This window comes from Achromobacter sp. Marseille-Q0513 (genome assembly GCF_018195695.1).
Lineage (GTDB): Bacteria > Pseudomonadota > Gammaproteobacteria > Burkholderiales > Burkholderiaceae_B > Achromobacter.
This window is the reverse complement of sequence record NZ_JAGTJY010000006.1, coordinates 1-56,935: the sequence shown is the minus strand read 5'-3', so window position 1 is coordinate 56,935 and position 56,935 is coordinate 1. Positions and strand designations below refer to the sequence as shown.

The following is a 56,935-nucleotide window of genomic DNA, read 5'->3' as shown; positions in this document are numbered from 1 at the left end:
GACGAGTAAAGCGAACAAACCGCTACCACCCGCAATCGCACCGCCTGTGTCGAAGACGTGCGGCGCGTAGGCATCAAAGAAGAACCACCATTCGAACAAGCGCCACGGGTGATAAACCGGTACACCTAGAAGATCGAACCAGGGCGATCCGAGGCGTACTTGATAGCCAAGGGTCGCTGCTGTCCATTGTGTGGCGCCCCAGACGCCGGCGATCACGATGCCGATTACCACAGCGATCTGGCCGAACAGAACGTTCGTCCCTTGCATGACCTGTCCTCCGATTTCTCCTGCGCTGGTGTCTCATTGAAAGCGTTGCACAGGGGGTGTCGCAGGCGTCAGGATCGGTTCTGGGCTAGTGCCGGTCAAAGACCGTTCGCAGCACAATGGTCGAGGGAAAAGAAAGAATGAGCGCGGTGGCGAGTCAAAGAAAAGCGCCGCAAGCGAAAGCGCACTGCGGCGCATACAGAGTTCCAAGCAAGTTACCCAAAAAAAGCCGTCAATGGGCCTTGCTTCCACTCATAGGCAATATTTAGATATCATGAAAAACGATGATATTTAAGATTGGAATAAAAATGAAAAATATCAAGAGTATGGATCTCAACTTGCTCAAGGCGCTGGACGCATTGTTAGACGAACGCAATGTGACACGGGCGGCGGCCCGTCTGGGACTAACCCAGCCGGCCTTGAGTGGCATGCTGACGCGGTTGCGCGAGAGCTTCGGTGACCCGCTTTTCGCGCGCTCGCAGCGGGGTATCGTTCCAACGCAGCGGGCGCTGGATCTAGGGATGCCTGTCAAGCAGGTGCTCGCCGAAATCGACGCGCTGCTCCAGCCACCTTCCTTCAATCCGGCCACCGCACAACTGACCTTCTCCATCGCCGCGACGGACTATGCGCTGCGTGCCGTTGCTGTCCCATTTCTATCGGCACTTAAACGGCACGCACCGCGTGTACGAGTCTCATTAGTGCCAGTCGAGAGCGGGCAGCTACAGAACCAGCTTGAGCGCGGTCAGATCGATTTAGCCCTCCTGACGCCAGAGATCACTCCGCCAAATCTGCATGCCCGAGAGCTGTTCAAGGAACACTATGTGTGTGTCCTGCGGGAAGACCATCCTGCGGCTATGGGGCGCAAGCTGACCGTTAAACAGTTCTGTGCTCTCGACCATGCGCTTGTTTCCTACGATGGTGGAGGTTTCCGCGGCGTCACCGACGATGCGCTAGAACAGTTGGGCAAACGACGCAGCGTCACACTGTCGGTCAAGAGCTTTCTGATCTTGCCAGACATCCTGCGTGCCAGTGACATGGTTGCGATCTTGCCGAGCCGCTTGGTCGCCGGTATGGACAAGCTGGCTATCTCCCTGCCGCCGGTGAAGATACCGGGGTTCACCAAGACGGCTGCTTGGCACGAACGCACCCATCACGATCCAGCACATCGCTGGATACGAGCACTGCTGTTCACTTCCTGTGCTAACAACAAGTAGGCAAGATCGCTCCTATCGTCATGCTCAGCACAACTCTACCTCGCACTACAAATAAGCAATCAGTCGGCTCAATTGGAGACGCGCCCTTTCGTAGCGCCGCTGCGAGATAGCCTAGTCGGTGGATGGCAGAACCTAGGCCTTGATATCATATTTTATGATATCAAAAATAGAAACTTAGGATTTCACTTATTGCAGATGGAGGCTCATGATTTGCTCCATGACCACTTGAATGACGCAGCCACCCCTGTTGCGTCATCGACATTTTGTGAAGGAGCTTCGATATGAGCAAGCAACAGAACGCCATCCTCTGGCCCGAAGGCTACACGCCGGGCTTTACTGAGAATTTCGCCTCCAATGAGATCATCGCCGCCGGCTTGAGCGCGGCCGACGTATGGCCTCTACTCGTCACACCATCGCTGTGGCCAAGCTACTACGCCAACTCGGCTAACGTGTGCTTTCATGACGGCAAAGGCCCGGTACTGGCCGACGGCGATCGGTTTTACTTCGAGACCTTCGGCTTCCCGGTAGAGGGGCAGTGCAACGAATACGTGCCACCTGCGGATGGGCAACCCGGCCGCGTGGCCTGGCACGGCTGGTCCGGCGAGGAAGGCACAGATACGCGCCTGGATGTGCATCACGCCTGGCTGGTTGAGAACCTGGACGGCAGGCGCGTGCGCATCCTCACGCAGGAAACTCAGAAGGGCAAACCGGCCGAGGAGCTGCACAACGCCAAACCCAACCCGATGATCAACGGCCATCAGGACTGGCTCGACAGCTTGGTCGAGGCAGCGCGCAAAGCCAAGCAGGCGTAGTGGTCTCCGGCCGCTTGATCCCAAGCGTCTGAACGGAGAAAACCATGATGAGAACTCCCCTCAGGATTCTGCTGGTCCTGACTTCGCAGGCAACGATGGGCGACGAACTGCTCAACCGCGAATGGTTCCGCAGTCGGACCGAAGCGAAGGTGCTGATCGAACGTTGGCGACAGTTCTACAACGAGCAGCGGCCGCATAGCGCGCATGCTTACAAACCGCCGGCGACGATCCGGCGCAACTGGATCCAATCCGATAGCATCCCCTCCGAACTCACTGCCTGACTGGCTACAAAGTTCGTACTCAGGTCACCTTGGCGCAGGCACTGAAGGTGGAGCCACCCGGAATGGGTGCTCCCACCGCCTTACGCGCACTGGCTCGAACTCTCCCGAGGCGCCGGCAAGCTCGTCACATAGCGACTAGAGAGAGGAGGTGACCGTACGAGTTCCCAGCGCCCGATCCACTCTGGGAGCTGGGTCGCCTAGCGACTACGCTACCAATGGAGCTAGCGATCAACTCGATAACTTGAGCGTGATAACGCCCAGGATGATCAACGCCACGCCAAGGTATCGCATCAGGGAGGTTGGGTCGCCATAGAAATGAATTCCGACTAAGAAAGTTCCCGCCGCTCCGATACCCGTCCACACCGCATAAGCAGTCCCAATCGGTATCTGACGCTGAGCAAGCCATAGGAAGGCGCCGCTAATTGTCATGAAAGAGACGGCTACTGCGACCCCACTCCAACGCGATGTTGGCTCTTGCGCCATTTTCAGCCCGACCGGCCATCCGATTTCAAACAATCCAGCCAAAACAAGATAGATCCAACCCATTGCGATTCTCCTTCAAATTTTTCATATCCGGCATACATACTCCGGCATGACCACCAGCTTAGAACTTCGGCGGCTCTTTAGGCGTGGTGTGGGGCACATCGCCATCTTCGTAAAAGCGCTTTCGCGTAGCCTCGGCAACCCGGTTACATAGTTGGTCGCCCAGCATTGGTCGATCCAACTTGCATTGCTTGCGCAACTCTTTCAGACGCTCAGGATTGAGCGCTAATTCATCGACTGTCGGAAGGTTGGCTTTATCTGGTTTCCCAGATGGGCTGCAGGCTGCCAATGTCGAGGAAAGCAATATGAGAGCAATCTTCTTCATGGTTAATTTTCTTTGGGAGATTGTGTGATGGTTTACCGCCGACCTTTGGCATCTGGAGATTTGATCGAATGAACGCGTTCCATGAAGCGAGTCAGCATTTCTGACGGCTCGCTGGCCGGCCGTAGTAGATAGGTCGTGAGCATTGGCGAACGTCCAGTCAGCGGCCGTGCGACCACCCCCTGTTCCCTGCTGGCTGTGATATGCGCGCCTCCTGTGAGGCCTAGTGCAAGTCCCGCCGAAACCAGGACCATCATTAGATCGCTGGAAGTCACGCGTTCGGCAATCAGTGGCTCTATGTCCACGCGACGTAGCACCCGTTCAACTTGCCGAGCATGGCCCTCACACGCCACCGCGTCGCAGAGCACCAGCGGATACCGCAACAGCTCTTCTAGGGGAATCTGTTTGTGGGATAGCAAGGGGTGCCGTGCGGGCACAGCTACCATCAGAGGGTCACTCCACACCGGCACGGCGATGATGCCTTCGCCGACTTCATCCGATTGAGCGAAGCCGAGATCGTACAGTTCGCCACACAATCCCTTGATTTGCTGTGCCAAAGGCACCTCGAAGAAGCGAACTTCCACTTCCGGCTCTTCCTGCCGGCAGAGCGCCAACAACGCAGGCAGGCGCGATGGCGTGATTCCATCAGACAATGCAATACGGAGCTGGCAATGAAAGCCATTGGCTGCGGCGTTCACACTGTCGCGCGCCTGCTGCAAAGCTGCGAAGACACGCGGCACGCTCTCAAAGAAGAGCCTGCCCGCACGAGTCAAGCGGGTGCTCCGAGTGGTTCTCGCAAATAGCGCTACGCCCAACTCTTCCTCAAGTTCCTTGATGGCGCGCGACAGCGGCGATGTCTCTATGTGGAGGCGCTCTGCGGCTCGGGCAAAGTGCAGCTCCTCTGCCACCGCCAGAAAGTAGCGCAGGTGTCGAATTTCCATGTTCGCATTCCTCATCACTCAGGCCTCACCACCTTCGCCTTGCGTCACGCTATTTAGCTAGCCTTCGCAAGCTGCTCCAGCATGTTTCTGCGATCAAACAGGAGAGCCGGATAATGCTTTTGCCAGGACGCCCCATTGCATGGCTGTCTCGGCCCGCGTGCGGATCAGCGAAGCCTGCGCTGACAGCACCCCGGCCTCAGCCTCGGCCACCACCGTGGCGTCCACTTGTCCCGCCTCGAACAGACGTCGGCTGCGATCGAGCTGACGCTCCGCGACTGCGACACCCTCGGCCTGATGCTCCAGTGCTGCGTGCTGCGTATGCCAACCGAGATATGCGTTCTCTACGTCCTGCAAAGCACTCAACAAAGTGCGCTCGAACTCCGCACGGGCAGCTCGGCTGCGCGCCTCTCCGGTCTCGATGCCGGCACGGATCGCGCCACCATCGAAGATCGGCAACGACACCCCGGCCCCAAGTGAAAAAATGTTTCCAGTGATGCGGGTTCCCACACTCTCTACGCGCTGCCGTCCGCCGCTCAGGTCCAACACCAGCCTGGGGAAGCGTTCGCCTTCGGCTGCGTTCCAGCGCGCGGTTTCGGCGGCGAACTTCGCTTCGGCGGCGCGCACGTCGGGCCGCTCACTCAGCAGGTCCGCAGGTATGCGTGTCGGTGTCCAGTCCGGGACGGCGAGCGACGCAAGAGTTGGGGAAGCTGCAGGCGCTCCGGGCGTTTGTCCCACTAGTACATCGAGTGCATGCGTCGCCTCGCCGCGCGCACGCCGCAGTTGCTCTTGCTCCACGCGCAGTGCGACGACGCCGGCGCGGGTACGCTCGATGTCGAAGCCGGTAGCTTGTCCGGCCTCGAACTTCCGTTGCATCAGCAAGACGAGTCGTTCTGCGGATGCCAGCCGCGCCGCGGCTAGCGCTTCGAGCTCACTGGCTTGGCGCTGCTGCACAGCCGCCGACACTGTTTCAAACGCGACCTGCCACCGCGTGGCAACCCACGCTTGTTCGGCTGCCACCGCATCCAGGCGCGCACCTTCTGCTGCCTGCGAAAGCCGTCCCGACAGGTCTGCCTCCCACGATGCGGACAACGTGGCGCGGCCATCATTGCCGATTGCAACGTTCTCTGAATAGTCGCGTCCTCGAGTTGCCTGCGTGCCCGCGGACAACGAGGGGAGCAGGGAGGCCCGTGCTCGCCGCGTGGCGGCCGATGCCTCGTCCACGCGCGCTCGCGCAATCGTCAGTTCGGTATTGCGCTCCAGCGCCGCCCGGACCAAGGCATTGAGGTGCGGATCGCCGTAGGCCGTCCACCAATCGACGGGAAGAGTACGGCGGGACGATTTGTCCAAGATGCCTTCACCTCCCTCTTCATTTGAGAAATGGGCCGGTACATCCAGGCGAGGTGGATCGGCAGAGTGCGGGGCATGGCTGCAGGCCGCAAGAAGCAGTAGCGGAGAAATCATGGCAATGAGGCGATAGCGTTCAAGAATTTGAGACATGGCAGCTCCTTGCGTTCCGAAAAAGTCTTGACGGACTGTTGTATGGCTTCTACTATACCGTCTGGACTGTATATGACTCAAGCTTTTTTGGAGCACGACCATGCCGCCCCGCGCGAAAACAAAGTTGCCCCCCCCGTCCACTGCCCATAGCAGCGCCGATGCGCAGCCCGGCCTCCAGCAAGGAGCCCAGCGAACTCGCGACCGCATCCTGCAGGCCGCCCGCGAACTGGTGCTGGAGGAAGGTGCCAGTCGCTTGACACTGGACGCCGTCGTTGTGCGGGCCGGGTTGAGCAAAGGGGCGTTTCTCTATCACTTCAAGACCAAACGCGATTTGTTCGTGACACTGATCGACGAGATGATCCGGGCGTTCGACGCGGTACAAGCCAATCACGAGCGCAGGTTTGCCGGAGATCCGGACCCCTGGCTGTCGAGCCAGGTGGAAGCGATGCCCGACGACGAGATGCAGAAGATGGGCGCAGCGCTGCTCGCGGCAGCTGCGGAAGATCCAACACTTCTCGACCCACTGCGCGAGTGGTACCGCGTGCAGTACGAACGCGCGCGTCGATCCCCGCGTGGCACCGAGACCGCGGCACTCATCATGCTGGCATTGGATGGCGCCCTGTTCGCCGATCTTCTGGGTTTGCCAATACTCGCACCCGCAGAGCGGCGGCATTTCTTTCGGGCGCTCCAGGATCTCGCCTCGGGCCATCTCGAACTTGTCCCGGCAAAAGGACGCACATGAGTCGCGTCCGTAGCGGTGTCATGACCGCGTGCGCACCGCGCTCCTTGGCGGTTGCTTGCACACTATCCATTTCGACTCTGCTCTCAGGGTGCGGAAACTCGCAATCCACCGTATCCGAGCCTCCGCGCGCAGTGAAGCTCGCCGCCGCGCAGTCGGATCTCCCGCATAGCTCTCGCATCGAATTGACTGGCTCGGCGCGAGCAACCGAGCGCAGCATCCTAGGATTTGAAACAGGAGGACGGATCGCCAAGTTGAACGTCGACGTGGGTGAACGGTTCTCCCGCGGCCAAGTCCTGGCAGAACTTGATGCGCAACCTGACCGGCTTCGCGTGACACAAGCGCAAGCATCCCTGGCGGCCGCCGAAGCCGGCCTGATGGATCGACGTGTACAGACAGATCAACAGCGCCGGTTGCTCGAAAGCGAAGTCATCTCCCCTGCTGCGTTCGAGAGCGCGAAGGCGCAGCTAGCGGTCGCAGAGGGTCAAGCGCGCACTGCCAAGGCGGCGCTTGGCCTGGCCGAACGAGCACAACGTGGCACGATGATCGTCGCTCCTTTCGATGGTGTCGTGGCGGAAAAGCTGGCTTTGGCGTTCACCGACATTGCTGCTGGTGCGCCGGTATTTCAGGTCGACGGCGTGCGCAGTGGCACTGAGATCATCGCGAACGCGTCTACTACACAGGCACCTCACATAGATGTCGGCCAACGCGCAGAACTGAGCTGGAGCGGAGCCGAACAACCAATCCGAGCGGTGGTACGTCGTGTCGGTCTGCGCGCCGAAAATGGCTCGCTCCTACCCGTGGTGCTAGTGCCTGAAGATAACGCGCAAGCGCGCGCACTTCGGCCAGGTATTCCCGTACAGGTCGTGCTCGACGCACCTGCGGCAACCTCCAAGACCTCTCGGCCCGAGACTGTATCCATACCTTATGCCTCGCTGGTGCTCGGCACGAAGCCGGGCGAGGCTTCCGTCTTCGTCTACACCCCTGAAGATAAGAAGGTGCACCGTCGCGCGGTGCGCTTCACGCCGGTACAGGAAGGAGACAGCGCGCGCGTCCTCGCTGGACTCAAGCCCGGCGAGACGGTGGTTGCCGCCGGAGGAGGATGGCTCACCGATGGACAGCCAGTGACACCACTGGAAGCCACCACTCAATTGACCAAGCGCTAACGCGATCCACCAGGTTACTTCATCATGAAGATCACCGAGATGGCGCTGCGCGCCAGTCGACTTACCTACTTTGTAGCGCTCATCATTTTCGTCGCCGGCATCGCGACCTTCCTGAATTTTCCTTCTCAGGAGGAGCCGACTGTCACGGTCCGCGATGCGATGGTCACGGCGTTGAACCCGGGGCTGCCCGCCGAACGCGTTGAGCAACTCATTGCCCGGCCGATCGAGGAGCGCTTGCGCGAACTGGCAGAGGTCAAGCGCGTGACGAGCACCGTGCGCGCAGGCAGCGCCATGATCCAGGTCACGATCTGGGACCGCTACACCGACTTGGCACCGATCTGGCAGCGCGTCCGGGCCAAGGTCGCCGATTCGAAGGATGCCTTACCACAGAGCACGATGGGGCCTTTCGTCGACGAAGACTTCGGCCGCGTCGCGGTTGCCTCGATTGCGGTCACTGCACCAGGTTACTCCATGAGCGAGATGCGCGTCGCGCTCAAGCAGATGCGCGACCGCCTGTACACCGTGCCTGGTATTGAGCGCATCACTTTCTACGGCCTGCAGGAAGAGCGCGTCTATCTCGAATTCGATCGGCCTAGGCTCGCGCGATTGGAGCTGACACCACAGGGGGTGATCGACCAACTCGTCAAACAGAACGTCGTCGCTTCGGGTGGACAAATTGTTGTCGGCGGCATCAATGCAACCTTGGCGGTCAGTGGCGAAGTGCGTGACGCTCCCTCCCTGCGAGCAATGCCGATCGCGCTGCCACGACCGCAAAGTAGTACGGCGCCCGTGCCGACGATCGCATTGGGTGAACTGGCGCAGGTGAGTGTGCGGCCAGCCGATCCGCCGGAATCTGCTGCCATCTACAAAGGCCAGCCCGCTGTCGTCATGGCGGTTTCGATGGCCTCCGGTCAGAACGTGGAGCAGTTCGGAAAAGCGCTCAAAGCACGGGTTGCAGACCAGGAGAAGCTGCTGCCGGCGGGTTTCGATCTGTCATACGTCACTTTCCAGGCCGATGTCGTCAAGCACGAGATGGGCAAAATGAACCACGTCATGATGGAGACGATCATCGTCGTCCTCGGTGTCGTCGTGCTATTTCTCGGTTGGCGCACCGGGATCATCGTGGGCATGATCGTGCCGTTGACGATCCTCAGTGCACTCATCGTCATGCGCGCGATGAACATCGAGCTTCAGAACGTCTCGATGGGCGCCATCATCATTGCGCTCGGCTTGTTGGTGGACAACGGCATTGTGATTGCCGAAGACATCGAACGCCGCCTGGCCGGTGGCGAAGATCGTAAGCATGCCTGCCTCGAGGCGGGCCGCACGCTCGCCATTCCGCTGCTCACGTCCTCGCTCGTGATCGTGATCGTGTTCTCGCCGTTCTTTTTTGGCCAGAACGCCACGAGCGAGTATCTGCACAATCTCGTGGTCGTGCTGGCACTGACGTTGTTCGCTTCGTGGCTGCTGTGCCTGACTGTCACGCCCCTATTGTGCTACCACTTCGCCAAACCCCATCACAAGCAGGAGCAGGGCGACGCCTATGACACCCGCTTCTACCGTGGCTACCGGCGCGTACTGGAGTGGGTGCTCCACCATAAGGCGGTCTATGTAGCGTCGATGATCGCGGCGCTTGCCATTGCGCTGTATGGCTTCACCACCCTGCCGTACGATTTCATGCCCAAGTCCGACCGGCTTCAGTTCCAGATTCCGGTGCAGCTCGCCCCCGGTACCGACTCGCGCGAAACGCTCGCCCGCGTGAAGCAGATCAGTGGTTGGCTGGGCGACACGAACATCAATCCAGAAGTCTCCGATCACATCGGCTACGTCGCCGATGGTGGCCCGCGCTTCATCCTTAGCCTGAATCCACCACTGCCGGCATCGAACATCGCGTACTTCGTTGTCACATTGAAGCCGAAGAGCGACATCGACGCCGTCCTCGCCCGCACCCGCAGCTACTTTGCGCAAGCACATGGCGACGTGCGCGCCGAGCCCAAGCGTTTCTCGCTCGGTGCGACCGAGTCAGGGACTGCCATTTATCGCGTCAGCGGTCCGGATGAGGAGGTATTGTTGGGGGCCGCGTCCAAAATCGAAGCAGCGCTGCGCAAGCTGCCCGGCACCATCAACGTCAAGAACGATTGGGATACGCGCGTTGGCCGCATCGACGTACGGGTCGACCAGGACCGCGCGCGTCGGGCGGGCGTGACGACTGAAGACATCGCTGGCGGGCTGGATGTCCGCTACAGCGGCAGATCGATCTCGGTTATTCGCGACGGTGACACCTCCGTCCCGATCGTCCTGCGCAGTATCGTAAGCGAGCGTCGCAGCACGGCAGACGTAGGCGCGACGCTCATCTATCCCACCAACGGCGGTCCAGCGGTGACGCTGGCTCAGGTCGCAGACGTATCGCTCGCGAGCGAGCCCTCGGTCATCCAACGGCGCAATCTCATCCGCACGATCACCGTGCAAGGACAGAACACCTCTTACACCGCCCAGGAGATCATCAACCGCCTGGCGCCTAGCGTCGCTGCCCTGGACCTGCCCGCGGGCTACTCGGTTGAACTTGGCGGCGAGATCGAGGAAGCCGCCGAATCGAACGCCGCGCTGTCGACCTACATGCCCCTCGCATTTCTGGCGATGCTGATGCTGTTCGTATGGCAGTTCAATTCTTTCCGCAAGCTCGGTGTGATCCTCGCGACGATCCCTTTCACGCTTATCGGCGTGGTATTGGCTCTGAAGCTGACCGGCACACCTTTCAGCTTCATGGCGACCTTCGGCGTACTGGCCCTGTTCGGGATCATTGTCAACAACGCCGTGCTCTTGCTGGAACGCATCGACCAGGGGCTAGCGGAAGGCCTGCCACGCCATGAAGCCTTGGTTGGGGCCGCGATACAACGGCTTCGTCCAATCGTGATGACCAAGGTCACCTGCATTTCGGGACTGGTGCCACTCATGCTCTTCTCCGGACCATTATGGAAAGGGATGGCGATCGCGATGATCGGTGGGCTGGCACTCGGAACGCTGGTGACGTTGGGCTTGATTCCGCTGCTTTACGAAGTCCTGTTTGGAATCAAGCGAATTGGGCCGTGGAACCTGAGTGTCGCCACCGCGCATGGAGATCGCTCATGAGTCTCTTGCGAGCCGCCGCGTGCTGCGCATTCTCAGAATTCGTATGCACCCACGCTTCATGCGTATGTCTCGCTAGGCTTATGCGATTCAGCACCCATCCGCTGATCTGGAAATCCTGGTCGATTGTCATTGCCGCAGGGGTTCTAGGAGCGGGCTATCCACTGGGCCTGCGGGCCATCACGGCGGGCGGTCCGATGCGCTGGGTCGGCCTCTGTGTGGCAGTGACGTGCATGGCGGCCAGCGGCGCACTTTTGTGGTTCGCGCTCAAGCGGATTCCGATCAGCGCGGCCTCTGCAGCCTGGGCAGGAATCGGGCTACTTGGAAACTTGGGCGTCGGCGCCCTCCTACTAGGCGATGTCGCATCGGTAACGCGCTGGTCTGGCACCGCCCTCATCGCAGCAGGCATTGCCTGTCTTAGTTTCGTTTGATCAAGGAGACCCATTATGAAGAGCAAAACTGCATTGATCCGCGGCGGCATCTTTTTTTGCGTAGCAGGCGCGCTCTCTGGATGCGCGACCAACAGCATGACGCGCTCCGGATTTCTCGGCGACTACGAGAAGTTATCGCCGACACGATACGAGAACGTACTGATGTACCGCGCAGCGGGATTCGAGCCCAAGCGTTATGCCGCTGTCGTGGTGGAAGAAGCGCAGATCAAGACCGCCTCGGGTCGCATCGATGGGCTCGATGACGCGCAGCAGCGCGAAGTGCTAGACCATGTGACGAGCGAACTGAAACGCCAGGAAGGCAAAAGTCCCGCCCCCCCAGGTGGCGCGGGACAGGTTCGGGTGCGTGTAGCGGTCACCGAACTGCAGACACCGAATCGGGCAGTCAATGCAATGACGACCCTGCTGGTTGGACCCGTGACGACGGGTGGTGCCAGCCTAGAGTTCGAAGCAGTCGATTTAAGGACGGGACGCCGGGTTGCTGCCGCCAGTTGCTTCGAGCGCGGCAACGTCATTAAAGAGTTCGCCGGTTCGTACACATTGCTGGGTCATGCCAAAGCGGCGATCACGAACTGCATCGAGCGCATCGACAGCGCTTGGCGGGACACGCAGCCATGAGCAACGCTTCACAGGCTTGGCTCCGGCAGGATGCCATGGTCGGCGGTGATCACAAATGGCTGGCGGGTGGCGACTGGACGATAGAGCACTACGCCAGTCTGGCAAAATCCGTGTCCGCCGCCCGCATCAGTCATGCCGAGGGGTACGCCACTCCCTTACTCGACTGGACGCAAGTCCAGAGACTGGACACCGCCGGCGCGGCTCTGCTGGTGGAAATTCTCGGGCCAGACTCGATACTCGACCGGCCGGAGGCAGCTCCAAATCTGTCCTCGGATCGCCTCGCCCTAATGAGAGCGCTGGCCGCCGCTGCTACCGATCAGCAGAAGACGGAGAAAGCAGCGGTGAGCGGGAATCCTCTGCTCCGCGGTCTGGGACGCATAGGCCTGACCTTGGAACAGGGCTGTCGTGCGTGTCTTGGTCTGGCCGGGTTCGTGGGCCAGATCATCGAAACATGGAGCCGTACCGTTCGTCACCCGCGTCGCTGGCGCGCGACCTCGGTGATCGCTCAAATCCAGCGATCAGCGGTGGACGCCATTCCCATCGTGGCGCTACTGAGCTTCATGGTAGGAATGGTGGTGGCGTTCCTGGGAGCAACGGTGCTGGCCAACTTCGGTGCGAGCATCTTCTCGGTGCATCTGGTCGCCTTCTCGTTCATGCGCGAGTTCGGAGTGCTGCTCCCGGCCATATTGATTGCAGGCCGTACCGCAAGCGCGTACACCGCCCAAATCGGTTCGATGAAGGCAAATGAAGAGATCGATGCGCTTCGCTCCAACGCGCTCGACCCCATCGAGTTACTGGTGCTGCCACGCGTGCTGGCGCTTCTTGTGTCCTTGCCACTGCTCACCTTAGTAGGCATCTTGGCTGGCATTGCGGGCGGCGCCACCGTATGCGCACTGAGCTTGGAAATTCCTCCCGCACAGTTCCTTGCCATCGTGCAGGAAAAAATCGAGGTGCGCCATTTTCTTGTCGGAATGAGCAAGTCCCCGCTCTTCGCGGTGATGATCGCCGCTATCGGCTGCCATGAAGGGTTCAAGGTCGCCGGTAGCGCTGAGTCGGTAGGCGACCACACGACGTCTAGTGTCGTGCAATCAATCTTCATGGTGATCCTGATAGACGCCATCGCTGCACTGTTCTTCATGGAGATGGGCTGGTGAGCGCGGTGAAGCAAGACACCGACAACGGTGTGCGACACGCTATTGAAGTGCGCGGCCTGGACAACAGGTTTGGAACCCAGCAGGTCCATCAGGACCTAGACCTGGACGTGCGGCGCGGGGAAATCCTTGGCGTGGTGGGAGGGTCAGGCACCGGGAAATCCGTGCTCTTGCGTAGCGTCGTCGGGCTGCAGAAGCCGCATTCGGGCGTGGTCCGTATCGGGGGGCGCGACCTACTGCGAGCCCAATGGCTTGCGCGCGCGCGTATGGAGCGAAGGTTCGGCATTCTGTTCCAGAAGGGCGCGTTGTATTCATCGCTGACCGTCTTGGAGAACGTCGCTCTTCCTTTGATCGAGCATGTCGGTCTGGCGCGGCCTCTTGCCGAGCGTTTGGCAAGAAGCAAGCTGGGCTTGGTGGGGTTGCCTGCCGGAGCGGGAGACAAGTATCCGGCCTCGTTGTCCGGAGGCATGGTGAAACGAGCAGCACTGGCGAGAGCCTTGGCGCTTGATGCGAACATCCTGTTTCTTGACGAACCCACCGCAGGACTGGATCCAATCGGGGCTGCATCTTTCGACCAATTGATTCTGACCCTGCGCAATGCACTGGGCCTCACGGTGTTTCTGGTAACCCACGACCTCGATACGCTGTACACCATATGCGACCGTGTCGCGGTCCTGGCGAACCAGAAGGTACTCATCAACGACGGCATCGAGGCAGTCGAGCGCTTCAAGCACCCGTGGATACAGGAATACTTTCACGGCCCCCGTGGCCGTGCGGCCGCACAGGCCACTGGTGCTTCCAGCCAAGAGACGCAGCCATGAAACCCCTCCGCATCTGCATCATTCTTCCGTCGCGCACGCATTGGGCTGGGCGCACGCAATATTTAAACTCTGAGAACGAGGTGGTCTGATCATGGAACCACGTGCCCATCATGTATTCATTGGTCTGTTCGTCGTGCTGCTCGGTGCGATTGGTATTGGCTTCGCGCTTTGGCTCAGCGACACACGTTCCGACCACGATTACCAGTATTACCGGATTATGTTCGATGAGCCAGTGACCGGGCTTACGCCCGGCAGCCAGGTTCAGTACAGCGGAATCACGATTGGCGAAGTCGTTGCACTTTCTCTTTCACCGCGAGACCCAAGGCGGGCGATAGCGCGCGTACGCATCAATGCCACCATCCCGGTCCGGCAGGATACCCGCGCTGAATTGGTCATCACGGGAATTACCGGCAACGCGGTGATCGAGTTGAGCGACGGTGGGCCAAACGTGCCATTGCTGGATCGGAGAGAGGACGAGGAACCGTTGATCCTCGCACCACGTTCGGCGATGGCATCCCTGGTCTCCGGTGAGGGGAACAGCATGACGACACTCAACGGCATCTTGCTGCGCACGCAGGAGTTACTGTCGAAGGAGAATTTGGCTCTTGTGCACCGCAGTCTGGTGAATCTTGAACAGACCACGGGCGCGGTCGCTGACCAGAGGGCCGAGATCGCGACGTTAATCAGCAATCTGACCGAAGCAAGCAGAGAATCGACAGCTGCCGTGCGCCAAGCAAATAGCACTCTTCGCGATGCCAACCTGCTACTAAATAACGATGGTAAGCAAATCATGGTGAACACGCGTGATGCAACGGCATCCCTCGAACGCGCCGCTTTCAGGGTTGAGACGCTACTGCAAAACAATCAGGAATCGCTGAACCAGGGCTTGGCCGCCACAGGTCCTGCCATGCACGAACTCCAGCAGGCGCTGGCCAATCTAAACACCGTGCTGCGCCGACTGGATCGCAATCCGGCGCAATACCTGCTCGGTGGAGAGAACATTGAGGAAACCAAGCCGTGAACACTTCCGCCAGGATGATTCCCGTCGCTGCCGTGACTATGACGCTAGTACTCGGCTTGTCCGCGTGCAGTGTGCTTCCCAAAGCAGCTCCAATGGTCACCTACAAATTGCCCGACTATCACATCGCCCAGGCGGAGAGTACGCCGCGCGCCGTTCCGGGACCCGGGGCGCTGCGCGTCTACGCCCCTGAGAGTAGTCGCGTCCTGGATTCGGAGCGGCTGTTCATTGCGCAGCCCGATGGTCGCTTGTCGGCTTGGCAAGGAGTGCGTTGGGCCGACCCCGCACCGGTGCTGCTGCGTGACCGAATCGTCGAAGCCTTCATGCGCGATGGGCGGTCGACTTCCGTGATTACCGATAGCACCCCAATGAGCGCCGATATGGAGTTGCGCAGTACGCTGCGGGCGTTCCAGCTCGAATACCGCGGCACTGAAGCGATCGCCGCGGTTCGGCTCGATGTGCAACTGGTCGATCCGGCCAAACGGACTGCTATTGCCAGTAGACGCTTCGAAGCAATCCAAGCCACAGGCAGCAAGCGAGAGGCCGATGTGGTGAGCGCGTTCGGTGTCGCCACGGATATATTGGCCGGGCAGATCGTTGAATGGGCAGTTCAGGTCGGGGCAGCGCGTTTGCGAGTTGCACCGGAATTGGCAAGCAACCATGCACCCACAGCGTCGTCGATAAGCACAGACTAGTCGTCTTAACGGAGCACAGAAGCTAGGGCCAAAACGCTGCTCGACACCTTAACTCGGTACGACAGCCTACGGCCCCGATCCAATCCCAGGACCTCTTTGCCGTCCAACCTCCCATGACACACCGCCGCCGCGTACAGTCGCGGCGATCTGCTGCCCCAGTCGTGGCTCGATTATCGGCCGCCAAGGCACCAGACTGAATCCCATGCCGTCATCGAGCAGCGCATAGCGACCGCTGGCGAGCATGACCGAGCGCCGGTAGATGCCGGCTACGCGCTGCCCGTCTGTGACGTGCCGATGCTCCAATCCGCTATCGGCGGCAATGTGCTGGGCGGCCTGCGCCAGCTCCCGATTGCGCAGCGTTTCCAGCAGATTCCGGGAGAGAATCAGCCGCTGCCCGCGCCGCTGGGCCAGCCCCTGTTCTTCGAGGAAGTCGGCGCGCTGCTGCAAGGCTTGCCTAGCATCGCCGCCAAAGCCCAGGTCGCCCAGTCCCTTGCCGCCGCCGATCAACTGCTGATCCAGCCAGGTCGCGCCGATGACGCGGGCCTGCCGTTCAATCGGCAGATGCGATTTCAGTTCGACCGCCACGCCGCCCAGCCGCTGCGCGTCGTACTGGCGGCCACGCTCGGCCAAGTCGTCCGGCACCTTCCATAACCCCTCGGCCACGCGCTCCACGATGCCGGCCCGCCGTAGGGCTTCCAGCCGGCGGATATGGGCCGCCACAGCCTCTTGCGGGTCGCGGCCGGGCTTGGCTCGGCCTTGCTCGATCGCCAGGTGGTGATCGGTGCGGTACAGGCCATTGCTCGCCAGCGTGGCGATGTTCTTGTCGGCCGCCCGCACCTCGGCGGAACCGCGTACCTCCACCACCGCGCCGATGGGATAGTTCGCCAGCTCGTCGCGGGCGTCCAACGCGACGTAGTGGGCTTTGCCGTCCAACCCGTCGATGACCAGATAGCCGCGGTCGTGCAGCTCGTCGGCCAGACCCTTAGCAGCCACGCGACCGACGATAGTGCGGCCGTCGTCGCCCGGCTCGAACACCGCCAGCTCGCGAGGCTTGCCGCTCATGGCCCGCTGCATCGTTCGGATGATGTCGCCACGCTCGCCCAGGGCACGCAAGGTCTTCTCCGCGTCCGCATGGACGGCCCAGGTGCCGGGCTGCACCTCGTCGGCCAGGCCCAGGCGCTGCAAGTGTTGCAGGCGGCCGATCAGCAGCAGGCGCTGGCGTTGCAGCCGGGGTTCGTTGAAGCGTTCGATCTGCACCCGGCCATCCTCGCCGGCCTCGCGCTGCAACGTGCGGTCGAGGCTCGTCCACCGCTCTTGCTCCACCTCGCGCTGCAAGGTCTGCTGGATCTCCAGTTCGGTGCGCGGCCCCAGCCATTCCGTCGCCAGCTCGGCGGCGCGATGGCGGAAGCCGTGGGCGATGTAGTCGCCCGCGATGATGAGGTCTTTGCCGGTATCGTCGCGTCCGCGCACGATCAGGTGCGTGTGCGGGTTGTCGGTGTTCCAGTGATCGACCGCCACCCAATCCAGCCGCGTCCCCAGGTCGGCCTCCATCCGGTTCATCAGGTGCCGGGTGTAGGTGCGCAGGTCGTCCAGCTCCGCACTGTCTTCAGGTGAGACGATGAAGCGGAAATGATGTCGGTCGTCCTGGCAGCGTTCCTTGAAGGCATCGAGGTCGGCTTCGTCGGTCTGCGGCCCGTAGGCACGGCCCGGCTCGCCGTTCCGGCCGGCACCGTCGCGCTCGATGTAGCGCAGGTGCTTGGCGAGCGACTGCGGACTGGCGTTGCGCTGGTTGACCAGCAGCGTCTTGATGGTCACGCGCCGTGACATAGGGGTCAGCTTTGCGCCTGCGAAGCGCGCCGCCGTATGGCCGCGTCCAAGCCGTGAGCCGGGCCGCTGGCCGGCGTGCTGGCCGCTCCCGCCAGCGGTAGGACGGCGCACCGCCGACTTGCCGCCGCTGGCCTTGCCAGCCTGCTTGAGCACCTTGGAAACGAAGCTCTGGCCCTGGCCTTTGCCTCGGTTCTTCGGCGCGCTAGGGCGCACCCAGAAATCATGGTCGCCGCGGTCGGTCATGGCTGTGCTCCCTGCAAGCTCCGGCGTGTCCGAGCGTGCGAAGCACGCGGACATGCCTGCATCGGCGCGTGCCTCGCGCCCCACGCGGCACGGCGGCGAAGCCGCGCCGTGCCGCGCCACCCCCACGTGCAGACTGGCTTTGCGGGCGGCAGAGTGCCGAACCCTTTTGTCTTGCCTTCCGCCTTTGCCCCTCGCTCCCGCTCCGGGCATCGGCGGCCCGGCGGCGCTGCTGCACGAGCAGCCAGCCCGCCGGCGAACACGCCAATGGCCGCAGGCCAGGCGCGTTCGAGGCAAGACGCCTGCACGTTGGGCGGCTGCGCCGAAGGCAGCGCGAAGTGCGGTGCGAATGCACCCGCACTGCACGCGCGACGACACGGCGACGAACAGTAGAACGACATGCCCGATGGCACGATGAGAGGCGCGGCAAAGTGCAGCGAATCGGCGGCCATCATGGACGTGTCTCCAGCCAGATCGGATGCGCAACGCCGATCACGGCGAACGCGCTGACCGGCCCGAAATAGCGGCTGTCGAACGACGCCGGGTTGGTCGCGCTCAACAGGAACAGTTCGCCCGGTTGGAGACGGCGGCAAAGCTGCAAGGATGGCAGCGGCCGGCCCAGCCGGTCGGCAGGCAGGGCGGCGGCCACCGGCACGCCGTCGATGCGAACCTGGCCGGCGACGATGCAAACGTGTTGTGGCGCGACTGCGCCCACACGTTTGAGCAGCGGAACGCGGGTCGGCAGGTAGCCGCGCTGCGCAGCCAGCATGGCGGCCCTGTCGGGCAGCGGCATCAGCACGATGCTGTCCACGGACAGCGGACGTGGCCGCGAGGCGGTGCGCGGGTCGAACGGTTCGATGCGATACCAACCGACCGCCACGCTGTCGGACGGGTTGTAGGCCATTCGCGGCAGGGGCTGCACGAACGCCGCCCAGGCCAGCGCAGCGAGGCCGACGGTGGCGAAGCCTGCCAGCACGAGGCGAGCGCGCAGGCGCGAGCGAGGATGCGGCACGGGGCCGGTCGTGGAAATCGTGGTCATGGCAATGCCCTCCCGGCCAGCCAGGCGGCGTGCCGTTCTGCGGTGTATGTGGGTAGCGCCGAGCGCGCTGCGAGCCGGTTCGCGAGCGTGCGCCAGTACGCGGGCGATGTGTCTGCGGCTGCGATGCCCAGCGCCTCGATGCCGTCGATGCGTTCCAGCACGGCGCGCACGTTGGCATCGCCTTCGGCGTGCAGCAGCAGACGCGCGCCCGGCTGCACGCCGGGGATGCGCTGCACGGCGTCCAGCGGCGTGGCGGTCTGCATCACCATGAGCTGCCAGCGGATCGTGCCGTAGTCGTTGGCCTGCCAACGGATGCGGCACAGAACCGCGTTCGGCAGGAACACGGCGCAGCGCCGCCAGCGGTCGAGCTGGAGCGTGCGCGCCGGTTCGCCGAAGCGCAGGTAGAGCTTGAAGCGCGGTTCGATGTAGGCCAGCGCCACGCGCGTCAGCGGCACGTTGCCGGCCTGGCCGGCGAGTGTCGAAGGCGCCGGCGGCGGCGCAGCCGTGGGCGCACTTGCTTTGGGGGTGTGGGCGGTCGAAGCGGATGCGTTCACGGCGTGCCCTCCGGGGGAAACTCCCGCTCCAGCAGGTCGCGCAGCAGTTCGGCTACGGTCACGCCTCGCGTGAAGGCCGACACCTTGATGCGCGCCCGCATGGCGGGCGTGATGTCGAGCGTCAGTCGAGCGGTGTAGAGGTCGCCTTTCTGCACGGCATCTGCGTCGCCCTGGCGAATCCACGCTTCGGCGTGCGGATTCGCTGGGGGACGCGCACCGATGCCGACGCGCTTGCTGCGTGGTGGTGGCTTCCCAGTCATGTCGGCCACCGCAGCAGTTCGTCGGTGAGCGCGGCGATCTCGCGGGCAGCGGCGCTGTCGGGCGCGGTTTCGCGGGCGAGCCGGCCAGCGGCTACGCTGTCGGCAAAGACGATGCGCTGGTGGATCTCCGAGCGCAGCGCGGGCAGCGGCTGTTCGGCCAGCGATTGCCGTGCCTCCCTGCCGATGATGGTGGTGCTGACGCGCCGGTTGATGACGAAGGCCGCGCGCAGCGCTGGCCGGAACACCTGTGCTTCGCGGATCAGTGCGACCATCTCGGCAGAAGCCCATACGTCGTAGGGGCTGGGCTGCACGGGGATCAGCACGCGCTCGGCCGCCAGCAGCGCGGAACGCGCGAGGGCGGCGATGCGCGGCGGGCCGTCGATGATGATGTGATCGGCCCGCCTGGCGAGTTCTGGCGCTTCCTGATGCAGCGTTTCGCGGGCAAGGCCCACGGCGCTGAACAGACGGGGCAGGCCCTGCTGGCTACGCCGCTGCGTCCAGTCGAGCGATGACCCCTGCGGGTCGGCATCCAGCAGGATGACATGCAGGCCGCGCATCGCCAGTTCGCCGGCGATGTGCGTGGCGAGCGTGGTCTTGCCGACGCCGCCTTTCTGGTTGAGAAACGCGAAGATCATGGCGCGGCCCTCCGAGCTGGAAAGCCGGCCTGGCCGTGCCGTTTCGTGGTTGTCCACCGAAACGGCGCGCTTCTACTAAAAGTTATGTATTTCTTGTTAGGTAAGTTAGAGGGAACGCAAACCCGCGCCGTTGTTGGCTTTCCGGCGTTTTCGTACTCCTGATAGCACGAGGGTCGTACTCCTGATAGCACGATACCCGGTACTCCTGATAGCACGAGGCCGTCCACAGGTTCTCCCGCAGTTATCCCCGTGCCGCGTGCGGCACGGGCCGGAAGGTCAGCAGCTCGGTGTTGTCGTCCGGCATCCGCTCGATGCCGAGGACGTAGCCGGGCAACGACTGCCGCGCCACCAGGGCGCGCACGTCGTAGGCGAAGTCCGAGAAGCGGGCCGCGCTGCCGGATTTGCGGTACAGGTGTCGGAAGTCGAATTGCCAGCCGTGCTCCTGCCGCCCGCCATGCTTGCGCACCAGGCGGTACAGCCAGCGTTCGATACCGCCCTTCAAGCGGAAATAGGCCGGGTCGATGGTCAGCACCAGGGCGGCGTCGAGCACGCCGGCATAGAACCAGTCCGGCAAGATCAGCTCGATGCCCAGCGGGGTGCCGCTGGCGTCGGCGAGTTCCTTCCACTCGTTGATCCACGAGAAGCGATGCAAGCGCCTTCCCGTGGTTTCGCGGATGGACGTGGCCACCGTGGTCGATTGCAGCCGGTCGAGGGCGGCCTTCAGGCGCTGGTAGTCGTTGAGGGACGTGCCGCGCCCGATGAAGCGCAAAATCTCGTAAGGCGTGGCGCGTATCCAGCGCGACGGGCGCAGGCCCGCGTCGCGCGCCTCCACGATCTGCGAGGCGGCCCATATCAGCACGTCGGCATCCCATATCGTTGCGATGCCGTGCTCCTGCGTGCCTTCCACGCGAATGGTGACGTTCCCGCTGCGGAAGTCGATCGGCGCCGTGCGCCGCGACTTGGCAAGCGAGAAGAACGGAAAGGCCATCAAGTCCTGGGAATCGCGTGGCGCCATGTCGCCCGGCAGCGCGCGGAACAGATCGAGCTGTTCGCGCTGCGGCAAGGCTTGCCCTGGCGGGCTGGACATGGCGAAGGCCACCCACGCGCCGACGATCAGCGGCCATCACGGTAGTCGCCCGCGTGGCGCTCGGCGTATTCGGGATCGGACGTGGCCTCGTAGCTGCGCTGGTCGGCCCAGGCATCGAGGTCGGACACCGCGTACATGACGCGGCGGCCGAACTTGCGGAACTTGGGGCCGCCGCCGATCACCCGCTGCTTCTCCAGCGTGCGCGGCGACAGCCGCAGGTAGTCGGCGGCTTCGTCGTTTGTCAGGTAGCGTTGAGGCTGCGAGGTCGCAGTGACGGCAGCGGCGGCAGGCCGCGAGGGAGCAGGTCGCATGGGATGTACCTCCATCAAGCCCGGCCACACCACGCGGCCGGATAGAGGCACTCTCAAGAAAGCAAGGCTTCTTGCTAAGGGACGATTCGCACGGGTCGAGAAACGTCCCCCCTAATGCGACGGGAACATTGGAAGCTGCGCTAGTCGGCGGTAGCCGCCGTGCATCAGCTCATCGCCGCGGCGTACCAGCCGCCGTACGCGGGCACGCAATGCACTGTCTTTGTGCCAGTCGGCCGCGACGGCATCCGCGCCGAACAGACCTTCGCCCACCTCGCGCAAGGAGGCTCCCGCGAGGGTCGCGTCGAGCGCTTGCAAGGTATGCAGTTCCAGCAGCGCGGCGGGCGTGGGGCGGGAGCGGGCTGTTGCCACAGGCGTGGCCACGGTTGCGGCAGATAGCGCATCCAGCTTCGCAGCGAGCGTGCGGTAGCGCGCACAGGGCGTGGCGCAGGCGCGTGTGGCGTAGAGATAGGCCGAACCATCTTCCAGGTCGGGTGCGAGTGCCAGCCGAACGCAGCAGCCTGGCCAATGCGATACGAGCACCAGGCGCTTGCCGTCGTGGGTCAGTTGCTTGCGCCCAGGAATGCGCCAGAACTCGAAGGTATGCGCATCGGGTGGTGGGTCGGCGTCGGGGTATAGCTGCACCACGGCATCGTGATCGGGGAACCAAGCAGGATGTGCGTCGCGCGCATCCAGGCCGGGATCTTCCAGCAGGCGCAGGCCCCAGGCCTGCGCCGCATCAGGCTTGCGACGCCGGCGTAGCCAGTCGCGCCGGTAGCTTGGATTCCTGCGCAAATACTCCCAAGCCAGCGCTGGGCCATCGAGGTGCAGCGTGTAGAGATACGCGGCCGTGGGATACCAGTGTTGGCTGCTGCGGTCAGTCATGGCGAAACCTCCCTGTTTCTGGGAACGTCGCCACAATTCCGCTGTGCGGGAGCTATCGAATCGCCATCAAGTGGTCATCAAACTCGGGTTACGCTTTAACTGCTGGTGTCAAGACAGATTCGCTCCAGTGCATTGCCGAAATCGTCTAAATGCGACGACTGCACCGCCCGGAAATGGGGTGCAGCATTGAACACCGTGCCGAATCTCGCGCCTGGCATCATGACTGTTTTGGTCAGGAGCGCACCACCCTGGTGCAAGCATGCGGATCAAGACTTGCCAGGTCTTGGCTAAGACCGAAATAGTCACAATGCGATACTTTTTGCCTGGTCGCGCTGGAATGCGTCAATCGGTGATCGAACCGTTTTCCTGAGCCAGTCGAACGTATTCCGACAGCGGCCGCGTCGGCTGGAAATACCGATCTCGTATCACGGGCTGCTTGAGCGGCCCGACGATGGACGCCAGATCGGACAGCTTCACCGTCGCCAGGGCAGGCATCCCGATCCCGAGGTCGATCAGGCCGTAGGCCGTATCGCCATCGGTCGGATCGAGCGCGGCCAATAGCCAGGTCGCATGTGCGTCCGGTGTGAACAGGCGCACCACGGGCAGCGGGTCACATTCCTGGCCTGCGGCGCGGGTGAGGCCGTGGGCCAGTAGGTGCACCCGGTCTTCCTCGGTGACAAGCGTGGTCAAGGCCGCGCCCCTTCCACGAACACACGCAATCGCCGAGGCGCATCTGCGCCTGCGGACGGATGCACGTATGCGCAAGCGCACGAAGCCGCAAAAGCGGAGAGGCACGAAGGCGTATTGGTGGAAGTCAGGAAAGACACGGATGCGGTTCCCTGGGTCTGAGGAAATCCGCAGATGCGGATCTCCGTAAAAGCACGGAAAAGGAAAACATCACCACCAAATGAACACTATAGATTGTAGTCCTATAGGGCGCAATGGGCTGTCATCTTGGTTTTTTGGGGAAACCATAGGTGGCAGCGAAGAACTCATTGGCAGCGGCGATTCGGACGGTAAGGAAGGCGCGTGGTTTGAGCCAGGAAGCGTTCTCCAACGTGTCCAGTCGCACCTACATGAGCACGCTGGAGCGCGACCTGAAAAGCCCAACCATCCAGAAGCTGGCCGATCTGTGCGAGGTCATGGAAGTGCATCCGCTCACGCTGCTCACATTGGCTTATGCCGGTGACAGCACCCGCGAAGCTGATGAATTGCTGGCACAGGTGCGCCAGGAACTCAGGGCGATATTGGAAGAGCCCGACACGCCTTAGCGCGTTGGCGTGTGGTACTGAATTGCAGCAAGCGGAGCGCGCAGCGCCGCAGGCGCGAAGGCGTGAGGGATTGAAGCCGGATGGCCGTGACGGCTTGCCGGCACGGGGCGAAGCCCGAAAGCCCGGCGGCGCTTACAGCGCCGACACGCCACACACCGCTCGTTGACACGGATTGCGAGCCACAAGGCACGCATGCAGGCCCGCCGTGACGGGCGTATCCAGCACGCGGCAGCAGCAGAAATCCTGCGCGTGCGGTGCTGCGATCAGCAGCATCGCGCCCCGCCGCAGTGGGCGGGACGCGGTAAGCGGCTGTCAGGCCGCCTTCGGCTTGTTGCGCGACCAGATCAGGTCGTGCGTGCCGTCCTCGTTCTCGATCAGGCGGGCATAGACCGTCGCCGGGAACGAAGGGTCGTCGATGGATACGGACAGGTATTCCCGCCCGGCCTCGCTGGTCTTCTTCCACGCTGCGCCGACTTCGTGGCCAGCCGCTTGCAGGTGGAAGTCGGGGGCGTTCTCGGTGTCGCCCTTGTCGTTGGGAACCAGCTTGACCTTGACGTTGAGCGTCAGGGTGCGAAGCGTGCCGGTGAAGCCGTCTTTCTCTGCGGTGAAGGTGCCGATGTTAGCCATGATGTTTCTCCTTTCGGGTTGAACAAGGTCGCGCCAGTGCGTCCTTGTTGTGATCCGGCCGGCGGGGGATGGGCTGGTCGCACCGCGCAGCGGTCGCAACAACGTGGAGAACCTGGAAGCGAAAAGAATTTGTCCCGCGAGGAATGCGCGCAGCGCAGGGGAAATTGTTTTCGCTGCAAGGTTGCGGCCATCAAGCACAAGGCGCAGCCGCGCCACCGCCAGGATTCACAACAAGACAAGGACGCACAGGCCGCCCGCTCCCGAATGGAGACGTGGCCAACTCGGCATCCCCGCGTGACGGCTGCACCGGCTTGCGCCCTGACGCGGGCCAGGTCAATGCCCCGACGACAAGGCCAGAGCGCCCCTGCCGCAGCTCACGGCCACATACTGAGGCGTGGTGTGGAAGCTCCATAGAAGCGAGGCTGGGCGGCGTGTCGGTGAACCGTCTTTCGTGACGTACAGACAACGAACCGCCAGCGTCGGGGACGGCACGCTTTCGTGCAACCTGCCGCAGCAAGCCGGGGCGTAGCCACACCAGCCCCGCCCATTGCGGCGGGGCTCGGTCGAATCGTTGGCGGCGCGATGCGCCGCCACACTTGCTGGCTTCGTGGATTTCGCGCACGAGCGCCCTTGTGCGTGGCCCCATCGCCGCCTGTCCGAAGGCGGCGATGGGGCGTTTTGGCTTTGAGCAGTGAAACCGGGCGCGGCCACCGCCGCGCCCGGAGTTTTCGACCACCGGCCCCAAGGCGGCACGGCTTGGGGCCGGTGCGGCTCGTTATTCCTTGGTTTCGATGATCCACCACACGGCGCGCGGCAAGGCGCGGCCCGTGAGGGGATGCAGATCGGTCAGGTCGGCGCGGGCCGTCCAGCCACGCGGCGGACGGTAGCCGCGCACGTCGCCGTCGCCGTGCCAGCGGCGGGCGCGCACCGTGCCGGAGGCATAGGTCGCAGCTATGCGGGGGCGGTTTGCGGGTTGGTGGGTCATGGCAGGCATCCTCAACATGAAGCGCCCCGGCCGGAACCGGGGCGCTATCTACGGTGCGAAGTCACGCGGCCAAAGCCTCGGCCTGCGGCTGGTCATCCGCCACGGCGGCCACTTCTTCCTGTGCTTCGGCTTCGCCATCCGCCGGCGCGTCCTGCCCGGTCTGCTGCGGGCCTTCGGAGCGGAAGATGGCGGGCATCCAGCCGGTGCCAGCGGCCAGCCGTTCGGCTTCGCTGGCAATGTCGCCCTTCTTCAACTTCGCCAGTCGGGTGACGTGCGAGGGCGCGAACCCGCCAACGGCTTCCAGAATCGCGGCCTTCGGCACATGCCGGAAGTAACCCTCATTGGTGGGCTGCCACCACGCGGCCATATCCAGCCCCACGGCCTGCGCCAGTTCCGCGCCGGGCTGGTGCGGCGTGGCGCGAGGCGTCACCACGTCCACCGTGGAAGCTAAGCACACGGCCAACAGCCGCACCAGTTCATCCTGTGATTTCGCCAGCAGCGCGGCGAACAGTTCGGCGCTGTCCTCCGGCAAGGTTTCGCCTGCCACCTGTTGCAGTTCGCGCAGCGCCACGGCGGCGGGTGATTCCGGCCAGTCCGGGGCCATGCCTTCCAGCCGGTCTTGCACCGTGAGGCGCACACCCAGCGGCAGGTCGTGCCCGTAGTGCCTTTCCTGCAAGACGGTCTGCACCATGCCATGCACCACGGCGGCCAGCGCTGCTTGCGGATGCCGTGCAACTTCGATTTGCAGCGCAGCGGTACGGTGCGCGCTCAACCGCTGCGCCAGTCGGTCAGACATGGCGGCGGTCTTGGGCTGCTCGTCGTCCTCGCCTGCGTCCTCGTTCGCGGCTTCGCCTTCGCTGCCGAAACCCTGCCGCAGCCGCTCCAGCGTGCGCAGTGCCTTGGCCTCCGCTTCGCGCAGCAGCCCGCGATGAATCGCGGCCTGCCCGTCGCGGTCGATGGTGACAATGGCACCGGCTGCGGCCTTCACGTTGGCCGCATAGTCCAGCAAGCCATCTTCCAGCGCCTGCAACTGCTCGCCCAGGCGTTCGCCTTCTTCCTGCAAGGCATCGGCCTTTTCCTCGTCCTCGTCGTCCAGCGCGGCATCCACCGCCTCGGCCAGTTCGTGCAGCTTGGTTTGCAGCTTCTCGATGCGCTGCGCGTCGCGCTTGTTCGGACTGCGGCGTTCCCTTGGCGCACGCTGGAAGGCTTGCAGATCGGCATGGGTCATGCCCGGCGTGGCATCCACCCACGCCCAGCCCTCGGCCTGCACCTTGGCGGCGATACCTGCCAGCTTGTCCTGCGCCAGCCGTTCCAGCAGTGCGGCATCGGTCAGATACACGCCTTTGTCGCCCTCCGCGAACAGGTCGCGGCGGATGCCACCGCCTTCCTGCTCGTAGCCGTCCAGCCCGACAAAGCGCACCAGCGGATGCCGGTAGGCGTCGATTTCGCGTTCGGTCAGGCGGTCGCGCAGGTTGTGCGGGCCGCGCTGCCATGTGGGCGCATCGTAGAACGCGGCTTCCTGCGCAGCATGGTCGTCGGTGATGGCGAGGGCCATCAACTGGTCAAGGCTCACGGCCTCGGCCCGGTAGTCGGCCAGCAGGCGCGGCGACACGTTGGCGAGTTTCAGACGGCGCTGCACCACCAGCGGCGTGACGCTGAAATCCGCTGCAATGTCCTCGATGCTGCGGCCTTCGGCCACGAGCGCGGCGAACGCCTCGAACTGGTCGGCGGGGTGCATGGCTTCGCGCTGCACGTTCTCGGTGAGGCTGGCCGTGCGGGCGGTGCCATCGGCCACCAGCAGGCAAGGCACCTCCCATTCCTTGCTAATGCGGTGCTTTTTCGCCAGCAGCTTCAACGCTGCGAGGCGACGGTCACCGGCCACGACCTCGTAATGCTCGCCATCGGCGGCGGCAATCACGATGAGGTTTTGCAGCAGGCCGACACGCTGGATGCTGGCGGCGAGTTCGGGAATGGACATGCGCGGGGTCTTGCGCACGTTGCGGCCAGTGGGACGCGACACCAGCCGCGACAGCGGAACCAGAATCAGGTTCTTGGTCGGATCAGCGGCTTCCAGCGGGATAGCGGCGGCGGTGTTGATGGCGCGGGCTTCGGTTTGGGTAACGGCGTTCATGGTGATAACTCCTATCGGTTCAGGGATGCAGCAGCGAAGAAAGCGACAAGGGCTGCTGCCTGCCCCTGCCGCGTGGGGATTCAGGCTTTCAACTGGCGCATGCCATCGGCCAGCAGCCAGAGGGCGCGATTTAGTCGGATGTTTTGGTCGATGCCCTGCACCGGGCGGGTTTGCTGTCGGCGCCCGTTGGCGCTGCGGCCACGCAGCCCGCCTTGGGTCAGGTTTTCTTGGGTGCGGTTGAACACGCTCCACAGGTCGGGGCGGCGGTCGTCGAAGCGGCGCGGCATCAGGATTTGCGATTCCGTGATGGGCGCGGGCTTGTCGGGGTCGTCGTACTTGAGGGCGAGCGCGGCGCGGGCGAACACTTCGGATTCGCCATCGTCCAAGGTGATGCCGCGCATGGCATCGCGCGATTCCTTCACCCGATCGAAACCGCTCAAGACTTCGTAAGCCCCCTCAATGACCAGACCGGCCACGTCGCCTTTATGGGGCACTCGCACATCGGCCACGGTGTTGCCGCAGACAAGGCCATTGCTGCACACGAACCGGAACATTCCGGCCAGCATCTGATAGCTGCTGGTGCCGTCGTGCGAGTTCAGCAGCACGATTTCGTTGGCCTCCGCGCCGTTGATCTGGCTGGCATGGCGCAAGCGAATCATGTGTTTGGTGTGCTCGCGCTTGCCTTCGTCGCGCACGCGGGTTTGCGTCACCATGAAAGGCTGGAAGCCTTCTTTGCGAAGCTCGGTCAGCACGGCGGCGGTGGGGATATAGGCGTACCGCTGCGAACGGCTCTCGTGCGGGGCATCCGCGAAGATGGACGGGGCCACGCGGTGAATCTGGTCGTCGGACAGCGGGTAATCGCTGCGCAGCGAGGGGGAGCGGAAAGCGAAACGGGATGCGAGTTGCATGGTCTTTCTCCTGACAAAAGAGGTTTGCTGTTCACACCGCACACCGGATTTCTAGATTCGGAGCCCAGCCTTTCGGCTGTTTGGTGCGGTCGGCACGAGGAACCCGGTTGGCCCTGTTGCCACCGTCTTTCCTGAGTTCATCGCCCGCGCCCAAAGGAGCGCGCGGACGGGGGCCGTCAAGGAGCCAAGCGCAGGGTTGGTGCGGCCCGCAGGCGCAGCCGAGGACACGGCCCTGCGCGCCTTGACGGCACACGGTCGCGGGCTACGGTCGCGGGTAAGGTGATGAAGTCAGGGGAGACGGCTGGACAAGGCAACGGCCATCCCTTTGTGCTGACCGCACGCAAGCGAAGCGCGCAGGCCCGAAGCTGGAAGCCGGGCCGTAGGCGTCAGCGATGCGGAAGGCTGGCGAAGCCAGTCCCGCCAGGGATGAGCGACTAGCGAACCTGGAGCAGCGCGATCCGCGAAGCGGAGACGCAAGAGGACTCTTCGTTTACCATTTGTTTCGCAAGCAAATGATGGGAAAGCAAGAACACGGAGATATAGAGATGATTGTCTGCATCAACCGCCTCAAACAGTTCGGAATCTTCAGCGACTTCAATGGAACGAAGATCCAAAAGTTCGGCCGGTACAACCTGGTCTATGGTTGGAATGGAACAGGCAAGTCAACGTTATCGAATCTATTCTCTTGCTTTGAGCTTCGCTCGATGGTTCCCCGCTTCAGCACGGGCCAATTTTCAGTAGTTCTGGAGGATGGCTCAACGATCACGGAATCCACACTCCACTCATCCCAATTGAATATTCATGTTTTCAATCAACGCTTCGTGCATGAGAACATTGATTGGGACAAATCCGTAAAGAGCATCCTTCTTATTGCGAAAGAGAAGATTGATGACTTGCAGAAGCTGGAGAAGCTGAAGAGCGAGCTTCAGTCGAAAAAGAAGGCTCACGACGACAAGCAAAGCGATATCAAGAAGCAGCGTGAGGCATTAGAGAAGTTCCTGACCAATGCTGCCAAGAAAATGAAGCTTGGACTTCAGGCGATTGATACGAGCGACAGTTATTACTTGAATTACGACCGCCGCAAGCTCTTCAACTTCATACAGAATAACGGCGAGACAATTATCAAGGCGGAGTCGGTTCTTCCAGATGAGAGGGTTATCGACCTTACGAATGCCGCCAAGCCAGATCAGCTTCCAAGCATTGCTTTCGCCTCAACGGCCATTGAGCCGGACTACTTTAAGAAAGCGGCGGGCCGCATCAGAGATTTGATTGGGACTACGGCGGTCAATCAAGCAATCCAGCGGCTGACCGATAACCCGGAAATCCGCGAATGGGTTCAAGCAGGCTTGGAAATCCATAAAAACCACGACTCGCAATCCTGCGAGTTCTGCGGCTCTCCGTTCGCCCAGCTTCGTGCCGAGGCGCTTGCTGCCCACTTCAGCAAGGAGTTCACGGAGTTTCAGAGCCGACTTCAGAACGCGGCGACATGGATTGAATCTCAAGGCGCTCCAGCTAATCAGTTTCCCGCATCGACCGAGTTTTATAAAGAACTATCGGCCGAGGCAGAGAAGCTTCAAAAGGACTACGCAACTGCTGCTGAAAAGATCGACCAGCAAATCGACGCCTGGCGGGAAGCCCTGAAGGCCAAGATCACAGACCCTGGGAAGACAGACATTCAGATCTCGGATGTGGTTGAAGACGATGTCACCAATTTCAATGACATCCTGAAATCGATTGTTGCTCTCGTTGGAAAGCACAACAATAAGACTTCAAATTTCAAATCTGAGACCTCAAAAAGCAAGGTGGCACTGGAGCTTCACTTTGCTGCGGCTGAGGTGCAAGAGTTTGACTATGCTGGAAGTGAGAAGAAGTGCAATGACCTTGAGTCAGAAGCAAAGAACGACCATAAGGAAATTGAAAAAATTAGTCTAGAGGTCGGAGCCATAGAAGCGGCGCTCTCGAATGAAACGGTCGGGGCAAAGGAGTTCAATGACATCCTGCATCGCTTCATTGGCCGCTCTGAGCTTTGCCTGAACTTCAATCAGAAGAAGAAAGGCTATGAGATCATCAGAAACGGGGTTGGTGAGCACGATGGGAATTTGAGCGAAGGTGAGAAAACTGCGATTGCATTTGTCTATTTCATCACGAAGCTCAAAGAAAATGGAAATAACATCAAGGATACGATCGTCGTCGTTGACGATCCGGTCTCAAGCTTTGATTCTAATCACTTGTTTCACGCCTACTCGTTTTTGAGAACGCAATGCACTGAAGCCAAGCAACTTTTTGTGCTGACTCACAACTTCACTTACTTTAAGCTAGTGAGAGACTGGTTCACTGGCACCAATAGGAATCGAGTCAAAAAAGGCAACGCCGAGAATTGCTTCTTTTATCGCCTGGATGCGCCACCTGGCTCCCCTCGTCACTCCCTACTTGTGGATGCCGACGACTCACTCAAGAACTACGGTTCCGAGTACCACTATATCTTCAAGAAGCTCTACGAATATAGGGCGCACACAACACTCAATCGAGATGAGGCGTTCTTGACCGCCAACCTCGCCCGAAAGCTTGTTGAATCGTTTTTCACCTTCAAATATCCAAGGCGTCGAAGCGACATTAGTCAATTGATGGAGGCTGGCCTAAAAGATTGCACCATCACGACACCAGAGCTTAAAGAAAAAATCTACCGCTTTATCAATAAGTATTCACATAGCGACGTTATTGAGATAACAGAGGAATCCGCAGAAAACTTGGCAGGCGAAAGCCACAGCGTCATCGGGAACATCTTCCAGTGGCTGGAAGAGGTGGACAAGAAACATTACGACGAGATGATTCAGGTTGCGACGGCCTGAGCATCAGGCCGCGAGGGCCATAGCTATGCCACCAGGCGCAGCAAAAAGGGGCCGAAGCCCCTTGGGCTAGATCAGCCCATGCTCGGCGAACGATGCCGTTTCGTTGCCCGCAACGATGATGTGATCGAGCACGCGCACGTCCACCAGACCCAACGCTTCCTTGAGCCGCTGGGTCAGCGCCCGGTCAGCCGCGCTCGGCTCGGGGTTTCCGCTCGGATGGTTGTGCGAAACGACGACCGCCGCCGCATTGAGCCGCAGCGCCTCCTTGACCACTTCGCGCGGATACACCGACGCACCGTCAATAGTGCCGTGGAACATCTCCCTGTATTCGATCAGACGATGGCGCGTATCCATGAACAGCACTACGAACACCTCATGCTCGAAGCTGGCCAACTTTGTACGCAAGTATTCCTTGACCGCCGCCGGCGAAGTGAACTCTGCTCCGCGCCGCATTTTCCGGTCAATGACCTGGCGCGCAGCTTCCAGAATGTCGTCGGCCGATGCCGGTAGATAGCGCCCGTGCGCGTCGCGCACCAGCAGACAGGAATCGAACGAGGGAAAGGACAGTTGCGACATGATCGTGCTCCGGTTGCTCGGGCGGAATTGCCCGGAACCGGCGGCAGCACGGCGCAGCGCAAGCAGTCAGGGGTCGCAGACGGCCGCCAGGACGCAAGCGCGCATGGCGCGCGCCGCCCTTGACGGCGAGAACGCCGTGATACGGTGAAGGGAACAGCAAGACCGCCCACACCCGCCCACTGCACAGAGTCGATTTTTGGCAAGCGGAGCGCGCAGGCCCGGATCAACGAGCCGGGACGGAGGCGTCAGTGATGGAAGCCCGACAGGGGCGAGACTCGCGCAGCGAAGCTCGATGCGCAGCACGACAGCGCGACGGCGGCACGCCGGGACGCCCGACTGCTTGGGACAGGACTACTCGTTGTCCGTCTTGCGCTGCTCGATTTGCAACTGCGCCCGTTGCGTTGCCTGTTGCAGCCGCTCCACCAGCACGCCCCTCGGCGGCAAGGCGGTCAGATACTCGGCAACGTGGATGCCGGACTTGTCCAGCTCCAGCAATTCGATCTGCTCGCGCTTCTTGCCGGTGCAAAGGATGATCCCGAGCGGCGAGGCTTCCTCCGGCTCCCGTTCGTGCTTGTCTAGCCACCGAAGGTAAAGCTCCATCTGCCCTTTGTAGGCCGCCTTGAAGTCACCTACCTTCAACTCCACCGCAACCAGCCGCCGCAGCTTGCGGTTGTAGAACAGAAGGTCAAGGTGGAAATCCTCGTCGTCGATCGGAATGCGCTTCTGCCGGGCGACGAATGAGAAGCCCGCGCCCAGCTCCAGCAGGAAGGACTCCATTTCACGGATGATCGCCGCTTCCAAGTCGCCTTCCTGCCAAGTGTCCCGCAGGCCCAGGAAGTCGAGGATGTACGGGTCGCGCATGACCAGGGCCGGCGACATGCGCTGCGCATCGCGCAGGGTCGCCAACTCCTGCGCTATGGTTTCTTCCGGCTTTTGGGAAAGCGCCGTGCGCTCGTACAGCATCGAGTCGATACGCTCGCGCAGCGTCCGCACGCTCCAGCGTTGGGTGCTGGCCATCTGTGCGTAGTAGTCCCGCTGGAGCGGGTCTTTCAGCGGCATCAGGGCGATGAAGTGCGTCCAGCTCAATTCTCGTATCAGTGATACGAGAATTCGCTCGTCGGGGAAGGTGGCGGCGAACTGCACCATGCGGCGCAAGTTCTGCTCTGCAAAGCTGCTGCCGTACTCCTCCACCAACTGCGCAGCCAAGGTGGGCAGAACTTCCTTGCCGTAGGCGCCCCGGCGCCTGTCCAAGACCTGCGTGTGGATGCGTTGGCCGATGCGCCAGTAGAGCATCGTAAGCTCGCTATTCACCGTCGAGGCGGCGCGCAAGCGCGCCGCCTCGATCAGTGCCCGAATGTCGCCCAGCAGCGCCGCGGGCGCTGCGAGCGATGCTGCTGATGGCCGGCGCCCGTTCATGCCACCGCCTCCGCAAGCTGCCGCGCGCCCGTGATGGCTTGGCGGCGGCTGGCCACCAGCTCGGCCGCCTCGCGCACCGGCTTGTCCTCGGTGTGGACGTAGTGCATGAACATCGCCACGGTCTTGTGGCCCGTCAGCTTCATTCCCACTTTGGTCGGCACACCGGAATTGGCAATGTCGGTGGTCGAGCGATGACGGATGCCGTGCGTGCCTACGTGCGGCACGCTGGCGGCCTTGAGCGTCCGGCACCAGCCGCCATAGTGCTCGCCAAAGGTCAGGTGCTTGGCCGGGTCGTTCGGCGACGGCAGGACGTAAGGGCAGCCTTCCAGACGCGGCGCCGTCGAAAGCAGCCGATAGGCTTCCTCGCTCATGGGCTTGGAAATGCCGCCAACCTTGCTGTCGGGCCACACCACGCGCCGGTTCTCGAAGTCCAGCCAGCTCCATTCGAGCGGGCAGATTTCGGAGCGCCGCGCCGCAAACTCGAATTGCAGCCGGATCGCCAACGGGATGACGTAGTTCTCCAGCCCCTCCGCCTCCAGTTTCTCCAACTGGCGGAAGATCCGCACCATTTCCTCGTCCACGATGAGCCGGGTTTCCTTGCCCGGCGGGTACATCGGGACGTGGCGGCACGGATTCGTGCCGTCCGGGCGGAAGCCCCAGACTTCGGCCAAGTTGAACATCTTGCGCAGCACGCCGAAGGTCTTGTTGGCCTCGGTCGGCTTGTAGGCCAGCTTTTCCATGAGCCCCGCAATGTCGGGCCGCTTCACGTCATGCACCTTCTTGCGGCCCAGCAGCGGGATGATGTTGCGGTCGATGACGCCCTGGTAGCCGTCCTGCGTGCTGACCTTGTTGCGCTTCTTGGAGTAGTCCTCCATGAACTTTTTGCACAACTCGGCCATCGTGGGCGCCTTGCGCGCCTCGGCCTTGGCACCGCCGGGATCACCACCCCGGCGAACCTCGGCCAGCCAGTCCTGCGCTTTGACCCGCGCCTGTTCGACGGTTAGCTCCCCGTAGAGTCCCAGCGAGGGCTTGCGGGGCTGGCCAGAGTTCGTGCGGTACTGGAGCATGAACACCCGGCGTCCCGTCGAGGTAATCTTGCAAAGGAAGCCGGGCACGACGGTATCCCGTAGTTCGATGTCCTTCGCCTGGGGTTGCGCCGACTCTACGGCGGTCTTGGTGAGCTTGATCTTTGCCATGATGACTCCTTGGAACGACCCGGATTCCAGGAGCCAGATAGGAGCGGCGCGAGGGAGAACCGGGTCAAGTTTCAGAAAGCACCGGCATATGATGGAAGCGCGTAAGCTATTGATAAACCTGCTGTATCGGGCTACGTCGCAGTCCAGCGAACTACCGGGCTGGAGTCATCGTGAAACAAAAACCCCGCCTGTCTGGGCGGGTGGCTGTGACTGAATGCGGTCGCTGGCTAACCCACCATTTCGGGAATGATGGAAATAATAATCAGCGAGATGCTGGCGACGCGTGCATTCATGGGTCGTACTTTCCGCCAAGCCCGACCGTTTGTCAAATGGACGCCCGACGCCCGCGCCGCTGTCCTCCGAGCCTGCCACGGTATTACAATGTTCGATTAGTGACTGCGGCACCCACCTGGACGGTCGAGCAACTGGACCGTGACAAAGGCCGGGCGGCAGCCATGTTTGGCCACTCTCGACAACACTACCGGCTAGCGCCGCACAGCATGCCCAGGTCCGCGCCCAGCGCGAGGCGCCGGGCAGATTCAAGGATCATGTCTCTTACTCCGAAGATTATCTATACCTTTACCGATGAAGCTCCGGCGCTGGCGACCCGTTCGCTGCTGCCCATCGTCCAGGCCTTCGCCAAGTCCGCCGGCATCACCGTCGAAACGCGCGACATCTCGCTGGCCGGCCGCATCATCTCCGTCTTCCCCGACTATCTTGAAGCAAGCCAGAAGCTGGGCGACGCCCTGGCCGAACTGGGCGCGCTGGCCGTCAAGCCGGAAGCCAACATCATCAAGCTGCCGAACATCAGCGCCTCGATGCCGCAGCTGAAGGCCGCCATCAAGGAGCTGCAGGCCCAGGGCTACAAGCTGCCCGACTACCCGGATTCGCCCGCCAACGACGCCGAGCGCGACGTCAAGGCGCGCTACGACAAGGTCAAGGGCAGCGCCGTCAACCCCGTGCTGCGCGAAGGCAACTCCGACCGCCGCGCGCCGCTGTCGGTCAAGAACTACGCCCGCAAGCACCCCCACAAGATGGGCGCCTGGGCCGCCGACTCCAAGTCGCACGTGTCCCACATGAACGAAGGCGACTTCTACGGCACCGAGAAATCGGCCCTGATCGCCGACGCCGGCGACCTGAAGATCGAGCTGGCCGCCGCCGACGGCGCCGTCGCCGTGCTCAAGGACAAGACCCCGGTCAAGGCCGGCGAGATCATCGACGCCGCCGTCATGTCCGCCGCCAAGCTGAAGTCCTTCCTGCAGGCGCAGGTGGACGAGGCCCGTGCCCAGGGCGTGCTGTTCTCGGTGCACCTGAAGGCCACCATGATGAAGGTCTCCGACCCCGTCATCTTCGGCCACGTGGTGTCCGTGTTCTACAAGGACGTGCTGGCCAAGCACGCCGACGCGCTCAAGCTGGCGGGCTTCGACCCGAACAACGGCATCGGCGACCTGTACGCCAAGATCCAGAGCCTGCCCGCCGACCAGCAGGCCGCCATCACCGCCGACATCGACGCGGCCTACAAGACGCTGCCGGCGCTGGCCATGGTCAACTCCGACCGCGGCATCACCAACCTGCACGTGCCCAGCGACGTGATCGTCGACGCCTCGATGCCGGCCATGATCCGCGACTCGGGCAAGATGTGGAACGCCGCCGGCGAACTGCAGGACGCCAAGGCCGTGATCCCGGACCGCTGCTACGCCGGCGTCTACCAGGCCGTGATCGAGGACTGCAAGGCCAACGGCGCCTTCAATCCGGTCACGATGGGCAGCGTGCCCAACGTCGGCCTGATGGCCCAGGCCGCCGAGGAATACGGCTCGCACAACAAGACCTTCGTCATCCCGGCCGCCGGCACCGTGCGCGTCACCGACGCCTCGGGCAAGGTGCTGCTGGAGCAGGCCGTCGAGGCCGGCGACCTGTGGCGCATGTGCCAGACCAAGGACGCCGCCGTGCAGGACTGGGTCAAGCTGGCCGTCACCCGCGCCCGCGCCACCAAGACCCCGGCCGTGTTCTGGCTGGACGAGAACCGCGCCCACGACGCGCAGGTCATCGCCAAGGTCAAGCAGTACCTGAACGACCACGACACCAGCGGCCTGGACCTGCGCATCCTGGATCCGGTCGAAGCCACCAAGTTCTCGCTCAAGCGCATCCGCGCCGGCCAAGACACCATCTCGGTGACCGGCAACGTGCTGCGCGACTACCTGACCGACCTGTTCCCCATCATGGAGCTGGGCACCAGCGCCAAGATGCTGTCGATCGTGCCGCTGATGGCCGGCGGCGAGCTGTTCGAGACCGGCGCCGGCGGTTCCGCGCCCAAGCACGTGCAGCAGTTCGTGGAAGAAGGCTTCCTGCGCTGGGATTCGCTGGGCGAGTTCATGGCCCTGGCCGAATCGCTGGATCACCTTGGCCGTACCTACAAGAACGCCAAGGCCCAGGTGCTGGCCAAGACCCTGGACCAGGCCACCGCCAAGTTCCTGGACGAGAACAAGTCGCCCGCCCGCAAGGTCGGCGGCCTGGACAACCGTGGCAGCCACTACTACCTGGCCATGTACTGGGCCCAGGCCGTGGCCACCCAGACCGAGGACGCCGCGCTGGCCAAGCTGTTCGCCAACGCCGCGATGGAATTCGGCGAGCGCGAGACCCGCATCCTGGACGAGCTGAAGGCGGCCCAGGGCAAGCCCGTGGACCTGGGCGGCTACTACCAGCTGGACGAGGCCAAGGCTGTCGCGGCCATGCGCCCCAGCGCCACGCTGAACCAGATCCTGGCCTCCATCGGCTAAGCGTCTGCCCTGCCCGGCGATCCGCGTTACGCGCGGATGCGCCAGGAAAAAGAACGGCGGTCCCGCGAGGGGCCGCCGTTTTTTTTGTCCCGCTCCGCTGCCTCCGATCCTGGCACCCCGTGCCGCCGCCACGCGTGCCAGGGTCTGATTCAAATATTTTTACCCGGACATATTGATTTGATTATTTTGTCTGGGTAATATTTGCACCTGCCTGCCCGGCCCGATTGCGCGCCACTGACGCGCCGCCTCGCGGACAGGCATACCAACCACTTCCCCACGGACCCATGACCTTCCGCCGGAACCCTTTCCGTCGCGGACAGGCCCCGTATCGCCCAAGGAAACGCGATGACCCAGGCAACCACCTTGCCTCCCTTGCAAGCCCCGCCCTTATGGAAAGCCTATCTGGCCATTCTGGCGCCCATGATGCTGACCAACACGCTGCAGGCCGCCGCCGGTACCATCGACGGCATCTATCTCGGCCAGATGATCGGCCTGGACGCGATCGCCGCCGTGTCGGCCTTCTTTCCCGTGTTCTTTTTCCTGCTGGCCATCATCATCGGCCTGAGCATCGGCGCCACCGTGCTGGCCGGCCAGGCCTGGGGCGCCCGCAATCCCGCCCGGGCGCGCGCCGTCGCCGGCACCGCCCTGGCGCTGGTGCTGGCGGTGGGCCTGATCGTCAGCGTGATCGGCGGCCTGACCGCCCCCATGCTGCTCAAGGCCCTGGACACGCCGCCCGAGATCCTCGATGACGCCGTGCGCTACGCCCGCGTGATGCTGATCGGCGCGCCGCTGATTTTCCTGCTGTGGCTGGCCACGTCCATCAGCCGAGGCGTGGGCGATGCCGTCTCGCCCATGTGGACGCTGCTCCTGGCGACCGGCGTGGCGATGTTGTGCACGCCCGCGCTGATCGCCGGCTGGGCCGGGCTGCCCAGGCTGGGCGTGCTCAGTCCGGCCGTGTCGACGCTGCTCGGCTTCACGCTGGCGCTGGGCTGGCTGGCGTGGCGCTGGCGCCGCCGGGGCCATCCCCTGGCGCCCAATGCCGCCCTGCTGCGCGAACTGCGCTTCGACCCGGCGCTGACGCGCGCGATCCTGAAGATCGGCGTACCGGCGGCCCTGCAGATGCTGACCATGGCGGCGGCCGAAATCGCGTTGCTGGGGCTGGTGAATCGCCACGGCGCGCAGGCCACGGCGGCCTATGGCGCGGTGACGCAGCTGATGAGCTGGCTGCAACTGCCCGCGATGTCGCTGGGCATCAGCGCCACCATCCTGGCCGCCCACGCCATCGGCGCCGGACGCGGCCACCGACTGGGCGCCATCGCCCGCACCGGGTTGATGATGAACGTGGCGGTGACGGGCCTGTTCGTCTGCGTCGCCTATGCGCTGGCGCCGTATGCCATCGGCCTGTTCCTGAAGGACGGGGCCGCCGCCGCGCAGGCCGGCGAACTGCTGCGCATCGTGGCGTGGAGCGTGGTGGCGCTGGGCTGCGCGTCCGTGCTGTCGGGCGTGATGCGCGCCAGCGGCACGGTGCTCGTGCCCGCCACGCTGGGCGTGCTGGCGATCGTGGCGGTGGAACTGCCCGCCGCCTGGTGGCTGGACGCGCGCATCGGCCTGTCAGGCATCTGGTGGGCCTACGCCCTGGCCTTCATGGCGATGCTGGTCCTGCAGTCGGGCTACTTCATGCTGGGCTGGCGCGGCCGGACGCCGCAGCGCCTGGTCTAGTCAGTAGCGTGCCAGCCCAGCGCCTGGCGTCAGCGCTGCTGCGCCAGGCGCCGCACCTGCAGCCATTGCAGCGCGACGGGGATCAGCGACAGGCCGATGATGATGACCGAGACCCAATGCAGGTTGGCCCGGACCCAGGGGATGGAGCCCAGCCAGTAGCCGGCCAGCATCATCGAGCTGCACCAGACGACGCCGCCGACCACGTTGTAGGCATAGAAGCGGCCACGCGGCATCTGCGACAGGCCGGCCACGAAAGGCGCCAGGGTGCGCACGATGGGCACGAAGCGCGCGACGGTGATCGTCATGGCGCCGAAGCGCGCGAAGTATTCCCGCGCGCGCTCCATGTGAGCAGGTTTGATCCATCGGCTGTGCGCCAGCTTCTGGCCCCAGCGGGAAGAACCGATCGTGTAGTTGAGCGCGTCGCCGGCGATGGCGGCGGCCGTGATGATGGCGATGGAGGTCAGCGGATCGATGCCCGCCAGCCCGAGGAAGGCGCCCGCCGCGAACAGCAGTGAATCGCCCGGCAGGAAGGGCATGATCACCAGTCCCGTCTCGACGAAGATGATGAGGGCGATGATCAGGGTGCCCAGCACCCAGTTCTGCGCCAGCAGGGCCATCAGGCCGTTTTCGCTGGTCAGCCACGCAAACATTTCGGTAATGCTCATCAATGTAACGATCCCGTTTTCGTGCCGGTCTGGCCGGCGTTATTTGCCAAATCCGCCTGGAGCTGAACGACTCCCGAGGGAACGGCAGGCCCAGGCGATCCCGCGCCCCCAGGCGCGCTTCCGTCTCCGCTGAAGGAAGGCGCATCACGGCGCGGCGCACCCGCATGAGCGAACGCGGCGCGGAGGCATTTCCGCGCCGGCGCATTATCACCCGGCGCGCGTCGAGTTTTCATTGAATTGGTGACCGACCGTAGCAGCCGGAGTGGCCGGCGAGAGGCAGCGGGCGAAGCCCGCTCCGCCCGTCGCCGCATGCACTCAATCGGGCATGTGCAACCTGTCCAGCCGCAACCGACCGCGCCCGTCGCTCAACCGCCGCATGGCCCCGTAGGCCGCGCCCATCGCCGCCATGCCGCTGGCCCCGCACAGCAGGAACATCAGCAGGATCTGGTACTTGGCCGCCTCGACCGGATCCATGCCGGCGATGATCTGGCCCGTCATGATGCCGGGCAGCGTGATGATGCCCGCCGCCGACATCTGGTTGATGCTGGGCAGGATGCCGCGCCGCACCGACTCGCGCAGCACGGTGGCGAAGGCCAGCCGGGGCGGCGCGCCCAGCGAGATGCGCGCCTCGATCGCCAGCTTCTCGCGCGACGCGCCGGCCAGCATGCCGTCCAGCGCCAGGCTGGCGGCGTTGAGCACGCTGCCCAGCACGATGCCGACCAGCGCGATCACGTAGCGCGGGTCGTACCAGGGATCCGGCCGCAAGGCCGTGTTGAGAATGAAGAGCGCCGTCACCAGCGTGGTGGCGCCAACCGCCGCCGCCCCGACCCAGCCGTTGCCGTGTCCGGCCAGCCGCGCCTTGGGCCGCGCCGCGACCTCGCGCGCGGCCAGGCCCATCATCACCGCCGCCACCACGGCGGTGAGCCAGGGCGCGGCATGCGCGAACACCAGCTTCAGGATGTGGCCCACCAGCAGCAACTGGACCACGGTGCGCGCCGCCGCCCACAGCGTCTGGCGCTGCATGCCCAGGCGCAGCGCGAAGGAAATCGCCGCGCACAGCAGCACCAGGCAGGAGGCGACCAGCAGGTCCGTGGCTTGCAGCCGTATCACGTCCATAGCGTCTCCAGCTTGCCCTGTCGCATCCGCCACGCGCGCCGGCACAGGCGCCGCGCCTGTTCCTCGCTGTGCGTGACCAGCAACACCGCGCCGCCTTCGTCCAGGTAGCGGCGGACCTCGCCTTCCACCCGGACCGTCGCGTCCGGATCCAGGGCCGCCGTGGGTTCGTCCAGCAACAGCGCTCGCGGCCGTTTCACCAAGGCGCGCGCCAGGCCCAGGCGCTGGCGTTCACCGGTGGACAGTTCGCGCACCAGCGCCTGCAGTTTTTCGGGCGCCAGCCCCAGCCGCTCCACCAGCCCGGCGGCGGCGGCCGCATCGTCGAAATGCGCGGCCACGCGCTCTTCCCACCAGCCGGCCTCGGCCTGGCAGTAGATGACCTGGCGGCGCCATTCGTAGCCCGCCATGCCGGAGCGCGGCGCGCCGTCGAGTTCGACCTCGCCCTCGCCTGGATCCAGGTCGGCGACCTGGCGCAGCAGCAAGGACTTGCCCGAGCCCGACGGCCCCATCACCGCCGCGCACTCGCCGGGCGCCAGCGCCAGATCGACGGCGGCCAGCCTTGCGCTGCGCACCGCCTTGAGCGCCAGTCGCGGCCGCATGTCAGCCATGTACGCGGCCCTCGTCCCGCGCCGCGCCGGCGATTGTGCGGATGCGCGCCGCGCGCGGCTTGATATGCCTGGATTCCATCCTGATTCCCTTCCGTCCTGCCGTTGCGCCGCCGGCGCACAGGCGCGCCACGGAACAGTTCGCGGGCATTGTCCCACACGCCCCGGGGCCCCGGACACGTCCCTATGCCGACCGCCACCCTGCATATGCCGACCGCTCGCAAGCCGGCGCGGTGCGTGTCAGCACAAACCCGTATTTGCTAGAGTTGCTGCATTGCAAATGAAAATCACACCCATGTGCATTACAAGATATTGCAATTCCGGCAAAGGCAGTCCCCCGCTGATCGCGCGCGCCCTCCGGCTGGTCTACCTGTGCCGGCCCATCCCGCCCGATTGACGCCAGTCCCGGGCGCTTCCCTTCCCGTGCCGACCGCAGCGCACGCGCAACGCAGACTCAGCAAAGGCGACTCCAATCATGAATCGAGAAATCTATGACTTCGTGGCTATCGGCCTAGGCCCCTTCAACCTCAGCCTGGCCTGCCTGTCCGCGCCGCTGCCCGGCGTGCGCGCGCTGTTCCTGGAGAAAAAGCCCGGCTTCGATTGGCATCCGGGCATGCTGATCGAGGCCTCCACGCTGCAGAACCCCTTCCTGGCGGACCTGGTCAGCCTGGCCGATCCGCGCAGCGAGTACAGCTACCTGAACTACTGCAAGCAGACCGGCCGCATCTATTCGTACTACATGCGCGAGAACCACTATCTGAGCCGCGCCGAGTACAACCGCTATTGCCAGTGGGTCGTGGCCCGCCTGCCCAACCTGCGCTTCAACAGCGACGTGCAGGGCGTGCTGCACGATCCGGACAGCAACACCTACCTGGTCACCGGCCAGCACGCCGCCACCGGCGAGCGCTTCATGGTCCTCTGCCGCAAGCTGGTGCTGGGCCTGGGGTCGCAACCGTCCCTGCCCGCCTGCTGCGACCGCCGCGCCGCGCCCTATATCCATAGCGCCGACTACCTGCGCAACAAGGCGCAGTTGCAGCAGCGCGACGCCATCACCATCGTGGGCAGCGGCCAGAGCGCGGCCGAGGTCTTCCACGACCTGCTGCGCGACAGCGCCGGGCATGACTACAGCCTGGCGTGGATCACGCGCTCGCCGCGCTTTTTCCAGATGGAGAACACCAAGCTCACGCTGGAACTGATCTCGCCCGACTACACCGAATACTTCTACGATCTGCCCGAAGCGCGCCGCCGCCAGATCCTGGCGCAGCAGAGCAGCCTGTACAAGGGCATCAACGCCTCGCTCATCAACCAGATCTACGACCTGCTGGACGAGAAGATCCACGACGGCGACCGGCGCTACACCCTGCTCACCAATTCCGAGCTGCGCGCCTGCCGCTACGACCGCGCGCAAGCGCGCTATCACCTGGAATTCCAGCACGTCGACTACGCCCAGCCCTTCAGCCACGCCACCGACGGTCTGGTGCTGGCCACTGGCTACTCGCACAGCATCCCCGCGTGCATCAACCCCATCCACGACCGCATCGCCTGGAACGAGGACGGCAGCTACCGGATCGGCCGCAACTACGCCATCGACCACGACGGCGGCGAGATCTACGTGCAGAACACCGGCCTGCTCAGCCACGGCGTCACCAACCCGGACCTGGGCTTCTGCTGCCACCGCAATTCGCTGATCCTGCGCGAGCTGACCGGCGTGGAGCACTACCCGGTCGAGGCCCACACCGCGCTGCAGGAGTTCCGTCCGCCCGCCAGCGGCGTGCTGGCGCATCGCCAGGACCGGCGCGCCGCCGGCAAGCGCCTGCATGCCGCCGCGACCGAGCTGATGCCCATGATGGACGGCCATCGCGCCGCCACCGTATGAGTCACGAGGGAACCACGATGATGACCATGATGGCCACCTTCCTGGGCGAGATCGACCGCCACGCCCGCGAATGCTATGACGAGGGCGCCGGCCTGGCGCTGCGTCCGCTGGATCCCGAGGCCGACGCGCCGCTGCTGCAACGCTGGTTCGCGATGGATTACGCGCGCTTCTGGTCCATGCAGGACCACAGCGTGGCGCAGGTGCGCGACTTCTACGCCGCGCTGTGCGGCAGTGGCCATGCCCAGGCCTGGCTCGGCTCGCACCAGGGCCGCCCCGCCTTCCTGGCCGAGTGCTACGACCCCGCCCACGACCAAATTGGCGAGCACTACCCCGTGCGTCCGGGCGACATCGGCATGCACATCTTCATCGGTCCCCCCACGCAACGCATCCCGGGCTTCAGCCGCGAGGTCTTCGCCCTGGTCATGCGCTTCCTGTTCGACCGGCTCAACGCCGCCCGCGTGGTGGTCGAGCCGGACGCCAACAACGCCAAGATCCATGCGCTGAACCTGGCCATGGGATTCGTCTACGCCGGGCAGGCCCGGTTCCGCGAAAAAACCGCCAGCCTCGCCTTCTGCACCCGCGCCCAGTTCGAGCAGGCCCAACTTCAGGAGTCCACCCTATGAGCCACCCCGCCGCCCAACATCCGTCCCAGGTCGCCAGCCACCTTGAACCCGAGGTCTGGGCCAAGGTCAACCGCCTGCTGGTGCGCAAGGCCATCTCGGAATACGCGCATGAATGGCTGCTGGAGCCCGAGCGCCTGGGCCCGTCCGACAAGCCCGGCTTCGACCGCTACCGGCTGGCGCTGGCCGAAGGCGCCGAGTACCGCTTCGACGCGCAGATCATGGCCATGCGCCACTGGCGCATCGCGCCCGAATCCATCGCCAAGACCGTGGCCGGCGCGCCCGCGCCGCTGGACGCGCTGCAATTCGTGATCGAGGTGCGCGACCGCCTGGCCCTGCCCGCCGACCGCCTGCCCATCTACCTGGACGAGATCACCAGCACGCTGCACGGCAGCGCCTACAAGCATGGCCGCGCCGCCCCGGGCGCCGCCGAGCTGGCGCTGGCCGACTACCAGACCATCGAGACCTCGATGATCGAGGGCCACCCCAGCTTCGTCGCCAACAACGGCCGCCTGGGCTTCGACGCCGAGGACTACCACGCCTACGCCCCCGAGGCCGCCGCGCCGATCCGCGTGATGTGGCTGGCGGTGCACAAGGACAACGCGCACTTCGCCTGCCTGTCCGACATGGACTACGACAGCCTGCTGCGCGAGGAGCTGGGCGAGCAGACCGTGGCCGCCTTCACCGAGCGGCTGCGCGGCCAGGGCCTGGACCCGGCCGACTACTACTTCATGCCCTCGCATCCGTGGCAGTGGTTCAACAAGCTGTCGCTGGCCTTCGCCCCCTATGTCGCCAACCGCAAGATCGTGTGCCTGGGCGAAGGCGCGGACCAGTACCTGGCGCAGCAGTCGATCCGCACCTTCTTCAACATCAGCCAGCCCGCCAAGCGCTATGTGAAGACCTCGCTGTCGATCCTGAACATGGGCTTCATGCGCGGCCTGTCGCCGTACTACATGTCAGGCACGCCGGCCATCAACGAGTACATCCACGGCCTGATCGCGTCCGACCCGTGGCTGCGCGCGAACGGCTTCACCATCCTGCGCGAGGCGGCATCGCTGGGCTTTCGCAACTACTACTACGAAGCCGCCATCCCGGTGGACACGCCGTACAAGAAGATGTTCTCGGCGCTGTGGCGCGACAATCCGCTGAACCAGATCGCGCCGGGACAGCGCCTGATGACCATGGCCGCGCTGCTGCACGTGGATCCGCAGGGCCGCGCGCTGCTGCCCGAGCTGGTGCGCGCCTCGGGCCTGACCGTGGACGCCTGGCTGCGCCGCTACGTCGACGCCTACCTGACGCCGCTGGTGCATTGCTTCTACGCCCACGACCTGGTGTTCATGCCGCATGGCGAGAACGTCATCCTGGTGGTGCAGGACCATGTGCCGGTGCGCGCCTTCATGAAGGACATCGCCGAGGAATCGTCGATCCTGAACCCGGCCGCCGCGCTGCCCGAGAACGCGCGCCGGCTGGCCGCCGACGTGCCCGAGGAATACAAGCTGCTGACCATCTTCGTGGATGTGTTCGAGGGCTACTTCCGCCACCTGAGCCACATCCTGGCCGAGACCGGCCTGATGCAGGAGGACGCGTTCTGGGAACTGGTGGCCGGCCGCGTCGCGGCCTACCAGGAAGCGCATCCGCAGCGGCTGGCCAAGTACCGCCAGTACGACCTGTACGCGCCGGACATGATCCATTCGTGCCTGAACCGCCTGCAGCTGGCCAACAACCTCCAGATGGTCAACCTGGCCGATCCCATCGGCAGCTTCCAGATGGCCCCCAACCTGGTCAACCCGATCGCGCGCTTCCGCCCGCGCTGGCTGGACCAGGCCGAGGCGGACGCCGTCCGCGCCGCCGCGTGAGGATGCCCCGGTGAGCCGCGAGCTGGATGAACTGCTGGCGCTGACCGCCACCCTCGTGCCCGGCCTGAAAGGCCGGGTCGAGGGCGAACACGAGAGCACGGCGGACCGCCGGGCGGATGCCCCGGACGGCGCTCCGCCCGCGTCCGGCATCCGTCCCGGCGCCGACAACGCCGCCGCCATCCGCGACCTGCGCGACTGGTGGCTGGAGCGCCATCCCGAGGCCGGCCCGCACTATCTGGCGCTACGCTGCTGGGGCCTGCTGATCTGGCAGCCCATCTACCTGGGCATGATCGCCGCGCACCGCAGCGCCATCGCGCCCGACCTGGGCCGGCTCGACCAGCCGGTCGTCAACGGCTTCATCTGCGGCTACAGCATCGGCCGCCACGACCCGCTGCGCGGCTGCCTGCGCCAGCGCATGGACGCCATCGCCGCCCAGCTGCGGCAGATCTGCGCCGCGTTCTACCGCGAGCTGACCCAGGTCTTGAGCCTGAATCCCCGCGCCGCCGCCTGCATGCAGGCCGATTGCGTGCTGTCGGCCCTGCAGGCCGCGCGCAGCGGCGAGCCCGCCGCCGCCAATGCCTGGGCCCGCGAGACCGCGGCCGACTGGCTGACGCGGCTGGGCATCGCCGGCCGCAGCGGCTACCTGGCCTATCAGCGCGAGGGCCTGCCGGTCATCGCCGTGGACCGCCAGGTCTGCTGCCATCACTTCCGCAGGCGCGACGGCGACTATTGCAGCACCTGCCCCAAACTGGATACCGCCGAGCGCATCGCGCGGTTGGACGCCGAAAGCGCCGTGCCCGCCTGAGCCCGCCGCGCCCAGGCCCTAGGAGTCGGATCATGACGGACATCGCCAGCCTGGCGCATGTGCAGCAGGCGCTCAGCCCGCTGCACGTGCGCGCCTATTTCGACGAAGAGCTGTTCGCCCGCGAGCAGGAAACCATATTCAAGCAATCCGCCATCTATGTCGGCCACGAGAAAGGCGTGCCCGAGCCCGGCGACTGGCGCCGCCTGCCGCACGAGGAAGGCGGCCGCGTGCTGGTGCGCAACGCCGGCGGCGTCGAGCTGATCTCCAACGTCTGCCGCCACCGCCAGGCCCTGATCCTGGGCGGCCAGACCGGCGCCGTGACCGGGCCGGGCAATCCCGCCGGCAACCTGACCGCCACCGGCGGCAACATCGTCTGCCCGCTGCACCGCTGGACCTACGACAACCGCGGCCAGATCCTGGGCGCGCCGCAATTCCCCAGCACGCCCTGCCTGAACCTGCCGCGCTTCCCGCTGAAATCCTGCCACGGCCTGCTGTTCGAGGGACCGCGCGATCCATTGGCCGACCTGGGCCGGCTCTTCAACCGGCCGGAGTTCGACTTCAGCGACTACGTGCTGGACCATGTGGAAGTCCATCAATGCAACTACAACTGGAAGACCTTCATCGAGGTCTACCTGGAGGACTACCACGTCGGCCCCTTCCATCCAGGCCTGGGCCGCTTCGTGACCTGCGAGGATCTGTCCTGGGAATTCGCCGAGCAGTACAGCCTGCAGCGCGTCGGCGTGCACGATTCGCTGGAGAAGCCCGGTTCCGACGTGTACCGCGACTGGCACGACACGCTGATGCGCTATCGCGGCGGCTCGGCGCCGGACTACGGCGCGATCTGGGTGACCTACTTCCCCACCCACATGATCGAGCTGTATCCGCACGTGCTGGTGCTGTCCACGCTCTATCCCAAGAGCCCGCAGGAGACCATCAACATCGCCGAGTTCTACTACCCCGAGGAAATCGCGCTGTTCGAGCGCGAGTTCGTCGAGGCCCAGCGCGCCGCCTATATGGAAACCGCCGTCGAGGACGACGAGATCGGCGAACGCATGGACGCCGGCCGGCTCGCCCTGCTGCGCCGGGGCGTGTCCGAGAGCGGCCCGTACCAGTCGCCGATGGAGGACGGCATGCTGCATTTCCATGAGTGGTACCGGCGCGTCATGGGAGACCGCATCGGCAATTGCGCGGCCTGATCCTGCCCCGCATGCCAGCGGCCGCCGTTCCCGGGAAGCCATGGCGGCGCGCCGCCCTACAATCGACGGGACCGCCAGCGGACCACGCAGCCCGCCGGCGACCCGGCGGCGCCATGCGCCCGCCCTCTGCCGCCACGCGGCATACGCGCAAGAGGCCCGCATGACCCGTATCCGCAGCTTCCACGATCCCGCCACCGGCAAAGTCTGGGGCACGCGAACCGACGGGATCAACGTGACCATCTTTGCCGGCATGCCGGGCAAACTCAAGGAAACGGACAAACCGCAAGCGGATGCGGCTTGCGCCCGTCGCTACCTGGACAAGGAAGAAGGCGCGCGCCTGCGCAAGGGCATGGTGCTGGCCGCGCCCGCCGCCGCGTCGGGCGAGCCCGTCATGCTCAGGCATCTGGGCGGCGGCTACACCGGCGCCCTGGCCATCGCGGAACTGGACGGCGGCCTGCTGCTCAACCGCTACGACGATACCCGGCAGGGCGACGAAATCTGGCGCCTCGCTCCGGACGGCAGCGCCGAGCGCCTTGCCTTTGCCGGGCCGAATACCTTGTTGTGGCGCATGCTGCCCGTGGCGGGCCTGGAGCGAGTCCTGCTGCTGGCCGACCACCAGATCCGCGCCTGGACGCCGGCCACCGGCCTGATCGAACCGCTGACGCGGGCCAACGGCAAGCCGGCAAGCTTCCTGGATTGCCAGGGCGCCGTGGCGGCCTGGCACGAACAGCCTGAACTCGTGGTGCGCGACCTGGCCGCCGGCAAGGATCTGCTGCGCCTGGCCATCGAGCCGGAGCTGTACGGCGGCCACACGCCCCAGCTGGAGGGCGCGCTGTCGGCGGACAGCGCCCTGCTGGCGTACTGCGTGCAACCGGGCCGCATCCAGGTTCTGGATATCGCCGGCGGCACCCGGCAAGCCATCATCGAAGGCGACTTCAAGATGGTCGGACAGTTGGCTTTCACGCCCGACCGGCGTGCGCTGATCGTCAAAGAGAACTATGGAGGATGGCGGCTGCTGGCCTTCGATCTGGCCAGCGCCGCGCCCCGGGCCGGCTGGCCCGAGGCGGCCGACCCCGGCAGCAGCAACTTCGCCCTGGACGCCGCGCGCGGCCGCATCGCTTTTCACATGCGGGGCCACGTCCACGTGCATGAGCTGGCCACGATGCGCCCGCTGAACAAGATCGCAATCGACCAGATCGTCAAGCGCGTCGCCCTCACCTGGACGGCCGATGGCCGGCTGGGCGCGCGTACGGATCTGGGCTGCGTCGGTCTCTATGCGGTATCGACGTAGCGCGTGAGCGCCTGCCACGGGTTCCAGGCATACAAGGGCCAAAAATTGCACAAGCTCTCGACAAACGGGAGAATCGACCGCTTGGTTCACCATAGCGCGGTTCGACAACGATCAACGGTCGATCCGGCATGCAAATAAATAAATAGAAATCCGTGCTATTCTCATTTTCACCCTGTCTCGGATCTCCCCAGCCACGGCGCGCCCATGGCCGTCGGCTTCAACCAGCAGCGCGGATGACGACCTTGACCCCACCCAATCCTCCCACGGCCAGGTTCACCGTCGCGGATTTCAACCGCATGGGCGGCCCGGCCGGCTTCAGCTACCGCCTGCCCAAGCTGGGCACGCCGCGCGCCGACCACGACGCCCTCTGCATCGCCGAGGGCCGCGTCGAGGAACACCAGATCCGGCCCGGCGTCACGCTGGTCGTGTCCGACCTGCAGGTGCACCATCACTACGAAGCCACGTCCTTCATGACGCCGCGCTTCTCCGCCATCATCATGCTGCAGGGCCAGGCCCGCGCCCAGCTCGACCGCCAGGACGACGTGCCGCTGCTGGCCCATAGCGGCATCAGCGCCCTGTACGGCGAGAATGCCGCCATGACCGGCATCCACCCGGCCGGCCAGCGCCTGCGCAGCGTCAACCTGTCCTTGTCCGAGCCGGAAGCGGCGGGCGACGAGCGCGCCAGCGAGATGATCTGGAAGGCGCTGCGTTCGCCGGCCGGCCTGCGACTGCGGCGTTGGCAGGTGCAAAACCATCTGCTGCTGGCCATCGAGCACCTGCTGGACTGCGGCTGGGACCACCCGCTGCGCAACCTGCTGCGCGAGGGCGTGGGCGCCCAGTTGCTGGCGCATGCGCTGGCCTCGCTGGACCAGGCGCCGCCCGCCGATCAGAGCCTGTCGCAGCGCGACCGGCAACTGCTGGAACGCGTGCGTGAACGGCTGCACGACGCGCCGGGCGAGGACCACACGCTGGAGGCTTTGGCCAAACTGGCCTGCATGAGCCCCAGCACGCTGCGCGCCAAGTTCCAGGCCGCCTACCGGCAATCGGTGTTCAGCTGGCTGCGCGAGCGGCGGCTGGAAGTGGCCCGCCAGCATCTGGCCCAGGGCTGGAGCGTGCAGCAGGCCGCGCATTTCGTCGGCTATCGCCACGCCACCAACTTCGCCACGGCCTTCCGCGAGCGCTACGGCGTGGCCCCCAGCGAACTGAACTGAATCGGCGCGCGGACGCGATGGCGGCCTCTACCCCATCCCCGCCGCCCGTATTCCCGCGCGTTGCCGTCTGCTTCCGGCGGCAGCCATTGCTCCGCCGGCATTGCGCATTCCCGACGCCGGCCTGGCTGGGCCACCATGACGCAATGCCGCCCAATCCGGGCGGCCCTTGCCATGGAAGCGCCCGTGTCCCGCCCCGTTCCCCTGCCTGCCTTTCCGGTCATGGTGCTCATGCTGGGCCTGCTGTCCTGCGTCGCGCCCGCGACCATCGACGCCTACCTGCCTGCGTTCGGCGCGCTGAGCCGGGAGTTCGGCGTGCCGCAGGACACCGTGCAGCTGACGCTCGGGGTCTATATGTTCTGCTATGCGGCCATGCTGCTGCTGCATGGCACGCTGTCCGACTCGCTGGGCCGGCGCCGCGTGGTGCTGACGGCCCTGGTCTGCTACGTGGCCGGCGCGCTGCTGGCCGCCGCCGCCCCGGACTTCGACTGGCTGCTGGCGGCGCGCGCGCTGCAGGGCCTGTCGGCCGGCGCCGGCATCGTGGTGGGCCAGGCCATCGTGCGCGACTGCTACGAGGGCGCGGTGGCGCGCCGCGCCATGTCCTATCTGATCCTGGTGTTCAACCTGTCGCCAGCGCTGGCGCCCATCGTCGGCGGCTACCTGGCCGCGCACCAGGGCTGGCGCGCCGTGTTCCTGCTTCTGGCGGTACTGGCCACGGCCGCGCTGGCGCTGTGCGCGCTGCGCCTGCCCGAAACCCTTGCTCCGGAGCAGCGCCAGCCCTTGTCCTGGCGCGGCCTGGCCCGGAACTACGGCCGGGTGCTGGGCGACGCGCGCTTCGTGTCGCTGGGGCTGGCCTTCAGCCTGGTCTTCGCCGCCCAGGGCTTCCTGATCGGCGCCGCGCCCGACTTCATCACGAACGTGCTGGGCTTGCAGGAAACCGACTTCGCCTACCTGTTCGTGCCGCTGGTGGCCGGTGCCATGCTGGGCGCGCTGTTCGCCGCGCGCAAGGCGGGCAGCTGGACCGACGCGCGCGTCACCGCGCTGGCCTATCTGCTGATGGGCGGCAGCTGCCTGGCCAACCTGGCCTATGTGGCGGCGGCTGGCCGGCCCGCGCTGCCCTGGGCCGTGATCCTGCCCGGCGTCTTCACCTGCGGGCTGGCCATGTCGGTGCCCGCCATGACCTTGCGCATCCTGGCGCGGGTGCAGGAGCTGTCCGGCACCGCCGCCTCGGTGCTGGGCTTCATGCAGATGCTCACCTTCTCGCTGGTCAGCGGCTGGTGCGTGCCGCTGGTCTATGGCCAGCCGCTGCGCCTGGCGCTGGCCATGCTGGCCTGCGTGGCGGCCAGCGCCCTGGGCTGGGCCTGGCTGCATCGCAAGCCGCAGCCGCTGGCCAACGCCGAACCGGGCTGAGCAGCCGATCCCTGGCCGCACGCTCGCGCGCGGCGCCATTCCGCGCGGCGCCATCCCTTTATTGCTTCGCGCCCGTTCCGGCGGAGTCCCGGCGGCATTTGCCATATGGATCGCGTCATCAGGCATACATCAGTCCATACGTAAAAATCAATAATTCTCATTACCAGATTTTTCCGTTCAGCTCGTTGCCTATTTCGCCGGAGTTCGTTGCCATGTCGTCCGCTTTGCCCACGCCCGCCGCGCTGCCGCGCCGGGCGCGCCCCTTGACCCACGCAATCCAGACGGCCCTGCTCTGCTCTGCCCTTGCCCACCAGAACGCCACCGCCCAGGTCGCCGCAGAGACCCCGTCCGCGCCGGGCGGCGTGGCCCAGATGCCGGCCGTGACCGTGACGGGCTCCGGCCTGGGCGGCACCACCGAAGGCACGAATTCCTACACCACCGAGTCCATGAGCACCGCCACGGGCCTGACGTTGGCGCCGCGCGAAACGCCGCAATCGGTCAGCGTGGTCACGCGCCAACAGATCGAGGACCAGGGCCTGCGCGACACCGCGGCCATCCTGTCGTCAGCGCCCGGCATCTCGATGACGCGCAGCGACAGCAACCGCTATTCATTCTCGGCGCGCGGCTTCGCCATCGACAACATCCAGTTCGACGGCCTGGCATCGCCCATCCTGAGCCAGTGGAACTATGGCTCCACCGACATGGACGCGGCCATCTACGACCGCGTGGAAGTGGTGCGCGGCGCCACCGGCCTGATGACCGGATCCGGCAACCCCTCGGCCGCCGTCAACTTCATCCGCAAGCGCCCGCTGCGCGACTTCGCCGCCTCGGCCAACGTCAGCGTCGGCAGCTGGGACTATCTGCGCGGCGAGGCCGACCTGTCGGTGCCGCTGACCGAAAACGGCAAGATCCGCTCGCGCTTCGTCGCCGCCTACAGCCAGAGCGACAGCAACGTGACCTTCCTGGACTCGCGCCGGCGCACTTTCTACGGCGTGGTCAGCGCCGACCTGACGCCCGACACAGTGCTGACGGCCAGCGTGGAATACCAGCGCAGCATCAGCAACGGCTTCGGCAGCGGCTTCCCGCTGTTCTACAGCGACGGCTCGCGCACCGACTTCAACCGCTCGGTCGCCAACAACGCCCGCTGGGCCCGCCAGGACACCGAGACCACCACCTATTTCGTCGACCTCACCCACCGCTTCGCCAATGACTGGAAGCTGCGCGCGGCCTACAGCCACAACGACGGCGACTACCGCATGAAGCAGGTCTACCGCGGCGGCTACCCCGACCGCGTCACCGGCGCGATCTCGCAGCGGCCCAACTTCGCCAACTACGACGGCGTGCGCAAGCGTGACGACATCCACCTGTCGCTGAACGCGCCGTTCCAGCTGTTCGGCCTGCGGCACGAGGTCGCCGTGGGCTGGATGAGCATCGACGACCACAGCGATATCCAGCAATACGCCATGGTCGGCCCCGCACCCGCCATCGGCAGCTACTTCAACTGGCGCCAGGACCATATCCAGGAACCGACCTGGTCGGGCGCCAAGTCGCCCGCCGACGACGTGCGCACCAAGCAGACCGGCACCTACGTGGTCGGACGCTTCGCGCTGGCCGAACCGCTGCATCTGATCGTGGGCGGACGCTGGAGCGATTGGGACACCAACCAGGTCTCCTTCGGCCGCGCCAGCAAGTACAAGATCAGCAAGCAGTTCACGCCCTACGCCGGCCTGATCTACGACATCAACAGCACCTACACGGCCTACGCCAGCTATACCGAGATCTTCCTGCCGCAGAACGCGCGCGACACCAGCGGCTCGATCCTGCCGCCCGTCGATGGCAAGAGCTACGAGATCGGACTGAAAGGCGCCTATCTGGAAGGCCAGCTGAACGCGTCCGCCGCGTTGTTCCAGACCCGCCAGAACAACCTGGCCCAGGTGATCCCGGGCTCCAGCGTGCCCGGTTTCCCGACCATGCAGGCCTCGCGCGCCGTGTCCGGCGCCAAGGTCGAGGGCATCGACCTTGAAGCCACCGGCCAGCTCATGCCGGGCTGGAACGTCAGCGCCAGCTACACGCACTTCACCGCCAAGGACGCCGACGGCAAGCCCATCAACACCAGCCATCCACGCAGCCTGTTCAAGCTCTACACCACCTACCGCCTGCCGGGCGACCTGCACCGGCTCACCGTGGGCGGCGGCGTGGACTGGCAGAGCCGCATGTACCAATCGGCCGCCAGCCCGCGCGGCAACGTGGACGTCGAGCAAGGCAGCTACGCCCTGGTCAACCTGATGGCGAAGTACGACTTCAGCAAGCGCGTCTCGGCCACGCTGAACGTCAACAATGTGTTCGACCGCAAGTATTACGACCAGATCGGCTTCTTCAGCCAGGGCTGGTGGGGCGCGCCGCGCAACGTCATGCTGACGCTGCGCGCGCAATATTGATCGAGGGAGCGGCAAGGCAGGATGCGTTTTTCTTTCCCAGCATGGAAGCAGGCGCTGCGCCTGGGCGCGGCGGCCTGCCTGTGCGCGTTCGCGCTGGCCGGTTGCGACCGGCCGGCCGGCGGCGCGACCGACACCTCTCAAGCGCCGGCGGCCACCTCCGCCGTTCCCGCCACCGATTCCGCCGCCGCTTTCCCGGTGACGCTGCAAGGCGCGCTCGGCACGGCCATCATCAAGGCCCCGCCCAAACGCGTCGTCACGATCGGCCTGGGCGCCGACGACCTGGCCGTGTCGCTGGGCGTGGTGCCGGTGGGCGTCAGCCGCGCCGACTGGGGCGGCGATGCCCGGCACTACTGGCCCTGGGTGCGCGCCGCCATCGAGGCTCGCGGCGCCCCGCTGCCTGCCCTGATCACGGAATACCCGGAACTGGACGTGGAACAGATCATCGCCTTGCAGCCCGACGTGGTGCTGGCGCCGTTCTCCGGCATGAGCGCCCAGGCCTACGCACAGCTGTCGCGCTTCGTTCCCGTGGTGGCCTATCCGGAACATCCCTTCCTGACGCCGATGGACACGCAGATCGACCTGATCGCCGCCGCGCTGGGCAAGCGCGCCGAGGCGGACGCGCTCAAGGCCCGCATCGCCCATGCCTTGCAGCGCGCCGCGCGCGACAACCCGCAACTGGCCGGCAAGACCTTCGCCTACGTGCGCGCCGACCTGGGGTCCGGCAACTTCGCCACCTATGTGGCGGGCGATCCGCGCGTGGACACGATCAGCGCCATGGGCCTGGCCCTGGCCCCCTCGGTGCGCCAGCTGCGCGCCAGCGCCGGCCACTTCGCGCACTACCTGGGCTTCGAGCATGCCGACCGGCTGGCAGACGTCGACATCCTGGTGTCCTGGTTCTACAACGACGCCGAGCGCGACAAGACGGCGGCCATGCCGCTCTATGCCGCCATCCCGGCCGTCCAGCGCGGAGCCTACGTGGCCCTGAGCGATCCGTCGCTGGTCATGGCGTCCTCGTCCGGCGCGCCGCTGGCGGTGGACTGGATGCTGGACCGGCTCGCGCCGCAACTGGCCGCCGCCGCATTGCGCGCCCGCCCCGGCAAGCACGCGAGTCCATGATGCACCGGCATGTGATGTACACGTTCGTGATGCACCGGCCTGACTCGCGGCAGGCCCGCATCTCGCGCAAGGCCGCCCCATGACGGCTCGCGCGCGCTGGGGCGCGCTGGGCCTGTGCGCCCTGCTGCTGGCCGCCTGTACGCTGGGCAGTCTCTGGTTGGGTTCCAAGGACCTGGCGCCCGCCGACGTATGGCGCGCGCTGACCCGGCCCGACGACAGCTACGCGGCGCTGGTGGTCGCCTCGCGCGTGCCGCGCACATTGCTCGCCTGCCTGACCGGCTCGGCGCTGGCCGTGGCCGGCGCGCTGATCCAGACGCTGACCCGCAACCCGCTGGCCGACCCCGGCCTGCTGGGCGTGAACGCCGGCGCGGCCGCGTCCATCGTCACGCTGGCGCTGGTCACTGGCGGCCTGCCGGCCCATCCGTTCTGGGCCGCGCTGCCCGGCGCGCTGGCGGCCTCGGCCGCCGTGTACTGGCTGGGCGCGGGCGGACGCGGGCTGATGCCGGTACGCCTGATCCTGGCCGGCGCCGCCATCAACGCCGTGCTGTACGCCTATGTGCAGGCCATCGCCCTGCTGCGCAGCGACATCTTCGACGTCTACCGTTTCTGGGCCGTGGGCTCGCTGGCCGGCCACTCCCTGGCCGCCGCCGGCCGCGCCGCGCCCTATGTCGCCGCCGGCCTGCTGCTGGCCCTGGCGCTGGCGCGGCCGCTGAACCTGCTGGCGCTGGGCGGCGGCATGGCGCGCGCCCTGGGCCTGTCGGCCGGCCGCCACCGGCTGGCCGGCCTGCTGTGCATGGCGGTGCTGGCCGCCGCCGCCACCGCGGCCTGCGGCCCGATCGCCTTCGTCGGGCTGGCCGTGCCGCACCTGGCGCGCCGACTCGCCGGCCCCGATCTGCGCTGGCAGTTGGCGTTCTGCCTGCTGCTCGGCCCGGTCCTGATGCTGGCCGCCGACATCCTGGCGCGGCTGCTGCGCGCGCCGGCCGAGCTGCTGACCGGCGTGGTCGTGGCCTTCATCGGCGCGCCCTTCCTGCTGGCCGCGCTGCGTCGCGACCAGGGGGCAGCTCGATGAGCGCGCCTCCCGCCCACGACGCCTGCGGCGAGGTGCGCGCGCGTCCCGTCCACGCCGCGCCGATGCTGCGCGCCGGCCGCTGGCTGGCCGTGCCGCTGCCGCCGCGCGCGCTGGCCTATGGCGCGGCGCTGATCCTGTTGATGCTGCTGTCGGTGGCGCTGGCGCTGACCCTGGGCGCGCAGGGCCTGTCCTGGCGCGAGCTGCCCACGGTGCTGGCCGGCGGCGGCACGCCGGTGCAGCAGTGGCTGGCCTACACCCTGCGGCTGCCGCGCGCGCTGGCCGCGCTGGGCGCGGGCGCGGCGCTGGGCCTGTCGGGCGCGCTGTTCCAGAGCGTGACCCGCAATCCGCTCGGCAGCCCGGACGTGATCGGCCTGACCGCCGGCGCCTCGGCCGGCGCCGTGGCCGCCGCCATGGTCTGGCCGGGCCTGCTGCCGGTGGCATGGGGCGCGGCCGCCGGCGCGCTGCTGGCCATGGCCGCCGTCTGGTTCGGCTCGGGCGCCGGCTTCGCCGCGCCGCAGCGCATGGTCGTGGCCGGCATCGCCGTGGGCGCGCTGGCGCTGGCCTTCGTGCAGTACGCGCTGTCCAACCTGCGCCGCGAGCAAGCCCACCTGGCCGCCACCTGGTTGAACGGCAACCTGGCCGGCAAGACCTGGAACGACGCGCTGCTGATCGCGCTGGCCTGCGCCGTGCTGCTGCCGCTGGCGATGGCCCTGGCCGCGC

General features: G+C 64.9%; 51 protein-coding genes and 1 pseudogene (1 of these 52 cut by a window edge). 28 read left to right on the top strand and 24 right to left on the bottom strand.

Annotated elements, in window-relative coordinates:
- Window positions 1-267, bottom strand: partial view of an IncP-type conjugal transfer protein TraG gene (locus KDH83_RS02985; RefSeq protein WP_001163195.1) — the start only. 1,731 nt of this gene lie to the left of the window's left edge; 267 of the gene's 1,998 nt are visible here — the first part of the coding sequence; it begins with the start codon at window positions 265-267; its stop codon lies beyond the left edge, outside the window.
- Window positions 268-572: 305 nt separating this feature from the next.
- Between KDH83_RS02985 and KDH83_RS02980 the strand changes: the two genes are divergently transcribed.
- From KDH83_RS02980 to KDH83_RS02970, 3 genes and pseudogenes are all read left to right on the top strand, one after another.
- The gene (locus KDH83_RS02980) at window positions 573-1,478 is read left to right on the top strand and encodes a LysR family transcriptional regulator (RefSeq protein ID WP_023093368.1); all 906 of its coding nucleotides are present in this window, start codon (window positions 573-575) and stop codon (window positions 1,476-1,478) included.
- 281 nt (window positions 1,479-1,759) lie between these two features.
- Entirely contained in the window at window positions 1,760-2,290 is a 531-nt protein-coding gene (locus tag KDH83_RS02975; RefSeq protein WP_000043569.1) for a hypothetical protein, read from the top strand.
- 95 nt (window positions 2,291-2,385) lie between these two features.
- A pseudogene (locus tag KDH83_RS02970) lies at window positions 2,386-2,571 on the top strand (integrase core domain-containing protein); the annotation flags it as partial.
- 228 nt (window positions 2,572-2,799) lie between these two features.
- Here KDH83_RS02970 and KDH83_RS02965 read toward each other — a convergent pair.
- The 4 genes from KDH83_RS02965 to KDH83_RS02950 all read right to left on the bottom strand — a co-directional run bounded on the left by KDH83_RS02965 (window position 2,800) and on the right by KDH83_RS02950 (window position 5,874).
- The gene (locus tag KDH83_RS02965) at window positions 2,800-3,117 is read right to left on the bottom strand and encodes a multidrug efflux SMR transporter (RefSeq protein WP_000539741.1); all 318 of its coding nucleotides are present in this window, start codon (window positions 3,115-3,117) and stop codon (window positions 2,800-2,802) included.
- 58 nt (window positions 3,118-3,175) lie between these two features.
- Window positions 3,176-3,439 carry an EexN family lipoprotein gene (locus tag KDH83_RS02960; protein ID WP_000717310.1) on the bottom strand — a complete coding sequence of 88 codons (264 nt, stop codon included), beginning with the start codon at window positions 3,437-3,439 and terminating at the stop codon, window positions 3,176-3,178.
- A gap of 32 nt (window positions 3,440-3,471) precedes the next feature.
- Window positions 3,472-4,377, bottom strand: a complete 906-nt coding sequence (locus tag KDH83_RS02955) for a LysR family transcriptional regulator (protein ID WP_000405670.1) — start codon at window positions 4,375-4,377, stop codon at window positions 3,472-3,474.
- A gap of 93 nt (window positions 4,378-4,470) precedes the next feature.
- Window positions 4,471-5,874, bottom strand: coding sequence for a TolC family protein (locus KDH83_RS02950; protein ID WP_000078291.1), 1,404 nt, complete (start codon window positions 5,872-5,874; stop codon window positions 4,471-4,473).
- A gap of 100 nt (window positions 5,875-5,974) precedes the next feature.
- Between KDH83_RS02950 and KDH83_RS02945 the strand changes: the two genes are divergently transcribed.
- The 9 genes from KDH83_RS02945 (at window position 5,975) to KDH83_RS02905 (ending at window position 15,657) form a co-directional block, all read left to right on the top strand.
- On the top strand, window positions 5,975-6,616 hold the full coding sequence (locus KDH83_RS02945) for a TetR/AcrR family transcriptional regulator (protein ID WP_249204793.1): 642 nt from the start codon (window positions 5,975-5,977) through the stop codon (window positions 6,614-6,616).
- A 131-nt stretch (window positions 6,617-6,747) separates the two neighbouring features.
- A complete protein-coding gene (locus tag KDH83_RS02940) occupies window positions 6,748-7,779 on the top strand; it encodes an efflux RND transporter periplasmic adaptor subunit (RefSeq protein WP_225984323.1) in 1,032 nt (343 codons plus the stop codon).
- A gap of 24 nt (window positions 7,780-7,803) precedes the next feature.
- On the top strand, window positions 7,804-10,908 hold the full coding sequence (locus tag KDH83_RS02935; RefSeq protein ID WP_003092293.1) for an efflux RND transporter permease subunit: 3,105 nt from the start codon (window positions 7,804-7,806) through the stop codon (window positions 10,906-10,908).
- An 80-nt stretch (window positions 10,909-10,988) separates the two neighbouring features.
- A complete protein-coding gene (locus KDH83_RS02930; RefSeq protein ID WP_038421338.1) occupies window positions 10,989-11,336 on the top strand; it encodes an SMR family transporter in 348 nt (115 codons plus the stop codon).
- A gap of 15 nt (window positions 11,337-11,351) precedes the next feature.
- A complete protein-coding gene (locus KDH83_RS02925; protein ID WP_000837791.1) occupies window positions 11,352-11,972 on the top strand; it encodes a DUF3313 family protein in 621 nt (206 codons plus the stop codon).
- A complete protein-coding gene (locus tag KDH83_RS02920; RefSeq protein WP_000063629.1) occupies window positions 11,969-13,126 on the top strand; it encodes an ABC transporter permease in 1,158 nt (385 codons plus the stop codon). The genes KDH83_RS02925 and KDH83_RS02920 overlap by 4 nt, the downstream gene beginning before the upstream one ends.
- A complete protein-coding gene (locus tag KDH83_RS02915; protein WP_023093371.1) occupies window positions 13,123-13,944 on the top strand; it encodes an ATP-binding cassette domain-containing protein in 822 nt (273 codons plus the stop codon). The genes KDH83_RS02920 and KDH83_RS02915 overlap by 4 nt, the downstream gene beginning before the upstream one ends.
- 91 nt (window positions 13,945-14,035) lie before the next feature.
- Window positions 14,036-14,965: an MlaD family protein gene (locus KDH83_RS02910; protein WP_000433686.1), complete on the top strand. Its 930-nt coding sequence runs from the start codon at window positions 14,036-14,038 to the stop codon at window positions 14,963-14,965.
- 92 nt (window positions 14,966-15,057) lie between these two features.
- Window positions 15,058-15,657, top strand: coding sequence for an ABC-type transport auxiliary lipoprotein family protein (locus KDH83_RS02905; RefSeq protein WP_003124411.1), 600 nt, complete (start codon window positions 15,058-15,060; stop codon window positions 15,655-15,657).
- A 66-nt stretch (window positions 15,658-15,723) separates the two neighbouring features.
- On the opposite strand, the gene KDH83_RS02900 is transcribed toward KDH83_RS02905, so the two are convergent.
- From KDH83_RS02900 to KDH83_RS02860, 9 genes are all read right to left on the bottom strand, one after another.
- Window positions 15,724-17,727 carry a relaxase/mobilization nuclease and DUF3363 domain-containing protein gene (locus KDH83_RS02900; RefSeq protein ID WP_212312688.1) on the bottom strand — a complete coding sequence of 668 codons (2,004 nt, stop codon included), beginning with the start codon at window positions 17,725-17,727 and terminating at the stop codon, window positions 15,724-15,726.
- A gap of 448 nt (window positions 17,728-18,175) precedes the next feature.
- Window positions 18,176-18,763 (bottom strand): S26 family signal peptidase, encoded by a 588-nt coding sequence (locus KDH83_RS02895; protein WP_003092304.1) that lies wholly within the window; start codon window positions 18,761-18,763, stop codon window positions 18,176-18,178.
- Complete coding sequence (locus KDH83_RS02890; protein WP_023093372.1) at window positions 18,760-19,317, bottom strand: DUF2840 domain-containing protein; 558 nt, start codon at window positions 19,315-19,317, stop codon at window positions 18,760-18,762. The genes KDH83_RS02895 and KDH83_RS02890 overlap by 4 nt, the downstream gene beginning before the upstream one ends.
- On the bottom strand, window positions 19,314-19,577 hold the full coding sequence (locus tag KDH83_RS02885; RefSeq protein ID WP_000147048.1) for a hypothetical protein: 264 nt from the start codon (window positions 19,575-19,577) through the stop codon (window positions 19,314-19,316). Before KDH83_RS02885 ends, KDH83_RS02890 begins: the two co-directional genes overlap by 4 nt.
- On the bottom strand, window positions 19,574-20,212 hold the full coding sequence (gene parA, locus KDH83_RS02880; protein ID WP_003092312.1) for a ParA family partition ATPase: 639 nt from the start codon (window positions 20,210-20,212) through the stop codon (window positions 19,574-19,576). Before parA ends, KDH83_RS02885 begins: the two co-directional genes overlap by 4 nt.
- 241 nt (window positions 20,213-20,453) lie before the next feature.
- The gene (locus tag KDH83_RS02875; protein ID WP_022652188.1) at window positions 20,454-21,299 is read right to left on the bottom strand and encodes a replication initiator protein A; all 846 of its coding nucleotides are present in this window, start codon (window positions 21,297-21,299) and stop codon (window positions 20,454-20,456) included.
- A 26-nt stretch (window positions 21,300-21,325) separates the two neighbouring features.
- Entirely contained in the window at window positions 21,326-21,610 is a 285-nt protein-coding gene (locus tag KDH83_RS02870; protein ID WP_001247107.1) for a helix-turn-helix domain-containing protein, read from the bottom strand.
- 111 nt (window positions 21,611-21,721) lie between these two features.
- Window positions 21,722-22,492: a DUF2285 domain-containing protein gene (locus KDH83_RS02865; protein ID WP_003092318.1), complete on the bottom strand. Its 771-nt coding sequence runs from the start codon at window positions 22,490-22,492 to the stop codon at window positions 21,722-21,724.
- Between the two features lie 342 nt (window positions 22,493-22,834).
- Window positions 22,835-23,182, bottom strand: a complete 348-nt coding sequence (locus KDH83_RS02860) for a DUF2958 domain-containing protein (RefSeq protein WP_016487838.1) — start codon at window positions 23,180-23,182, stop codon at window positions 22,835-22,837.
- Between the two features lie 287 nt (window positions 23,183-23,469).
- Between KDH83_RS02860 and KDH83_RS02855 the strand changes: the two genes are divergently transcribed.
- Window positions 23,470-23,763 carry a helix-turn-helix transcriptional regulator gene (locus KDH83_RS02855; protein ID WP_006379425.1) on the top strand — a complete coding sequence of 98 codons (294 nt, stop codon included), beginning with the start codon at window positions 23,470-23,472 and terminating at the stop codon, window positions 23,761-23,763.
- A gap of 312 nt (window positions 23,764-24,075) precedes the next feature.
- Here KDH83_RS02855 and KDH83_RS02850 read toward each other — a convergent pair whose 3' ends face one another.
- The 4 genes from KDH83_RS02850 to KDH83_RS02835 form a co-directional block, all read right to left on the bottom strand.
- A complete protein-coding gene (locus KDH83_RS02850) occupies window positions 24,076-24,390 on the bottom strand; it encodes a DUF736 domain-containing protein (protein WP_001273857.1) in 315 nt (104 codons plus the stop codon).
- Window positions 24,391-25,165: 775 nt separating this feature from the next.
- The gene (locus tag KDH83_RS02845; protein WP_022580212.1) at window positions 25,166-25,375 is read right to left on the bottom strand and encodes a hypothetical protein; all 210 of its coding nucleotides are present in this window, start codon (window positions 25,373-25,375) and stop codon (window positions 25,166-25,168) included.
- 61 nt (window positions 25,376-25,436) lie between these two features.
- Window positions 25,437-27,506, bottom strand: coding sequence for a ParB/RepB/Spo0J family partition protein (locus KDH83_RS02840; protein ID WP_000994919.1), 2,070 nt, complete (start codon window positions 27,504-27,506; stop codon window positions 25,437-25,439).
- Window positions 27,507-27,586: 80 nt separating this feature from the next.
- A complete protein-coding gene (locus KDH83_RS02835; protein ID WP_003092327.1) occupies window positions 27,587-28,414 on the bottom strand; it encodes a DUF932 domain-containing protein in 828 nt (275 codons plus the stop codon).
- 392 nt (window positions 28,415-28,806) lie between these two features.
- On the opposite strand from KDH83_RS02835, the gene KDH83_RS02830 reads away from it, so the two are divergent.
- Entirely contained in the window at window positions 28,807-31,263 is a 2,457-nt protein-coding gene (locus tag KDH83_RS02830) for an AAA family ATPase (protein WP_001223964.1), read from the top strand.
- Window positions 31,264-31,329: 66 nt separating this feature from the next.
- On the opposite strand, the gene radC is transcribed toward KDH83_RS02830, so the two are convergent.
- From radC to KDH83_RS02815, 3 genes are all read right to left on the bottom strand, one after another.
- Window positions 31,330-31,839: a DNA repair protein RadC gene (gene radC, locus KDH83_RS02825; protein ID WP_003092330.1), complete on the bottom strand. Its 510-nt coding sequence runs from the start codon at window positions 31,837-31,839 to the stop codon at window positions 31,330-31,332.
- Window positions 31,840-32,190: 351 nt separating this feature from the next.
- Window positions 32,191-33,255: a PDDEXK nuclease domain-containing protein gene (locus tag KDH83_RS02820; protein WP_003092331.1), complete on the bottom strand. Its 1,065-nt coding sequence runs from the start codon at window positions 33,253-33,255 to the stop codon at window positions 32,191-32,193.
- The gene (locus tag KDH83_RS02815; protein WP_001062689.1) at window positions 33,252-34,451 is read right to left on the bottom strand and encodes a site-specific integrase; all 1,200 of its coding nucleotides are present in this window, start codon (window positions 34,449-34,451) and stop codon (window positions 33,252-33,254) included. The genes KDH83_RS02820 and KDH83_RS02815 overlap by 4 nt, the downstream gene beginning before the upstream one ends.
- A 548-nt stretch (window positions 34,452-34,999) precedes the next feature.
- Between KDH83_RS02815 and KDH83_RS02810 the strand changes: the two genes are divergently transcribed.
- Together KDH83_RS02810 and KDH83_RS02805 are read left to right on the top strand one after the other, a co-directional pair.
- Window positions 35,000-37,228: an NADP-dependent isocitrate dehydrogenase gene (locus KDH83_RS02810; RefSeq protein WP_212312686.1), complete on the top strand. Its 2,229-nt coding sequence runs from the start codon at window positions 35,000-35,002 to the stop codon at window positions 37,226-37,228.
- A 345-nt stretch (window positions 37,229-37,573) separates the two neighbouring features.
- A complete protein-coding gene (locus KDH83_RS02805) occupies window positions 37,574-38,947 on the top strand; it encodes an MATE family efflux transporter (protein ID WP_212312684.1) in 1,374 nt (457 codons plus the stop codon).
- A 29-nt stretch (window positions 38,948-38,976) separates the two neighbouring features.
- Here the strand turns inward: KDH83_RS02805 and KDH83_RS02800 are convergent, their stop codons facing one another.
- From KDH83_RS02800 to KDH83_RS02790, 3 genes are all read right to left on the bottom strand, one after another.
- Window positions 38,977-39,612, bottom strand: a complete 636-nt coding sequence (locus KDH83_RS02800; RefSeq protein ID WP_103274367.1) for a VTT domain-containing protein — start codon at window positions 39,610-39,612, stop codon at window positions 38,977-38,979.
- A gap of 315 nt (window positions 39,613-39,927) precedes the next feature.
- Window positions 39,928-40,728 (bottom strand): iron export ABC transporter permease subunit FetB, encoded by an 801-nt coding sequence (gene fetB / locus KDH83_RS02795; protein WP_212312682.1) that lies wholly within the window; start codon window positions 40,726-40,728, stop codon window positions 39,928-39,930.
- Entirely contained in the window at window positions 40,719-41,333 is a 615-nt protein-coding gene (locus tag KDH83_RS02790) for an ABC transporter ATP-binding protein (RefSeq protein ID WP_212312680.1), read from the bottom strand. The genes fetB and KDH83_RS02790 overlap by 10 nt, the downstream gene beginning before the upstream one ends.
- 472 nt (window positions 41,334-41,805) lie before the next feature.
- Here KDH83_RS02790 and KDH83_RS02785 point away from each other — a divergent pair, with 472 nt between their 5' ends.
- The 12 genes from KDH83_RS02785 to KDH83_RS02730 all read left to right on the top strand — a co-directional run.
- Complete coding sequence (locus tag KDH83_RS02785) at window positions 41,806-43,206, top strand: SidA/IucD/PvdA family monooxygenase (protein ID WP_212312678.1); 1,401 nt, start codon at window positions 41,806-41,808, stop codon at window positions 43,204-43,206.
- Window positions 43,207-43,223: 17 nt separating this feature from the next.
- Window positions 43,224-43,829, top strand: a complete 606-nt coding sequence (locus KDH83_RS02780; protein ID WP_212312676.1) for a GNAT family N-acetyltransferase — start codon at window positions 43,224-43,226, stop codon at window positions 43,827-43,829.
- Window positions 43,826-45,682, top strand: coding sequence for an IucA/IucC family siderophore biosynthesis protein (locus KDH83_RS02775; RefSeq protein ID WP_212312674.1), 1,857 nt, complete (start codon window positions 43,826-43,828; stop codon window positions 45,680-45,682). The genes KDH83_RS02780 and KDH83_RS02775 overlap by 4 nt, the downstream gene beginning before the upstream one ends.
- A gap of 10 nt (window positions 45,683-45,692) precedes the next feature.
- Window positions 45,693-46,487, top strand: coding sequence for a siderophore ferric iron reductase (locus KDH83_RS02770; RefSeq protein ID WP_212312672.1), 795 nt, complete (start codon window positions 45,693-45,695; stop codon window positions 46,485-46,487).
- A 32-nt stretch (window positions 46,488-46,519) separates the two neighbouring features.
- The gene (locus tag KDH83_RS02765) at window positions 46,520-47,683 is read left to right on the top strand and encodes an aromatic ring-hydroxylating dioxygenase subunit alpha (protein WP_212312670.1); all 1,164 of its coding nucleotides are present in this window, start codon (window positions 46,520-46,522) and stop codon (window positions 47,681-47,683) included.
- 160 nt (window positions 47,684-47,843) lie between these two features.
- Complete coding sequence (locus KDH83_RS02760) at window positions 47,844-48,974, top strand: hypothetical protein (RefSeq protein WP_212312668.1); 1,131 nt, start codon at window positions 47,844-47,846, stop codon at window positions 48,972-48,974.
- A 233-nt stretch (window positions 48,975-49,207) separates the two neighbouring features.
- Entirely contained in the window at window positions 49,208-50,185 is a 978-nt protein-coding gene (locus KDH83_RS02755; protein ID WP_212312667.1) for a helix-turn-helix transcriptional regulator, read from the top strand.
- Between the two features lie 183 nt (window positions 50,186-50,368).
- Window positions 50,369-51,592, top strand: coding sequence for a multidrug effflux MFS transporter (locus KDH83_RS02750; RefSeq protein ID WP_349291594.1), 1,224 nt, complete (start codon window positions 50,369-50,371; stop codon window positions 51,590-51,592).
- Window positions 51,593-51,804: 212 nt separating this feature from the next.
- Window positions 51,805-54,030, top strand: coding sequence for a TonB-dependent siderophore receptor (locus tag KDH83_RS02745; RefSeq protein WP_212312663.1), 2,226 nt, complete (start codon window positions 51,805-51,807; stop codon window positions 54,028-54,030).
- A gap of 21 nt (window positions 54,031-54,051) precedes the next feature.
- Window positions 54,052-55,146 (top strand): ABC transporter substrate-binding protein, encoded by a 1,095-nt coding sequence (locus KDH83_RS02740; RefSeq protein WP_212312662.1) that lies wholly within the window; start codon window positions 54,052-54,054, stop codon window positions 55,144-55,146.
- A 79-nt stretch (window positions 55,147-55,225) separates the two neighbouring features.
- Window positions 55,226-56,215, top strand: coding sequence for an iron ABC transporter permease (locus KDH83_RS02735; RefSeq protein WP_212312661.1), 990 nt, complete (start codon window positions 55,226-55,228; stop codon window positions 56,213-56,215).
- A partial coding sequence (locus tag KDH83_RS02730; protein WP_212312660.1) for an iron chelate uptake ABC transporter family permease subunit occupies window positions 56,212-56,935 on the top strand: 724 nt, incomplete at its 3' end. The genes KDH83_RS02735 and KDH83_RS02730, both read left to right, overlap by 4 nt.

Excerpts from the sequence above, each read along its gene's own strand:
- KDH83_RS02950 (WP_000078291.1), bottom strand. The coding sequence starts at position 5,874 with ATGTCTCAAATTCTTGAACGCTATCGCCTCATTGCCATGATTTCTCCG.
- KDH83_RS02955 (WP_000405670.1), bottom strand. The coding sequence starts at position 4,377 with ATGGAAATTCGACACCTGCGCTACTTTCTGGCGGTGGCAGAGGAGCTG.
- radC (WP_003092330.1), bottom strand. The coding sequence starts at position 31,839 with ATGTCGCAACTGTCCTTTCCCTCGTTCGATTCCTGTCTGCTGGTGCGC.
- parA (WP_003092312.1), bottom strand. The coding sequence starts at position 20,212 with ATGATCTTCGCGTTTCTCAACCAGAAAGGCGGCGTCGGCAAGACCACG.
- KDH83_RS02875 (WP_022652188.1), bottom strand. The coding sequence starts at position 21,299 with ATGTCCAGCCCGCCAGGGCAAGCCTTGCCGCAGCGCGAACAGCTCGAT.
- KDH83_RS02975 (WP_000043569.1), top strand. The coding sequence starts at position 1,760 with ATGAGCAAGCAACAGAACGCCATCCTCTGGCCCGAAGGCTACACGCCG.
- KDH83_RS02870 (WP_001247107.1), bottom strand. The coding sequence starts at position 21,610 with ATGCGACCTGCTCCCTCGCGGCCTGCCGCCGCTGCCGTCACTGCGACC.
- KDH83_RS02785 (WP_212312678.1), top strand. The coding sequence starts at position 41,806 with ATGAATCGAGAAATCTATGACTTCGTGGCTATCGGCCTAGGCCCCTTC.
- KDH83_RS02760 (WP_212312668.1), top strand. The coding sequence starts at position 47,844 with ATGACCCGTATCCGCAGCTTCCACGATCCCGCCACCGGCAAAGTCTGG.
- KDH83_RS02925 (WP_000837791.1), top strand. The coding sequence starts at position 11,352 with ATGAAGAGCAAAACTGCATTGATCCGCGGCGGCATCTTTTTTTGCGTA.
- KDH83_RS02840 (WP_000994919.1), bottom strand. The coding sequence starts at position 27,506 with ATGAACGCCGTTACCCAAACCGAAGCCCGCGCCATCAACACCGCCGCC.
- KDH83_RS02765 (WP_212312670.1), top strand. The coding sequence starts at position 46,520 with ATGACGGACATCGCCAGCCTGGCGCATGTGCAGCAGGCGCTCAGCCCG.
- KDH83_RS02780 (WP_212312676.1), top strand. The coding sequence starts at position 43,224 with ATGATGACCATGATGGCCACCTTCCTGGGCGAGATCGACCGCCACGCC.
- KDH83_RS02830 (WP_001223964.1), top strand. The coding sequence starts at position 28,807 with ATGCGGAAGGCTGGCGAAGCCAGTCCCGCCAGGGATGAGCGACTAGCG.
- KDH83_RS02815 (WP_001062689.1), bottom strand. The coding sequence starts at position 34,451 with ATGGCAAAGATCAAGCTCACCAAGACCGCCGTAGAGTCGGCGCAACCC.
- KDH83_RS02740 (WP_212312662.1), top strand. The coding sequence starts at position 54,052 with ATGCGTTTTTCTTTCCCAGCATGGAAGCAGGCGCTGCGCCTGGGCGCG.
- KDH83_RS02900 (WP_212312688.1), bottom strand. The coding sequence starts at position 17,727 with ATGACCGACCGCGGCGACCATGATTTCTGGGTGCGCCCTAGCGCGCCG.
- KDH83_RS02810 (WP_212312686.1), top strand. The coding sequence starts at position 35,000 with ATGTCTCTTACTCCGAAGATTATCTATACCTTTACCGATGAAGCTCCG.
- KDH83_RS02790 (WP_212312680.1), bottom strand. The coding sequence starts at position 41,333 with ATGGCTGACATGCGGCCGCGACTGGCGCTCAAGGCGGTGCGCAGCGCA.
- KDH83_RS02775 (WP_212312674.1), top strand. The coding sequence starts at position 43,826 with ATGAGCCACCCCGCCGCCCAACATCCGTCCCAGGTCGCCAGCCACCTT.
- KDH83_RS02850 (WP_001273857.1), bottom strand. The coding sequence starts at position 24,390 with ATGGCTAACATCGGCACCTTCACCGCAGAGAAAGACGGCTTCACCGGC.
- KDH83_RS02755 (WP_212312667.1), top strand. The coding sequence starts at position 49,208 with ATGACGACCTTGACCCCACCCAATCCTCCCACGGCCAGGTTCACCGTC.
- fetB (WP_212312682.1), bottom strand. The coding sequence starts at position 40,728 with ATGGACGTGATACGGCTGCAAGCCACGGACCTGCTGGTCGCCTCCTGC.
- KDH83_RS02905 (WP_003124411.1), top strand. The coding sequence starts at position 15,058 with ATGGTCACCTACAAATTGCCCGACTATCACATCGCCCAGGCGGAGAGT.
- KDH83_RS02920 (WP_000063629.1), top strand. The coding sequence starts at position 11,969 with ATGAGCAACGCTTCACAGGCTTGGCTCCGGCAGGATGCCATGGTCGGC.
- KDH83_RS02835 (WP_003092327.1), bottom strand. The coding sequence starts at position 28,414 with ATGCAACTCGCATCCCGTTTCGCTTTCCGCTCCCCCTCGCTGCGCAGC.
- KDH83_RS02935 (WP_003092293.1), top strand. The coding sequence starts at position 7,804 with ATGAAGATCACCGAGATGGCGCTGCGCGCCAGTCGACTTACCTACTTT.
- KDH83_RS02745 (WP_212312663.1), top strand. The coding sequence starts at position 51,805 with ATGTCGTCCGCTTTGCCCACGCCCGCCGCGCTGCCGCGCCGGGCGCGC.
- KDH83_RS02960 (WP_000717310.1), bottom strand. The coding sequence starts at position 3,439 with ATGAAGAAGATTGCTCTCATATTGCTTTCCTCGACATTGGCAGCCTGC.
- KDH83_RS02910 (WP_000433686.1), top strand. The coding sequence starts at position 14,036 with ATGGAACCACGTGCCCATCATGTATTCATTGGTCTGTTCGTCGTGCTG.
- KDH83_RS02965 (WP_000539741.1), bottom strand. The coding sequence starts at position 3,117 with ATGGGTTGGATCTATCTTGTTTTGGCTGGATTGTTTGAAATCGGATGG.
- KDH83_RS02820 (WP_003092331.1), bottom strand. The coding sequence starts at position 33,255 with ATGAACGGGCGCCGGCCATCAGCAGCATCGCTCGCAGCGCCCGCGGCG.
- KDH83_RS02980 (WP_023093368.1), top strand. The coding sequence starts at position 573 with ATGAAAAATATCAAGAGTATGGATCTCAACTTGCTCAAGGCGCTGGAC.
- KDH83_RS02805 (WP_212312684.1), top strand. The coding sequence starts at position 37,574 with ATGACCCAGGCAACCACCTTGCCTCCCTTGCAAGCCCCGCCCTTATGG.
- KDH83_RS02735 (WP_212312661.1), top strand. The coding sequence starts at position 55,226 with ATGACGGCTCGCGCGCGCTGGGGCGCGCTGGGCCTGTGCGCCCTGCTG.
- KDH83_RS02800 (WP_103274367.1), bottom strand. The coding sequence starts at position 39,612 with ATGAGCATTACCGAAATGTTTGCGTGGCTGACCAGCGAAAACGGCCTG.
- KDH83_RS02845 (WP_022580212.1), bottom strand. The coding sequence starts at position 25,375 with ATGACCCACCAACCCGCAAACCGCCCCCGCATAGCTGCGACCTATGCC.
- KDH83_RS02895 (WP_003092304.1), bottom strand. The coding sequence starts at position 18,763 with ATGACCACGATTTCCACGACCGGCCCCGTGCCGCATCCTCGCTCGCGC.
- KDH83_RS02945 (WP_249204793.1), top strand. The coding sequence starts at position 5,975 with ATGCCGCCCCGCGCGAAAACAAAGTTGCCCCCCCCGTCCACTGCCCAT.
- KDH83_RS02885 (WP_000147048.1), bottom strand. The coding sequence starts at position 19,577 with ATGACTGGGAAGCCACCACCACGCAGCAAGCGCGTCGGCATCGGTGCG.
- KDH83_RS02930 (WP_038421338.1), top strand. The coding sequence starts at position 10,989 with ATGCGATTCAGCACCCATCCGCTGATCTGGAAATCCTGGTCGATTGTC.
- KDH83_RS02865 (WP_003092318.1), bottom strand. The coding sequence starts at position 22,492 with ATGACTGACCGCAGCAGCCAACACTGGTATCCCACGGCCGCGTATCTC.